Origin of the sequence: Streptococcus sp. NLN64, assembly GCF_015831295.1 — a bacterium.
Classification (GTDB): Bacteria; Bacillota; Bacilli; order Lactobacillales; family Streptococcaceae; genus Streptococcus.
The window spans coordinates 1-57,671 of record NZ_JADXDQ010000005.1 but is presented as its reverse complement, the minus strand read 5'-3'; the positions used below and the strand labels follow the sequence as shown (position 1 = coordinate 57,671).

Sequence of the window (57,671 nt, the reverse complement as noted above, 5' to 3'; positions counted from 1 at the left end):
TTCTACATGGACGATCAGCGTTACGAAATCCACATTACGGATGCGGATTACTATGAGATGGAATTGACACCAGAGGAATGGTTTCGCTACCAGTATGGCCAACCCCACAATTTGAGCCTTTGTTTCACAGTGCCTTGGGGCAAGCTTTACAAGCGCTCCTTGTTTGAGACTGTCACTTATTATACAGGTGGTTTTGGTGAGGACGATCGGACAACATGGAAGCTTTACCTCATGAGTGACAAAATTGCCTACATGCACCGTTCTAGCCTCATCTACCGTGTCAATGCGACCAGCATGACCCAGATGAGTGAGCGTGTAGAGGTCTTTTCCGAAGAACCGGTCTTGGAGCGACTTGCCCTTTTATCCATTCTGGGTTTCGACCTGTCGCAGGAAATAGCCGCTTTTAAATGGCGGGCGCAACTCAATCGTGACGATAGGATTCGTTCCGGTCAGATGCAGGCCTATAAGAATTTAGAGTTTACCTTAAAACTATTGGAAAAATACAATAAATGAGAGTTTATATTACAAACCTGAATGGGCAAGCGGCGCAAAGTACGGCCCAGATTGCCCAAAATATGGTAACGGACATTGCCACGAGCTTGGGTTATCGAGAGCTAGGGATTTATGCCTACAATATGCATGCCGATACTGAGGTGGAATTGTCCAAGCGTTTGGATGGAATTGTGGCAGGTCTTCGGCACGGGGATGTGGTCATCTTTCAAACGCCAACGTGGAATACGACGGATTTTGATGTACGCTTGATGAATAAACTCAAGGCCTATCACATTAAAATTGTGATCTTTATTCATGATGTGGTCCCGCTGATGTTTGCGGGAAATTACTATCTTATGGACCGAACAATTGAGTATTACAACAAGGCGGATGTTATTGTAGCGCCAAGTCAGAGGATGTTGACGGTTCTGCGAGAAGTAGGGCTTACGGTGGAAAAAACGTTGGTTCAGGGAATGTGGGATCACCCGACCGATGTCCCTCAGGCGGAAGCTTCTTTTAAGAAGGAAATACATTTTCCGGGATCACCGGACCGTTTTAGTTTTGTTAAGGACTGGTCCTATGAGCTGCCTTTACATCTCTACACATGGAAACAGGTGGACCTGCCGCCTACGGTCAACCATCGTGGCTATCTGCCAGATACTCGTCTTTTGATGGAATTATCAGAGGGGGGCTTCGGCCTGGTTTGGATGGATGACCATGATAAAGAGTATCAAACTCTATACTGCCCTTATAAATTGGGGACCTTTTTAGCAGCAGGAATTCCAGTTATTGTGCAAAAGGGGATTGCCAATCAGGAAATAATTGAGGCGAACGGTCTTGGTTTTGTGGTTGAGTCCATGGATGAGGCTGTGGCCAAGATTGAGGCTATGAATGAGGCAGAGTATCAAACCATGGTGGAGCGGGTACGAAGCTTTAATCCTCTACTCCGTCAAGGTTACTTCAGTCGTCGCCTCTTGACCGAGTCGGTTTTCCAAGCTCTAAACAAAGGAGGTCTCTAATGGTCGCACTGCAAGATATTCGTGTTCGTCCCATTTTGGAGAGCCTGGAGTTTATTCAAGCGCACAATCCCTCTGTCGCTCGTTTTGGAGATGGGGAAGTGGATTTAATGACAGGTTCCAGTATTCCTTATCAGGAGTATGATCCGGATTTGGCACAGGCCCTGCTGGAGATTCTCGAGACGCCCTCAGGACCGGACTTGTTGGTCTGTTTGCCGGATGTCTTCGACAACAGAGAGCGTTACAATCAGAACGCGGTTCACTTCTGGAAGCAACATTTTAATCGCTACCAGGCATTTTATGAGGAGCATTGCCAATCTCCCTGGTATGGATCGACCTTTATCTCCCGTCCTTATATTGATTTGTTGGATAAAGGCCAAGCGGCTGCCTCCTTTGCAGCCTTAAAGGACCTTTGGAAAGGACGAGACTTGTTAATCGTGGAAGGGGAAATGTCCCGTTCCGGAGCCGGTAACGATCTCTTTGCAGGTGCTGCTTCCCTACAGCGGATTATCTGCCCCTCCCGTCATGCCTTTCGTCACTATGAGTCGATTCTTGAGACAATCCTGGCTCATGCGGAAAATCGCTTGATTTTGTTGATGCTGGGACCAACCGCAAAAGTGTTGGCCCGCGATCTTCAAGAGCGAGGGCACCAGGCTATTGATTTGGGCCATATTGACTCAGAATATGAATGGTTTCAAATGGGGGTTCAGCACAAGGTCAAGCTAGGGCATAAACACACAGCAGAATTTAATTATGATGAGGGGATTGAACTAGAAGAAGATGGTGTCTATGCTAGCCAAGTTGTGGCTCGCATCGGATTAGAGAGGAAGAAAGAAGGGCTTATGCAAGAACAAACGGTTGAGAAAGATACACAGGAAGGGTTGATTTCCATCATCATTCCAGTCTATAATGTATCTTCTTATCTCCGCCGCTGTATGGATTCGATTTTGAAACAGACCTATCGTCATTTCGAAGTAATCTTGGTCAATGACGGGTCTACAGATGGCAGTGCTCTTATCTGCCAGGATTATGTGACTCAGGATTCACGGGTGCGCTTGATTCACCAAGAAAACCAGGGGCCTTCGGCTGCTAGGAATCGAGGACTTCAGGTGGCTCAGGGAGAATACGTGACCTTTATCGATTCTGACGATTTTGTCGAGGACACTTATTTGGAACTCTTATACCGGTCCTTGGTTAAAAATGACTCAGAGATTTCGATCTGTAACTTTACGTCCTTTAATGAAGAACGCCAGGCTTTTCTTTTTTCCATTACATCGGAAATGTATTTTGAAGAAGCCTATACCGTTCAGGAATGGTTGCGCAAGGAGAGTAGTGGGGCCAATAATTTGCACCTGGTCTTCACTTTCTCACCCATGAAGTTGTTTAAGCGGAGTCTTTGGGATGGTTTGCAGTATCCAGTTGGCCGTTTGCGAGAGGACGATGCGACCATTTACAAGGTTTATCTCAAGGCGCAACGGATTAGCTTTATCAACCAGCCTCTTTATTATTACTCTCAGAGTCCAGCCGGATTGTCGCGTAATGGGATGCAGGAGGATATTACCAGTATGATTTCGATTGCGGAAGAACGGTTGGCATTGTTGGTCGCACTAGGCTATGATGTGACGGAGCATCTGGAATCTTATGTGAAACGCTTGGAAAAATGCCAGGCGGATGCGCTCTATTCTGGGCAGGTCGAGCTCTTTCAGCAAATTTCCAATAAGTTAGATTTGATCCGTCATCATCGAAAGGAGGGCTAGATGGAAAAGGTAACGGTTATTGTTCCAGTTTTTAATGCAGGACCCTATTTGGTCCCGTGTTTGGACAGTATCGTCCATCAAACCTATAGCAACTTAGAAATCCTGCTCATCAATGATGGCTCAACCGATGGATCAGCCCTAGTCTGTGAGCAATATCGGGCCAAGGATGATCGCGTGCGGGTCATCCACAAAAAACTCGGCGGTGGTGGTGTGGGGGCTGCTCGTAACACAGCCCTTCCTTTAATGACAGGGAGCTATGTTCTCTTTGTGGATAATGATGACTGGTTGGAAGAAACCCATATCGAGTTTCTTTATCGAGCGCTTAAAGAGGCGGATGCGGATATCTCCATCGCTAATTTTACCGAGTTTGATGACAGTCAAAGTGCTTTTCGCTTCCACCTACAGGCAGAGGATTATTTCCGTGAGACCTATACTCCAGCTGAATGGTTCCGCTACCAATACGATGGACGCTTTGGTTTTAGTCAAAGCTTTACAGTTCCGTGGTCCAAGCTTTATAAAGCGGAGTTGTTTGAAGATATTTCCTATCCTGAAAATGAAAAAGTGGAAGATGATTACACAACCTGGCAGTTGTACTTGTTGGCAGAAAAGATTGTCTACAGTCATGCGGCCATTTATTATCATCGCAAGCGGTCGACTTCTGTCACCAGAACGGTGGATGCCGTCCACGTTTTCCCCTTGAAAAGCATTCAGGAGCGCGTGACCATTCTTTCCATGATTGGGTTTGATATTCAGGAGGAATTGAGGGCCTACCGATGGCGTCTGCAACTGCATCGAGATGTGCTATTAGAAGCCGGTCATATGCAGGAATACAAGAAGTGCGTCAATCTATTAAAGATCCTTGAAAAATGGTCCTAATACTTAACTAATTTCAAAATTAGAATACTCGCGGAATGTCAAAAAAATGACGAAGAAAGACGATGTAGAGAGTTCAACAGATCTGGGAGACCGTTTGAATATTTTTGCTAAGGCGAGTGAGACAGAACGATTTTACAAATAAAATCGTTCGTTACAAGTCTTTGTTTCAAGTTGTAAGCTGAAACGGTTTCTCCCCAAACCGACCTCGCTCTTTTATTGTTAGGCTCGGGTTCAAACAGTCTCTTCCCAGACTGTTTTCGCTTTCCATATTTAGGGCTCAAGTACTAACAGTCTCTTCCCAGACTGTTAGTACCCACCCCCGGTCTAAAGGCATGTTGAATGTCTTTAGAGTTTCTAAATGAAAGGAACGAAGTTCATGTCAATGTTGATTCGGTTATTTTCGGAGGTCAAAGAGTCAGGAATTGACTCTTTGAGTATCTGGATAAGAGAACATGAACGGTTCTCTCAATAAAGGCGAACGAAAGTACCAATCAACCACTGCGTCACATTGAATTCGCTAACTATAGTCTTTTAGTTTGCTTTTAGTACAAGGCAGCGAGTCGCAGACAGTACTGAAGTACGGCAAGACGAGCTAACACAGTAATAAAAGATAAACTAAAAGACTATAACTCCGATGAATCTCAAGTTCCATCACCGTTTTGCAGAAAGTCTAATGATTCGTCAGCGCTCGTTAATCACTGATAAAGAACGTAAGGTAAGAGAGGCTGGGGCCTGTTCCCAGCCTCTTACTTATTTATCCCTAACTCTACAAATATCTTAGAGGGCATGATATACTCTTATCTAAAGGAAAATCAAGAACGGAATCTACCATGTTTAATATTAGAAAAAAATGGACGAGTAGTTTATTGCTTCGAAAAATTGGCTGGACCTTGGTGATTGTAATGGTCTATATAATTGGACGGTTTTTACCTGTTCCAACAGCTGCAGTGAATCAAAAATTGGTTCAGAATTTTGTCAATAGTAACCTCTTGAACAATTTAGCAACAGTGACAGGGGCTCGTATCAGCAGCATAACGCTATTTTCACTGGGACTGAGTCCTTGGATGACCACTGTTATTATCTGGCGTTTCTTCACGGTTTTCAATCTATTTAAAAATCAAACTCAAGTTCAAGTTTACCGCTATCGAATGATGTTGACTTTGGTGATTGCTGCGATTCAGGCTTTTGGTTTGACGGCATCCGCCAACTTGATTGAGATGGATTTATTCGGTATTAGAGGTGAAGGGATTGCTCTCTTCTTTACCATGCTAATCCTGGCCTCAGGATCGGTGGTCCTGACATGGTTAGGGAATATGAATGCGTCTCGTGGTTTGGGCGGGATGACGATTATGATCTTGGTCAATATGATCTTATCCTTTATTGAAAATGGTGTTGGCTTCATTTCGGAGCAGTCTGGTTTTACGATGGATTTATTGGGGCAGATCGCCTTGTTTGTAGTTGCCTATACCTTGCTGGTTCTACTGACAGTTATCCTCTATCGGGGAGAGTACCGGATTCCTATTAAGCGTGTGGGGATTCATACTCCCTATAACCAGAAGAGTTACTTGCCGATTCGGGTTACGCCTGCAGGAGCTATGCCTTTTATGTATGGGATGACTTTGATGATGTTACCTGCTTATCTTTTAAACGGTTTGCGGTATTTTTATCCTGAGAATGAGACCTTAAAAGAAGTAGCCTCTGGTTTAAGTTTGACTCAATTAAGTGGAGCGCTATTTTATATCACGCTTCTTTATGTCCTATCCATCGGATTTGCCTACTACAATTATGATTCCTATGATATTGCCAAAAATATGCGTAACAACGGGGATTATATTGAAGGAGTTCGACCAGGTAAGGACACAAAAGATTTTGTCCAGCGTAAAGTCAATAGTCTCGCTCAATTTGGGGCTTTAACGGTTATGCTCATCGGGGGCTTGCCACTGATTTTCTTGGTTGCTCAAGGGGCTCCAGACGGTAGTGTTAGCATTGCCCTTTTGATAAATAATGCTTATATCGTATCCAGTCTTTTGCTAGGGGTGATCGAACAGGTCAACACGATTCAAGGTTGGAAGCAGTATAAAAATGTCATTTATACTTAACTCATTTCAAAAACAGAATACTCGCGGAATTTCAAAAAAAATGAAGAGGACAGCTGATGATGATCGTTCAACAGGTCTGGGAGACCTATTGAACGTTGTCAATGAAGCGTGCAAGGCACGCAATCAAGAAGTTCATCAAAGAGGCTTGACAAAGTCATACTCGAAACAGTTCGAAATCTGAACAGGCAATCCGATGAAGGCAGAACTAGGGTTCGGCGAAGAGGATTAACACATTCAGGTTTTGAAATGCAATGAGTATCAGATTTTGAAATTCAATGAGTATTAGTAGACAGGAGTCGCTCATGTTTTATTTCGTACCCTCTTGGTACAATCAAAGTCGCCCGTGGTACCATAACACCCAGCTCTGGTTTCGGATTTTGGAGCGGATGACGTTTGATGACACGATCAATCAAATGAAGATGTTCCATCAGGCGGAAGAAGAAGTTCGATTAATGGTTCTCAACTACCAGCCCCAGTTTCGATATGATCTGCATAAGCAGGGCTTGCTGCAAACACCTTATTGGTCGTTTTTTGATGATATCCAAAATATCTCTAGTTTGGATGTACATCCGCTTAACTTTAAGGACTTGAATTGGCCCGAGAATGTGCAGTTTCTCTATAGTCCTTTTGCTGTACTGGCAAGACAAGAAAAGAAGGACCTAGCCACTATCCATTTTGCCCAAGATGGGAATCTCTTCTACATTGAATTCATAGAGGATGGACGTATTCGGAAGCAATATCTCTTTGATGATCGGGGTTTTCTTTCCTCTATTCTCTACTTTGATGAACAGGGGCGAGAGTTGCACCAGGATTATCTCAATGAGAGTGGGATTTGGCAGGTGCGGGAACACTTGAAGCCCCACCAATTAGGTCGTATCGAAGTCAATTCCGATGCTGATCACAGTTTCCAGCAGCGCTATTATGGTGATTGGCCGGATCTATTACGGGAGCGCTTACTTTTGTTGCATCAGCAGGAGATGCAACCGGAAGATACCTTGGTTGTGGCTAGCCATGAGCAGCACAATGACCTCCTGCTGGACGTCTTTCTCAATCAGAAGAAGGTCTTTTCATTCTTTGGGGAGCGCTATCCTTTGGATCTGACCGAATCCAGCCAACGTTTGTTGAAGCAAGCGAATTTGTTGGTTGTAGATCAGAAAAAACAAGAAGAAGAACTGCGCCAGCTCATGCAAGCTGCCGGACAGCAAGAAAAAGAGCTCCTGCGGGTATCCCCCTATGACACCCGGTTACGACTGGGTCACAGTCAGATGTTGAAAGAACAAGTGATTTATTTCTACATTGACAACTTGGACTCTTCGGAGATCCGTGAAATTCTGGGAACACTCTTGGAATTTATGGATCGGCATGAGGATGTGAACCTATTCATGGTCTCCTTTGACCGCAATCTGAATTTTAAGAACTGGGAAGACTGGATAACCAGCCACATCCACGAAAAGTATGACCCAGATCATTTCTTCCAAGTTGTGGATACAGGAAATGAAAACCAACTTGAAGAGGATGAGCTTATGGAATTATCTCGAGTTACCTTTCATCTCTTCACCAATGAAACTGAAATCATCACTGCCCTGGATTCCACACGGCTACTACTGGATCTGGGGACAGAACCAGATCTGTATACGCAAATTGCGAGTATCTCAGCCGGTGTACCTCAGATTAACCGTGTAGAAACAGACTTTGTCAGCCATGAGAAAAATGGCTGGGTCTTGAGTCCTGAAGCAGATTTAGAAATGGCCCTTCGCTATTATCTGGAAGGATTGGCCAATTGGAATCGTTCTTTGGTTTACACGGTCCAAAAAATGGCTGACTACACCAGTGGTCGGATTCTCGCCCAGTGGCAGCAACTCTTGAATAAGGATCAGTAGCTATGAAAGTATTACAAATTGGCTCTCAGTCCTGGGCTGAGAGCTTGGAACAAGTACCGGAGGACCTCGACTGGTATTGGACGCCGACGCAAGAAATTTCTGATTTTATAGAGGTCTTGACGGAAACAGAACGGGCCAAGTTACCTGTTCCTGAAGAAGGTCAACCTCAGCCCAAGCTTCGATTACGGTTTGATGTGATTCTCATTACCGAAGGGCTGGCTGAAAAGGATTTAGAACCCTTGGTGAACATGGTTGAGCCCTATGGTCTTTATGTGGACAAGGGGATTAAACTAGAGGCTGGTGAACCATACGGGATGTTCCGCCGGAAAATCCTACGTGAACTGGATGTAGAAGGAGACTCCAAGGCCAAGATGGACTTCCTACAGTTAACTCATTTTGAAAGTCAGTATGGAGCTAAACTAAAACTTCCCGATATTGACATCAACCAGGATTTTCAGGGAGACGTTTTTTATGATGGACATGTAGCTGTCCATCTAAAAGGAGATTTTGGCCAAGACTTTAGACCACTCTTAACTTTTCGTTACAATTTGGGAACTTTTCCGGTTGCCTTGGAAATTTGGTTGGAGCACTTTAAAGTCTCCGGGAATCCTGAAATTCAATTGGAGCTTACTCCGATGCAAAAAGGGAGCCTCTATAGGTTTATGGAACCGACAGTATTAACGGAAGAGCAATTGAAAGAGCCCTACGTTCTTCCACGGAATGAGGAAATTGGTTTTTATACGGTCTCTGTTTGGGCTAAGGGTCAAGGTGAATTGGGCTTTGGGCCTCTTCACTGGCGTTATTCCCGAATTGGAATGGGGCGTTTTGTTCTAGGTGGAAAGCGCTACAGCGATGAGAAAAAACAGGAGTTTATTTATTATTTCAATCCTGGAGATATGAAGCCACCAATGAATGTCTATTTTTCAGGATTCCGGCCTGCTGAAGGCTTTGAGGGCTATGGGATTATGAAATCCCTCAAGAGACCGTTTATGTTGATTGGTGATCCTCGCTTAGAAGGTGGTGGCTTTTATATTGGTAGTCCTGAATTGGAAGCTAAGGTTGTGGAGGTTATTCAGGAGTCTTTGGATTACCTCGGTTTCGACAAGTCGGATTTAATCTTATCTGGTCTTTCCATGGGAACCTTTGGAGCTCTTTATTATGCGGCAGATTTTGACCCCTATGCGGTGGTGATTGGGAAACCCTTCACCAATGTTGGGGATACGGTGGCAGCGATGAAGTTGAAGCGACCGGATGAATTTGAGACCAGTGCAGATGTGCTTCGGAATGTAACGGGTGGCACAGATGAAGAAAGTATCCAGCAATTGAATCAGCGCTTTTGGGACAAGTTTAACCAATCCTCTTTTGACCAGACGACATTTGCGATTGCCTATATGGAAAATGATGACTATGACGGCCAGGCCACGGCTAGGTTGATTGAGGCATTATCGGATAAAAAGGCGCATATTTATGCCAAGGGTTATGAGGGTCGGCACAATGATAATAGTCGGGCCATCAATAAGTGGTTTAAGAGGCAGTATGTTCAATTATTAGAAGACGGTTATGGAAGGAAGTATGGATGACCAAACACTTGATACACCGAATTACTTGGGATCAGGTTTATAGTGGGGATGCCTATCTCTATGGAACCCGCTTGACCTTTACTGATCAGGGAGCCTTATTTGAAAACCAACGGATGGCTTCTGGAAAGTTGATTAGTCGCTTTCATTCTACAACCAACTATCAAGGTAAGCGGACCTCTCCAGCCCTACCTTTGTTGGTCCCTGGAAACAACTATTGGTTGGATCTTGAGATTGAGGCAGTGCCTGAGGGACGTTATTTTCTGGAAGTAAGCTATTTTAACAGGCAGGGTGAACAGATTGGATTTGACATACTGCGTCGAAATCAGGGAGAAATCCGTTATCCTGAGGAAGCTTTTACCTATGTCCTCACCCTTAAGAGTGCAGGAGCCAGCCAGCTCTTGTTTAAGGGAATATCTATCTATTCCATGGAGGAGCACAAGCCCTTTAAGCTGGACAAACCGCTTGAAAAGCGGTTCCTACCTGATCAGATTCCAGATGATTTACGATTGGTTCAAAAATTATTAAAAACCATGTGATAAGTGAATGACATGAAAGAAAGAAAATCGTTATTAAACAACTTGAAATTGGCTGGGATTCGGCGAATTGTCGGACGCATCAATGATATGGCGGAAGAAATGGCGGGCTTGACCGATGATGAATTGGCTGGACTGACGCAAAAGTTTCGTGACCGCTTGGAGGATGGGGAAAGTTTGGATGACTTGTTGGTGGAGGCATTTGCGGCTCTACGTGAAGCCAATCGGCGGGTTTTGGGCATGTTCCCCTTCGACGTGCAGGTTATGGGGGGAGTAGCCCTGCATCAAGGCTACATTGCTGAAATGAAGACAGGGGAAGGAAAGACCCTGACGGCGACCATGCCCCTGTATTTGAATGCCTTGGAAGGCAAGGGAGCCATTCTGGTGACCACCAATGACTATTTAGCTCGTCGGGACGCAGAAGAAATGGCTCCTGTCTTTGAATTTATGGGCTTGACTGTGGGGGTCGGCGTCTTCAATGAAGATGACGATAGTGATGTGGAGGAAAAGCGGGCTGTTTATGCCGCGGATATTACCTACACAACCAGTACAGCCTTGGGCTTTGATTATTTAGCAGATAACTTAGCCGCAGCCGAGCAGGATAAGTTCTTACGTCCCTTCCATTATGTGATTGTCGACGAAGCGGACGCGGTCTTGTTGGATGCGGCTCAGACACCCCTAATTATTTCAGGATCACCGCGCGTGCAATCCAATCTGTACCATGTGGCCAATCAGTTTGTCTTGACCCTGGAAGAGGAAAAGGAATATCGACACCTCAAAGAAGACAAGGCTGTCTTTCTAACAAGGGATGGCATGGATTATGCACAAGAATATTTCGATGTTCCAAATCTCTACGGGGATGCCTACTTTGAGCTTAATCGGCACATCAATCTGGCCTTACGGGCTCACCATCTTTATAAAAAGGATGTCGATTATGTCGTTGCAGATGAAGAGGTCAAACTGCTAGACAACCGGACAGGTCGTGTCCTGGAAGGGACGCGGTTACAGTCTGGTATTCACCAAGCCCTTGAAACCAAGGAAGGTGTTCCTATCAGTAAGGATTCCCGTTCTGTTGCATCGGTAACCTATCAAAGTCTTTTCAACATGTTTCCACGCATCTCGGGAATGACGGGAACTGGAAAGATTGCTGAGGATGAGTTAATTTCGACTTACAAGGTTCCGGTGGTGGTGATCCCCACCAACTCACCGATCCAGCGCATCGATTATCCAGATAAGATTTATGTCACCTTGCCCGAAAAACTGCAGGCTACCCTCGAATATGTGAGGGAATTACATCAGCGTCAACAACCTGTGCTTTTGATTTCTGGAACAGTAGATATTGCGGAAATCTATTCCCGGATGTTGCTGCAGGAGGGAATCCCGCACAGTGTTCTAACCGCTAAGAACGTGGCTAAGGAAGCACAGATCATTAAAGAAGCAGGGCAACTGGGGGCGGTGACAGTGGCGACTTCCTTAGCGGGTCGTGGTACAGATATCAAGCTGGGAGAAGGAGTAGCTGAATTAGGAGGACTAGCGGTTGTCGGGACCGAGAGGATGGCAAACAACCGGATTGACTGGCAGCTTCGTGGTCGGGCAGGTCGCCAGGGAGACCCTGGCTTGAGTCAATTCTTTGTCTGCTTAGAAGATGAACTCCTTATTCAATATGGAGGCAAGTCTGTTACCAAATCTTTTGAAAAGAACAATCACAGCAACCGTTCCAATTTTGGCCAACCCCTAACAGCAGGGCGTTTCAGACGGGCAATCACCCACGCGCAAGAAAAGAGTGAGGACAATGCCATGAGTGCCCGGCAATCGACCATTAAGTTTGATGAAAGTTTACGGATTCAACGGCAGAAAATTTACCAGCTCCGGGATGACTTGATTTATCATAAAATCGATTTAATGGATAAGATGGATGCCATCTTTGTAGAGGTCATGGAAGAGTTCTTAAAGGAGCATCCGCAGTTAACCAAACAAGAATTGCGGCGGTATGTTTTGGAAAACTATAGTTACCAAAACCAGCCCTTGGGCCAGTCTATCGATGTCTCCAATCGGCAACAAGTTTTGGATTACCTTTGGACCCTCTATAAAATGGAATTGGAGAAAAAGGAAGAATACTTGGAAACCGACGAAAAGATGGAGGAATTCATGCGCTTATCTGTTCTTAGGGCCATTGACGAAGCCTGGATTGAGCAGGTTGATACGCTGCAGCAATTGAAGAATTTTGTGCCGATGCGTCAGGTAGCTCAAAGAGATACCACTTCCGAGTACTTCCGTGAATCTTTGGAATCATATAATCAGATGGTCCAAAGGGTTAAGAGAAGCATTGTTCGCAATGTGATGTTGAGTACCATCGAGGCTGATCGGGAAAAGGGCTATACCATTTACTATGTTTAAGCGAGGATGCGATGACAGTATATAGTATTAATTTAGGGATCGGTTGGGCGAGTAGCGGTGTAGAATATGCCCAGTCCTATCGAGCGGAAATCTTCCGGGAATTGCAATTGCCGGCTAAGTTTATTTTTACAGATTTATTCCAAACAGAAAATCTCCAGCATTTTACCTCCAATATTGGTTTTAAAGATGAGGAGATTATCTGGCTCTATTCTTTCTTTACCGATTTGAAGATAGCGCCGACAAGCTACAGCCGCAGACAGTTGGAAGCAAGCTTTGCTGCACCCGTTCAACGGACGGAAGTCGGGGTCAAGTTGGTTCGTTATCATTTTTCGGAGGATTTTTATATCAATGCCAGTCTCTGCGGACCGGAGGAAGCCTATGTCCAACGAGTGGAGTATGTGGTCAAAGGGAAACTCATTCGCAAGGATTATTACAGCTATACCAAGGTTTTCACAGAATTTTATGCCCCGGTCAATGATAAACCCCAACTTTACCAACGCCATTTTTTTAATGAGGACGGCAGTTTGGCCTATGAAGAAGTCCTTTATAATCAGAAGAGCACCTTCCGATTCCCAGATCGTATTTTGAATGGTAAGGAAGCCTTGGTTGCCTATATGCTAGAAAAGTTGAACTTGACTAGCCAGGACATTCTGCTCTTGGACCGGGCGACTGGTATTGGGCAAGCCGTTTTCGCCCATAAAGGATCCGCCAAATTAGCTGTTGTGATTCATGCTGAGCATTACAATGCCAAGGGAACCGATGACTACAATGTGCTCTGGAATAATTATTATGAATATCAGTTTACCAATGCCCATTTGGTCGATGCCTTTATTACTTCTACGGAAAAACAAAAAGAGGTCCTGGATCAGCAATTCAAGACTTATACCAAGCACCAACCGCGAATTTATGCCATCCCGGTGGGAAGTTTGGACCAGCTCCGGAGGCCGGATCAGGCACGTAAACCCTATAGTCTGATGACTAGTTCCCGCTTAGCCAGTGAAAAGCACATTGACTGGTTAGTGAACGCGGTTATAGAAGCCCGAAAGACCCTACCAGAGCTGACCTTTGATATTTATGGTGAAGGAGGGGAGCGACGCAAGTTAACGGAGATGATTGAGGCTGAGGATGCCGAAGCCTATATCCAACTCAAAGGGCACCAACAATTGGCCGAAATCTACAAGAATTACCAAGTTTACCTCACTGCCTCGACTAGTGAAGGGTTTGGTCTGACGCTGATGGAAGCCGTCGGTTCTGGATTGCCCTTGATTGGGTTGGATGTACCTTATGGCAACCAAACCTTTGTGGATGATGGGAAGAATGGTTATCTGATTCCACGTCCGGAAGCTGATGATCCAGCTTATATGACCCAAGCTTTTTCGGACAAAATTCGAACTTACTACCAAGCGAATCGGACTGAAGAGGCACAAGAAGCTTCCTATCAGAAGGCTGAACCCTTCTTGCATGAGCACTTGGCCCAACTTTGGGCCGCATTTGTAGAGGAGGTTGGTCATGCTTAAAATATATGATCGTTTGACCCAGGAAGGGTTGGATTTGGAGTATTCCCTCCGGACATCCGGCTTTGAAGGGTCAGGTGTTGTCTTGCAGGATGATGGTTTCTTGCCGGATGGCTTTACGTCCCCTTTTGAATTCTTCTCAGGCCAATTTGAGGAGGAAATAGCCCCTCTTTATTTTAATGAAGTTCCAGTTCCAAAATATTGGCAAATTACGGGAACCAATCAGCAAGGGGAGATTTGGAATTATAGTCAGAAAAAGGCGACCATTTTCTACCACGATCCTAAGCACCTACGCTTGGTCAAATCGGTTGAGTGGTTAAATGAGCAGGGACAAGTCATGGTGACGGACCACTACAATCGCTTTGGTCGGATTTTTGCCAAGACTTATTTCAACCAAGAGCAGCAGGTGACCCATAAGCATTATGTTGATGCCGAGGGGCGTCCCTACTTGTCGGAAAATTTGGTGACAGGGGATCTTCTGTTAGATTGGCAAGGACAAACGCATTACTTTGCCAAGAAAGTGGATTTCTATCTGTTCTACCTGCGTCATTCAGGTTTGGATTTGAGCCAGATTTGGTACAATTCTTTAGGAATGCCCTTCCTTTTGGCCTATTATTTGGGAGGTCCAGGACAAGATATTCTCTTCTGGCAGGAGGACATTCATGATCACGTTCCCGGTAATATGAAATTGCTCCTGAGCGGTAAGGCCCCACGCCAAACTCGGGTCTTAGTGCAAAAAGAAGGTGTTTATCAAGCCTTAGAGCAATTTTTAACGGAGGAAGAAAAAGAAAAAGTGGAGGCCTTGGGTTATCTTTATCCGAGTCTGAGAGAAAATGGGAATCGGAAGGAAATCCTGGTCTTGACCAATTCTGATAATCTGGAAGGGTTAGACGCACTCTTAGAAAACTTACCTGACTACCAGTTCCACATCGCCGCACTAACGGAAATGTCCCAGCGGCTGATGCAATATGGGGATCGTGACCAAGTCCACCTTTATCCTAATGCAGGTGCGAATCAAATCAAGGGGCTTTTCCAGACCTGTGATATTTATCTCGATATTAATCATGGTTCGGAAATGATGGCGGCCATTCGTACGGCCTTTGAATCTAATTTGCTTATCGCTGCCTTTGACAACACCAGTCACCATCCTGGTATGCTCCTGAAGGAAGCCATTTTTGACCACCGCCAGCCACATGCAATGGCTGAGTGGCTTAAGGCTCAAACGGATTTAGCTGTCGCCGCTCAAGGACAACGCCAATTGGGAGGACAGGCTAGTCTAGAGAATTATCAAGAAAAATTGAAAGGGTGAGGACAATATGAAAAAAGAAAACCCACTCCTAAGTCAAGATATTGAACAGCGGATCCAAGATGCCCGCTATGAAAAAGGGGAAACGGAAAAAAGCAGACGGTCTATCTTTTACTTGGTGATTGTTTGCCTGGTTACCCTATCCGTTGTTTTGTCACTACTCCGTTATTTGACCTAATGGAGTTATGATCTAGAGGAGCGCGAGTTTTTTTACTTTACTTAGGGAATCGGTAGCTCTCTAGTTGCCAAGATTGTAGAACCAAAGGAAGATTCTTTTGCAACTTCTTTCGTTTTTTCAGATTACTTTTAGAAATCTAGACTAAACTAATAGTTTAAAGGGTTTTGTCAATCTAGAAATTGGCGACAAAGCCTATTGTATCGGGCATTCTCCCAAGCATATTTATTGACTGGGTGTCCTTTTCAAATTTATAAAGATTCCTATTCATTAATATTCGAAATCTGACTTTGGCAAACCTTCTTGATGAACTTATTGATTGCGTGCCTTGCACGCTTTATTGATAATATTCAACAGATCTCCTAGGCCTGTTGAACGATCATCGTCGGTTTTTCTTATCATTTTTTTGAAAGATTCGAGTATTCAGGGGTTGAAGTTAGTTCAGTATAAGATTTTAGGAAGCTTTTCTAAAAGATTTTTCAATTTAAAATAAGGAGTTTTCATGAAAGGTAAACACAAGAAAAAATTTGATTGGTACTCGATGAAGAAGCGCTATTCCTTCCGTAAGTACCATTTTGGACTTGCGAGTGTTCTGTTAGGAATGACCCTACTTACGGGTCAAGTTGCACAAGCAGAAGAAATTACCTCTACAGTCCCAGCAGCTACTCAGACAGTCAACTCAAGTGATGTAAGTGAAGTGGTTAGTAGTCCGATCGTTGAAGAAGCAGGTGTTTCGGAATCAGCAACAGCAAGTCCAGAAACTGCAGAAGCAACACTTGCAAGTTCTGTTACTACCGAAGCTATCCCTACAACGGAATCATCGAGCTCAACAGAAGTGAGCACGTCAGCAAGCAGCGAAACAGCAAGTCGTTCTAGTACCTCTTCCGAAAAAGCATCGACTGAAGATGTGAGGAATTCCGAAACAAAAACTGTAACGAGCCAAACTTCAACAGCATCTAGCTCAGTTGAATCTTCTAAAACCGAAAGAACAAGCCAGGCTACAGGCACCAAGGCAGAAAATACTCCGGAAGTTTTACAAGCTGCTGAAGAAAAAGCAGAAACTTCTACATTATCAAGTGATTTCCTTCCAACAACAATAGAACTTTCTCAAGATGGTCTTGCGAAACCCCTTGTGGATTCGTTTGTCAAAATGTCTTGGCAGGCGATTCCTCGTGCTGAAGCCCTCTTATTGAATGCCAAGGAATTGTTGGAAAGCCGTGCGAAGATTTCCTACGCTAAAACACCTCAATATGGGGACCGTCAAGCTAGTATTCTTGTAACTTATGAAAATGGTGAAACTAGAGAAGTATCCTTCGATGTTCAAATCACAAGCCAGGCTGTTCGTCGCAATCGTTCAAACGCGGTAACATCCAGCGACCGTGCCTTCCGTGCAGATAGCCCAAATACTTCTGGAACAGTCAACGGAGCTATTGGTACGAGTAGCCAGTTGGAGAATAATGTTGATTCAGCAAAAATCACGGTTACAACCTCCTTGGATATTTCAGGTGAATCGGCTAATTATGACGGTGGATATGTAGAGTTGGTATTTGAAAATACGACTGAAATAAAAGCTGAAGCATCTGGGGTTACTGGTATCACTACAGATGTTAGGACTGATGGAACGAATACGATTGTCCGTTTCACGCCAACGGCCCCATTGCGTGGAGGTTCCTACTATAATTTTGTTAGCACTTATCAGTTGAAGCCTGTTAATAATGGTGGAAATGTAGCCTCCATGTTGGAAGCAAATGATTTCAGAGTCCCAGTGAAGGCTACTTTTTATGATGCAGATGGCTTAAAAGTTCAAGATTTGGGTAATTTGTCCTTTGGTTATGAAGAAGTATACAACGCTGCTGATACAGGGACCGCCATGTCCACAGCTCAAATCGTTGCTGTAGATGCCAATAACAATGGTATTGTAGATGCTGGTGAAACTGGAAAATTATCATTCTATGTGTATACAGGTGCACGGACAGAAACCGGAACAAATGTGTTAAATGACCACTTTTCTCCTGGAACCGGGGTTTTTGATGGTCGAAATGTTACAGGTGGAGGCTCAACTGCACCTAGTGCGCGTATTGTAGCTCCAGTATCTGCCTACACTTACGATGTTGCTAAAAAAGCAGGTCTCACCCTTAGCCAAGAATCGAAAGATGCAGGTTGGTATGAGGACGAGAACGGTTATCACTTACATGTGACTCGTGATACGAACCCACTTGTGGGCGATGATACTGCCAACCGTAATACTAATTCCAACTATGTTCCTCTTATTCTTGATATTGAAGAAGGGGCACATGTCTCAGACATTAAAGGTTGGCAAAATTTAGAAGTTACAGGTACTTATTCTAAGGAAGATGGGACAACTTATTCAAATACAAAAACTCTGAGATATAACGTCGATATTCCGTCTCAACCGGTTTCAGAAGGAATCCTATCACTAGGTCACGCTTATAATACGGATACTGAAATTATTAAGGCACACGGTCAAGCAACCTATACAACAAACGTTGCTCTAACTCGTGTCGCTGATACGGATACGGATTATCCGTTAAATGACTACACTTTAAAAGTTACAACCGATAATGACGGTGAATTTTTCAACCGTGTTGGTTATACGGGTCGTAATTATACGGAAGTTTTTACCAATGGTGGAAAAGTAGAAGTCTATGATGACGAAACAAATGAACTTCTTGGCACCTTTGATGCTTCCTCTTATGTACAAACTGGTACTTATATCACAATTGATGAGTCCAAAGAAGTAAAAACAGTTCGGTATGAGTTTAAGAATCTAAATTTGAAAAAAGATTCTACCCTTGTATATCCACCCTCGAGCCTGAATTTTAGTGAGTATACCTTCTACAATAATTGGGAGAATCGATACAATGATTCCTCGGTGACAGAGTTACCCACTCAATCGACAGCGACTTTAGTTAATACTACATCAAATTCTGAATCATCCGTTACGAAAAACGGTGTCTTGGTTCGTAAGGTTTACCAAGTCAACATGGATGAGAGGTCCGATTTAACGCACAATAACCGTACTCAAGGCTCTGGATTTACGCAACGCTATACATTAACGGATACAGAACAAAATAACCGTGGTGGATACGATATCAAAAACGTTGATGAAAAGGGGATGGCTAGCTATACGGTTGACCTTTACCAAGCTTATCTTGTAGATCCGAACCTTAAATTGGTGAATACAAATTGGACCGTCTACTATAACTTTAATGGTACGGGTAAAGATTTGTATGTTGAAAATGTACCGGTGACGTCTTCAACCGACCCAATTGGTCAAAATGTTGTAACCATGGCCAATAACTTCGTACCAAATGGTTCTTATGAAATTACTCAGATTGGTTTCTGGTCAACAAAAGATCCAGGTCTGATTCCAACGGATGGAATTGATTTGGGGACAGTTACAGTTGGCGATGAGAGTTTCGTTGTAACGACAGAGAATTCAACCTCAAGTACTTGGAAAGTACATCTGGTATCTTCTGAGTCCTCAGGTGTTCTCTCCAAAGTTAAACCTAACGCTGCTTCTTCTTACAGTTTCAATTCTAATGAGCATGAAGCGCAGGATGTCGTGGACTTTGAAATCACCTATTCCAACGTTGCGACTCAGGAATTGATGAACGTGAGCGTGATTACCTCTCTTCCTCGTGAAGGGGATAAGCAGTTGGATTCTCGTGGTAACGCTCGAAATTCCCAATTTGACGTTTTCCTAACTAAGGAAGTGACTCCACCTAGCGGTTGGCGTGCAGTGTATACGACTACAAGTGGTACTGCAGCTCAGATGGAAGCTGGAACTTGGTTGGACGCAGCTGATGTGACAGATTGGTCAAGTATCACGGCAGTTAAGTTTATTTCGACTGGTCCAGTTAGTGCGAATTCAAGTGTTAACTTCCATATTGAGGACGCAGTCATTGGCACAAATGCCATCCAAGGGGAGAAGGCTTATCTTTCTTCTGCTTCAACATCAGGCGGCTCCACTACTTATATTGAATCCAATAATGTATTGATTCAAATGAAAAATCAAATTGCGAATGGAACAGTTACCATTAACTATGTGGATGAAAATGGGAATGCCATTCCAGGAATTGATTCGAAAAGTGTATCCAATGATGTGAAATCTGCTTATGATGTATCAGATAAGGATACCTATTATCCAGATTCAATTTTCACAGCTGATGGTTTGGAATATGAATATGTAGAAACGAAAGCGGATAGTGTACTGAATACAGGTGTCTTCACAGAAGAAGAACAAACCATCACTCATGTCTATAAACTTGCGCAACAAAAAGCAAACTTCACTTATAAAGATGTAACGGATGCGGATAATCCATCTGTCTTGGATTCTGTAGATTCTGTTACCGGTGATTCCGCTGCCGTCATCGACTATAAGACAGCAGACCGTATCAAGGAATACCTCAAAAAAGGATATGAGCTTGTATCCAATGACTTTGAAGATGGTCTCACCACTTATGATAAAGATAAAGCGGTAGATCAAGACTTCACGATTGAATTGAAACAACGTGTTGTACCAATTACGGATCCATCTCAAGTTGGAACAGACGTGGATGAGGGTGATGAAAATACACCACAATACCCAGATTCTGTTAAAGATATGGAAGCTCTCACGAAGACTGTAACGCGTACCATTGAGTACAAGTACTTGGCAGAAGACGGTAAAGAAGCATCCGCAACTGTAACCCAATTGGTTGAATTCAAACGTACTGCAACTGTTAACCTTGTCACAGGTGAGATAGTCTATACCGACTGGACCACTGAAGATGGAACAAAAGACGCAGTTCAATCTCCAGTTATCGCAGGCTACACCCCAGACCAAGCAAGTGTAGCTGAGTGGAAACCAAGTGCAACAGATGCGGACGTGAATGAAGTTGTTATCTACACACCGAATGAGCAGAAAGCTACAGTGACTTACGTAGACATCACAAGTGGTGAAGAAGTCGTTCTAGGAGAAGTTGATTCCCTAACGGGTGTAACGGACGCTGAGATTGACTATTCAACTGCTGACCGGATCAAAGCCTATGAAGAAGCTGGCTATGAACTTGTTAACGATGGCTTCCCAGCAGGTGAAGTCTACGACAAAGATCGCAATGTAACTCAAGAGTATACAGTTACATTCCGTCAAAAAGTTGTAGATGTGGAACCAGAATATCCAACCAATCCGAAAGATAATTCTGAACTCGAATTGACCAAAACGGTTACACGTACGATTGAGTATAAATACTTGAAAGAAGATGGTGAAGAAGCTTCTAAAACTGTGACACAAACAGTTACATTCACACGCAAAGCCAAAGTCAATATGGTGACAGGAGAGGTGACTTATGCTGCTTGGACCACAGAAGAAGGTACAACCCCAGCGGTTGAATCACCAGCTATCGCAGGTTACACACCAGATCAAGCAAATGTAGGAACTTGGACACCAAGTGCAACAGATGCGGATGTGGATGTCGTAGTTGTCTACACACCAAACGATCAGAAAGCAACGATTACTTATGTGGATGAGACTACAGGTGAAACCTTGGATGCAGTGGATACCGTGACAGGTAAGTCTGATGAGTCTATCAAATACACGACTGCAGACCGTATCGCAGCCTATGAAAAAGCAGGCTATGTCTTGGTATCTGATAACTTCCCAGTTAATGGAGCTGTCTATGACCGTGATGACAAGGCTGACCAAGCCTACACTGTTATCTTGAAACACAAGATTGAGAACATCGATCCGGAAAATCCAGTGAATCCAAATACAGGTGAGCCTGTTGAGTTGACTAAGACAATTACTCGTACGATTGAGTACAAGTACCTCACTCCAACAGGTGAAGAAGCATCCGCTACTATCACTCAAACAGTTGAGTTCACTCGTACAGCGACAGTGGATCGTGTAACAGGAGAAGTGACTTATGCTGCTTGGACCACAGAAGAAGGTACAACCCCAGCGGTTGAATCACCAGCTATCCCAGGTTACACACCAGATCAAGCAAATGTAGCAGAGTGGAAACCAAGTGCAACAGATGGTGATGTGAATGAGGTTGTTATCTACACACCAAATGAGCAGAAAGCAACGATTACTTATGTGGATGAGACTACAGGTGAAACCTTGGATGCAGTGGATACTGTGACTGGGCCATCTGATACAGCAATCGATTACACAACTACTAGTCGTATCGAAACCTATATCGCATCAGGCTACGAATTAGTATTAGACAATTATCCGAAGAATGGCGCTGTTTATGATCACGAAGATGAAGTCGACCAAGAGTACGTTGTTATCTTGAAACACAAGATTGAGAACATCGATCCGGAAAATCCAGTGAATCCAAATACAGGTGAGCCTGTTGAGTTGACTAAGACAATTACTCGTACGATTGAGTACAAGTACCTCACTCCAACAGGTGAAGAAGCATCCGCTACTATCACTCAAACAGTTGAGTTCACTCGTACAGCGACAGTGGATCGTGTAACAGGAGAAGTCACTTATGCTGCTTGGACCACAGAAGAAGGTACTGTACCAGCGGTTGAATCACCAGCTATCCCAGGTTACACACCAGACCAAGCAAATGTAGGAACTTGGACACCAAGTGCAACAGATGGTAATGTGAATGAGGTTGTTATCTACATACCAAATGAGCAGAAAGCTACAGTGACTTACGTAGACATCAAAAGTGGTGAAGAAGTCGTTTTAGGAGAAGTTGATTCCCTAACAGGTGTAACGGACGCTGAGATTGATTATTCAACTGCTGACCGGATCAAAGCCTATGAAGAAGCTGGCTATGAACTTGTTAACGATGGCTTCCCAGCAGGTGAAGTCTACGACAAAGATAGCAATGTAACTCAAGAGTATACAGTTACATTCCGTCAAAAAGTTGTAGATGTGGAACCAGAAAATCCAACCAATCCGAAAGATAATTCTGAACTCGCATTGACTAAAACGGTTACACGTACGATTGAGTATAAATACTTGAAAGAAGATGGTGAAGAAGCTTCTAAAACTGTGATACAGACAGTTACATTCACACGCAAAGCCAAAGTCAATATGGTGACAGGAGAGGTGACTTATGCTGCTTGGACCACAGAAGAAGGTACAACCCCAGCGGTTGAATCACCAGCTATTGTAGGTTACACCCCAGATCAAGCAAGTGTAGCAGAGTGGAAACCAAGTGCAACAGATGCGGATGTGGATGTCGTAGTTGTCTACACACCAAACGATCAGAAAGCAACGATTACTTATGTGGATGAGACTACAGGTGAAACCTTGGATGCAGTGGATACCGTGACAGGTAAGTCTGATGAGTCTATCAAATACACGACTGCAGACCGTATCACAGCCTATGAAAAAGCAGGCTATGTCTTGGTATCTGATAACTTCCCAGTTAATGGAGCTGTCTATGACCGTGATGACAAGGCTGACCAAGCCTACACTGTTGTCTTGAAACACAAGATTGAGGACATCGATCCAGAAAATCCAGTGAATCCGAATACAGGTGAACCAGTTGAGTTGACTAAGATAATTACTCGTACGATTGAGTACAAGTACCTCACTCCAACAGGTGAAGAAGCATCCGCTACTATCACTCAAACAGTTGAGTTCACTCGTACAGCGACAGTGGATCGTGTAATAGGGGACGTCACTTACACAGACTGGACAACAGAAGAAGGAACTGTACCAGCGGTTGAATCACCAGCTATCCCAGGTTACACACCAGACCAAGCAAGTGTAGCAGAGTGGAAGCCAAGTGCAACAGATGCGGATGTAGATGTCGTAGTTGTCTACACACCAAACGATCAGAAAGCAACGATTACTTATGTGGATGAGACTACAGGTGAAACCTTGGATGCAGTGGATACCGTGACAGGTAAGTCTGATGAGTCTATCAAATACACGACTGCAGATCGTATCGCAGCCTATGAAAAAGCAGGCTATGTCTTGGTATCAGATAACTTCTCAGCAGGCGAAGTCTATGACCGAGATGATGCGACTGATCAAGCCTATACTGTTATCTTGAAACATAAGATTGAGGACATCGATCCAGAAAATCCAGTGAATCCAAATACAGGTGAGCCTGTTGAGTTGACTAGGACAATTACTCGTACGATTGAGTACCGTTATGAAACTCCAGATGGAGAATTCGTAACTGTCCCTGTGACACAAACTGTAACCTTCACCCGTACAGCAACAGTAGATCGTGTAACAGGAGAAGTCACTTACACAGACTGGACAACTGAATCTGGAACAACACCAGAAGTAGTGTCTCCAAATGTAGATGGTTTCACACCGGACAAGGCACTTGTTCCAGCATGGACACCAAGTGTGACTGATTCTGACGAAACAGTAGTGGTCATCTACAAAGCAGATGAGCAAAAAGCTAGAGTAACGTATGTGGACGAAACTACAGGAGAAGTACTTGAAGTTGAAGAACTTGTTGGTAAATCTGGTGAATCCATCACCTACTCAACAGCTGATCGAATTGCTTTTTATACTGCGAAAGGGTATGAGTTGGTTTCTGATGAAAACCCTGAAGGACTTCTCTTCGATAAAGATGGTAATGTGACTCAAGAATACACAGTAGTCTTGAGGCATAAGATTGAGGACATCGATCCAGATAATCCTGTGAATCCAAATACTGGTGAGATAGTTGAGGTGTCTAAAACGATAACTCGTACCATCGAATATAAGTACTTGACTGCAGATGGAGAAACCGCTTCTGAAACTGTTGTTCAAATTGTAACCTTTAAACGAACAGCAACTGTTGATCGCGTAACCGGTGAGGTTGCTTATGGGGATTGGAATAGTGAGAATAATACGTTCCCAGTAGTTGTTTCGCCTGAGATAGATGGTTATACCATTGATCAAGCTGAGGTTCCGGAAATGGTTGTGACAGTTGATTCCGAAGACTCTAAAGTTGTTGTGATCTACACTCCAGTAGAGAAACCGGAACCGAAGCCAGAACCAAAACCTGAACCAAAACCTGAGCCAAAACCGGAACCGAAGCCAGAACCAAAACCTGAACCAAAACCTGAGCCAAAACCGGAACCGAAGCCAGAACCAAAACCTGAACCAAAACCTGAGCCAAAACCGGAACCGAAGCCAGAACCAAAACCAGAACCAAAACCTGAGCCAAAACCGGAACCGAAGCCAGAACCAAAACCTGAACCAAAACCTGAGCCAAAACCGGAACCGAAGCCAGAACCAAAACCTCAACCAAAACCAGAAAAATCTAAACCATCCGTGGCTGACAAACCACAGATGAAAGAGTCTTCTGTTGGACAAACGCTTCCTGAAACGGGTGATTCCGATAATCTTGCGATGGCCTTGCTTGGACTCGGATTGCTTGGAGCAGTTCCATTGATTGGATTTGCGAAACGGAAGAAAGATTAAAAACCTTAGGTTTGTCTACGCTTTAGAAAACCAATTCTGATTTTAGCCCCCACGGGGGCTTTTTTGTTGTCGAATATCGAATAAATAGAATAATAGCTGAAAGGAGAATGTAGTGTTGCCCTTGCGTTTCTAATTCGAAGGAGGTAATGAATGAATCTGAATTTTGGTTTTAAAATATCTAAGGCCTATGTTTTTTGTGGTGCAGTACTCGCTAGTTTATGCTTGGGGATGGACAGGGTAGCTGCGGATGAGACCGCAGCTACAAATTTGAAAGAGTTGCAGCCTCAGGCTTCTTCGGCTCACAGTGAACTTATTCAGGAATCTGGCCAAGATGTCGGACAATTAATGCAACCAATAGTATCTGAGGAGTTGGAGCAAGCACAAGTTCAAGCACAAGCAGCAGGTGTCGTAATTGAGCAGAAGGCTCCTCGGTTTTATGATTCTTTGGCAAAAGCGCAAGAAGACTTGCAACAGCAAGCTCAAAGCTTACTGAATAAAACAGCTAGTCAGCAAGCTCTACAAAGGGAAATCACATCCATTCAAGCACAGAATCAGCAGATTCTCCAAGTGAATCAAGCAGAGATAGAGCGTGTATCATTGGAAAATCAAGAAAATGAAACACAGATCAAAATTGAAAATCAAAGGGAACAAGATCGTGTCGACCTAGAAAATACCAGACTGCAGAATCGATACAAACAAGATTTGGAGAACTATGAGCGATTAAGAAATGATCGACAAGAGACTTTGAAGACAATACAAACTCGTCAACAAGAAGTCGAACAGGCCAAAAGAATGCTAGTGCGACCCGATGACATTTCCTATGGCAGTAACGGTTATACCAAAAGCAATTCTACTCAACACCTCAAGCTTAGTGCTCCCTTGAAAGGTATGAAACTTATTGCAAAAGGTGATTTGAAAAATCCACAGGTCTTGGTAGAAGGGGAAATTCCGGAATCGCAAATTGTGACTAGTTTTGTTTGGAAGAATGTAGAACCAGAAGGGCCAGAATTGACCAAGGGAGTTTATGGAGACAAAAGCTACTGGGATGCAGCCTACAATTACAACCAAAATGGAACGACAACTCAAATTTGGACAGGGCGAATTGGAAATTGGTACAAAATACCTGAAGCCATCAAAACAGCCGATGGAAAAATTCATGATGCCTATATTCAAGTTGAAATTGATAGTAGTGGGCTCTACAAGGAAAGTATGTGGACTAAGACGGATGGAACTTATTTTGCCTTTTGGAATCAGGATGGCGCTATCAATACCTTAAATGGCTTCACTCTAGGAAGTGTTAATCAAAAATCAGATGGCATTCGCCTGCGTGTGAGATTGGATAGTCCTAAGAACACGACCCCTTATTTATGGGCTACTACAATCTATGATTTGGATCTGGGGCAATTTCTGGAAGTGGATCCTAAAACTAGTCAAATTTTAAGTATTGGTGGAGGCCTGAAAGTAGAAGGCTCAAAGATCGTGTCGGATGAAAATTTAGGAAATACCTATGGACTTAACCGAGATGTCAATGCCCTAAATGCACGCGCCTCATCACCTGACGGAGCAGTCCTCCTAGCCCAGTACACATCTGAGTATCAGTCTATGATCCGCAATAGTCCTGGAGGGGCAGGATCATCTGTGGCACGTGCAGATTTTGGAGCAGCTGGACAAGTTCAGATTCAAGTCATCCCCAAACTACCACCCGAACCAGAAAAACCTACCAAGCCGACTCTGTTAGTTCCAAACTTTAAAACCTTCATTCCTAAAATTCCAAGTCCAAAACCGTTACATCCTGTTCCAGATTTACCAACGAAAAAGGAGAGTGTTCATCCAGTCTTTGTGATTCAAAAACCAAGCAATCACAAGACTGTTGTGAACCAGGCAAAAATGGATGTGGATGGTAAGTTGGTGCCCAAGGGGTCACTGCAAATCTGGGAACTTCAGAATCAGCCCTTGAAAGCAGGTCGGGACCAGGTGTTTTCTTACCAGCTGAAAGATCCGCTGCCATCGGGATTTTTGGTTGACTGGGCTAAAACCAAGGAAATGAACCAAGTTTATTGGACTGTAACAGAAAAATCAGCTGATCACCTAATCTTTGAAGCGAAAGCAGAAACGCTATCCTTACTTAATAAGAATCGTCATCAAGCAATTTCCTTGCCTCTAGCTTATGTGATTGGTCGCCCTCAAAATGACGGCGGATCCTATCGGAACACCTTTAAGACGATGATTCAGACTCCTTCTGGATCTTTTGTAACGGTTTCAAACACATCTGTTATCTATACACCTGGTCAAGATCCAAAGCATCCTCGTACAGGACCGAATGGGGACAATCCGACACCTGAAGACAACTTCATTCATCCTCAAAAAGAGGTTTTTAATCCAGCAACTGGTCAAACCCTAAACGGACGGTCACTGTTACCAAACTCCAAGATCTATTATCGTTTGACACAGGATTTTGACCAGTACAAGGGGATTCAAGTAAGTCCGGCTGATATTTCCAAGGGTTTCTATTTTGTGGAGGATTATCCTGACGATCGTTTGGATCCAACTAGCTTGAAGGTCACTGCCATTAAATCGAGCAATGGGGAGGATCTCTCGCAGTTGCTGAACTATTACCACGTTTTAACTCCCCACTCGATTGACAGCAAGCTTCAGAAGGCCCTGGAGCACTCTGGAGTTCGTCCGCATGGCGCTTATTTGCTGTGGTCGGCCAAAGATCCCCAAGCCTTTTTTGAGCGCTATGTCCAAGCTGGTTTATCAGTGACCTATGATCTTTCTTTTTCTTTAGATAAAAAGTTTAAAGAAGGGGCTTTTACCAACCAAGCTTTCCAAGTTGAATTCGGAAACGGCTATGCCTCCAATCACGTCGGAAATGAAGTGCCAACTTTGAAAGTGCAGAAAGAAGTTTTGAATCAAGAAAGTGAACAAGATCTGAACGGGCACGAAGTTGCCATGGGTCAACTAATCCGTTATCGCTTAAAAGGGTGGGAAGTGCCCGCTAACCGTGGTTACAAACTTGAGGAATACCGCTTCTTGGATAATTTAGACCAGGAGCATGATACGTTCGTTAGAGGACAGGTAGTGTCAGCAGTCACCTTGACCTTGCAGGATGGGCGAATGATTCCTTCAGGTACTGATTTAACGGAGTTTGTGGATCAAGTTTATGAAGGTAGAGATGGGCATTACAGTTTAGCCTTTAAAAAAGATTTCTTAGAAACTCTATCTGACCAGAGTCCATTTGCGGCAGATGTCTACCTAACTGTAAAACGGATTTCGAGTGGTACAGTCAGAAATCAATACACACTGGTAGTGAATGGCAATCCTGTGGATTCCCAGCTTGTTCAAACCCACACATCTGTACCAGATTCAGTGAATACTGAGTTCCTTGAGAATGGTTCTCAGAAACCAGAAAAGACACTTCCCTACACTGGAACAGAAGGAGATCATCTGTCCTTTATCGGAAATATGATGATGGGGCTTGCTGCCTTAATCGTTGCACTGAAAAAAAATAAATCGTAGGGAGTTTAAGACCAGGGAGCTTTTGATTTCCCTGGTTTTTCGCGCTTTCTTCAGCTTAGGAATCATGTTATAATGGAGCATATTTTCAATTGAGTGGAGGAAGTATGAATCGTTTGGGTGATTTAGGTCGAGGAGGCCGCAAAGCCCTAATAGAAGGGATTGTGGTGATCCTACTAGGATTTTTTTTGATTATCTGGGGGCAGCTTGTACCGAAGGTGGGCTATCAGCTCTTCTTCCTGTATATTTTTCTATCAGCTCTCTGGACGCTAATAAGTCGGTGGTTCGGACGTAAGGAGATTCAGGAGAATCTTTGGATTACCTTGGGAAAACTGGTCGCTTCCGTGATTTTTGGAGAGATAGCCATTTTGGAGGATATGGCTGTTTACCTCTTGGTGTATGCAATTGCCTTTTATCAAATTTTTACAGGTGTAGTCAACCTGGTCACCTGGTGGCTCTATTGGCAAAATGGAATTCCAAAACGTTTCCGTTATTTGACGGATGGTATCATAATGACTGGGTTTGGGGTATGGAGTCTGTCCCCTTACCATGATGCCAATGAATTTCAATTATTGCTTTTAGGTTGGTATTTGGTGACCTTGGGGATGACTCGTTTGCGGGATGGACTTTTCTTTGAAAAAGAAATGAAGCAGAACAATTTAAAACGCCGCGTACGGGTAACTCTTCCCATTTTCATTACCGCTCTGGTTCCAGCTGCGACGCTCAATAGGCTTAATGAATTTTTACAAGAGAATACTGAGGAAACTGCAGCAGAAGCATATAACGTGTCCAAAGAGGAGAAATCTGGTCAAATTGAAGTTTTTATCCATACAGCTCAGACCAATTTCTTTGCGGCTGTGGGTCATGTGGACTTGTGTTACCAAGGTCGTGTCATTTCGTATGGTTCCTATGACCCATCTTCTGAACGCTTGTTTGGAATGGTCGGTGATGGCGTACTCTACAAGTGTGACCGGGAGGCCTATATTGACTTGTGTAAGCGAGAAAGTCAGAAAACCTTATTCGGTTATGAAATTGATTTAACAGCGGAGCAAGAAAAGGCGGTTCAAGCATACTTAGCTGATTTGGATAAAATCTTGGTACCATGGGAACCTGAGGCGAACTTGGTGAAGAAAGAAGATGGTTCTGAAGATCATACTTATGCTTACAAAATTCGCCATGAAACGAATGGTGACCTCTATAAGTTTACTGAATCCAAGTTTAAAACCTATTTTGTATTAAGCACCAATTGTGCACTTCTTGCGGATACGATTGTTGGACAAGCGGGAACAGATATCCTTAGTCCTAAAGGTTTTATTGCACCAGGAACCTATCAGGAATACCTGGATACAGAATTTGAGAAACCACACAGTATGGTCATTGCTAAGAATGTTTATGCATAAGAAGGTTGGGATTAAAGTCTCAACCTTCTTATTTTGGTTAGTGAAATCACTTTGATGCAGTGGTTGATTCGATCAAACAGCTAAAAGGCTGTTTGAGGTATCAGATAGGGTTTGCGAAGCAAATAACAATTATTCGCTTTTATTGACATGAACGGAGTTCATTTCATCTATAAGCTCTAAAGGCATTCAACATGACTTTATACTTGAGCATTAACTAAAGAAAGCGAAGAAAGTCTGGGAAGAGACTGTTTGAACCCGAGCTTAACAATAAAGGAGCGAAGTCGGTTTGGGGAGAAACCGTTTCAGCTTATAACTTGAAAAAAAGACTTGTAACGAACGATTTTTACAAATAGAATCATTCTGCCTCGTTCTCTGAAACTTTCACAAATATTTTCATAGATTGTCTTGCTATTGTAGACCAGATGGTCTATAATGGTTCGAGATAAGGAGGCTGAATTGAAGAAGGCAGAAAAAACACAGTTGATGAAGGAGCGGATTCTCGAGGGCGCCATTCAAGAAATTTCGGGTTCTGGTTACCAAGGATTTCGCATCAATCAACTGTGTAAGAAGTATGGCTTTTCGAAAGGAAGTCTTTATAGTCTTTTAGTTTGCTTTTAGTACAAGGCAGCGAGTCGCAGGCAGTACTAAAGTACGGCAAGACGAGCTAACACAGTAATAAAAGATAAACTAAAAGAGTATATCATCTATTTCCGAACAAGGATCAGTTATATGTAGCCTGTGTCGAGGAAAGTTTTACGAAACTATTCCAGTTTTTAAAAGCGAATCTAGAGTCTGTTCCAAGTTTAGCGGACTACCTTCAAAGTCGTTTACGGTTCTACCAGTCCTATCCTCACCATTCCCAGGTTTTCTTGGAAGCTTTGCTTTATAGGGGAGGTCAAGTAGAAGAGGAGATTCGTAGATTTCGAGATGAATTTGATCGCTTTAATCAGGCTGTAGCAAGGCGTTTAATTACAGAGTATGAGCTAAAAGAGGGTGTGACAGAAGAGCAAGCCTTAGCTTATTTGGATGTCATTCAAAAGCTTTTTCGTGCCTACTATTTAACACTCCAAGAATTAGACTCAGAACTTGTGAATAGCCGAGCCTATGAAGATCACTTGCAGGAAATACTAGGACATATGGTTTTTGGGATAGTCGATCAAAAGCCATCAAAGATAGACTAACCTACAGGATGATTTTTAAAGATGTATCACTCTTTAATCGGTTCTGATTTTAATATTTTAAAGGAGTAGACGATGTTTAAACGTTACGCATGGTTGTTGTTAGTAGTAGGGATTCTTAGTCTTTTGGCAGGATTTTGGGTTGTTGCCAACCCTGGTATGACCTTAGCTGGTATTGGAACAGCGGTTGCCATCTTTTTCTTGGTTGATGGAATTGTGAATGTGGTTCAATACTTTACCAATGAATACAGAAGTGGCTGGACCCTCTTTAATGGGATTATCACAGCGCTACTAGCCCTTATGCTCTTGACTGACGGATTCGGTGCTCGTACCCTCTTCATGTCAACCATGATTGCTTTCTGGGTTCTTTTCTCTGGAATCACTCGTCTCATGATGAGTTTTGATGTTAAGAAAATTGACCGTTCTACAGGTTCTACCTTGATGTGGACAGGGATCCTTGGCATTCTTGCAGGAGCTCTTATGATGATGACACCTTTATTTACTGCTTTGATGGTTTCCTACATGATTGGATTTACCTTTATCTATCAAGGAATTGCATCCATCGTTCTTTATTTCAAAGCAAAATAAGGACTAGAGGCTGGGCATGAGCCCAGCCTTTTTTCAAGAAAGGTTTTCGGATGGTTAAAAAATTTGTAGTCCTCCTCTACGGAATCTTTTTAAGTTCCATTATCGCAGGGATTTCCTATCTGTTTATCATGGCTGAAAAAACCAGCAGTCATTGGCTATGGCATTCGGACTTCTCGCATTCCACCCTCTATCAAGCAGTCTTAATTCTGGTTGGAAGTATTGCTTTATATGCGCTCAAACGTAACTGGGGTTCTCTGCCCTTCACCAGTCACCAAGTCTTGCACGTCTTACAAGAAAAGGGGACCTTAAAGTATGGTCAGGCTTGGAAAAGCCTCTTAGTTGCTTTGCTCATCCTAAGTCTAGGAGCAGGTGTGGGTCCGGAGGCTCCTTTACTAGGGGCGGTCATTGCCTATTCTATCTGGCAGGCTGATAAAATGCGCTATCTCTATGTCCATTGGGAGGAACTGAGTGCTGGTAAGCGGTTTGTAGTTCTTTTCCATCCGCGACGTTACTTACAGTCCTATCAAGTAGATCAAGCTGTTTTGGAGGGACAGAAGAAGAAACTCCTCATCAGTCTCTATGCCTTCAATGGGCTCTTTGTATTCTGGCTTTTGATGCGCTTATCAGACCAACCTTCTTTTGTCACAACCATTGGAAAATCAGCTTGGGGATTAGAGGAACTGCTTTATTTCTTGCCTCTCCTAGCTTCGGGTTTTCTGTTTGCCCTGGTCTATCAACAAGTGAAAAAGGGAGTCGGAAGGTTGAAACTGGGAGACAAACTTTCTCTCCCCATAAAGATTGTAATTGGCGGTCTTTCGATTTTTATTACGTCGCAAGTGGCACCTGACTTGTTGTTTTCCGGACAACATTCCATGCATACTCTCTTTGACATGGGATTAGAAGCTTCTGCCATTGTCCTCAGTCTTTTAGCAATCGGAAAATTACTGTTATTGGATCTCAATCTTTGGGCCGGTTGGACAGGAGGAGATATTTTCCCCTTAACCTTCGCCTCTCTCTTACAAGGTTTTGCAATGGCAAAATTGCTAGAAACACAAGGGTTAGATACCCCCTTTGTGGTTCTGGTTGTGGGGCTAGCCATGGCGATGCAACTGATGGAAAACCGAATCTTAGCCTTGATATTTGTCTCTTTGTTTTTCCCAGTTAACTTGTGGCCCATATCCCTCTTGGTCTTTGTAGTCTATGAAGGAATGGCTCGTTTCCATAAGAAAAATCAGCAGTCCTAATAAGGAATGCTGATTTTTCACATTATAGTTCTTGGCTAGCAATGCCAACGATGACATCACAGGCTTTTTCCATGGTTTGGAGGCTGACAAATTCGTAGCGCCCATGCATGTTTTCACCACCTGCAAAAAGATTGGGGGTAGGGATACCCATGAAGGAAATTTTGGAGCCGTCAGTTCCCCCACGAATGGGTTCAATGATGGGGGCAATGTCTAGCGATTTCATGACTTTTTCAGCTAATTGAACGGGACGCATATCTTTTTCGATGACTTCCCTCATATTGGAGTACTGGTCTTTGATGTCAACGATGACACGTTCCTCCCCCCAGCTTCGGTTCATACGACCAGCGATTCGCTGAAGGGTTTCCTTACGGTTGGTTAAACCTTGGCTTTCAAAGTCCCGAAGAATGTAGTCAGCGTGAGCTTCTTCTTCAGTACCAGAGAGTTTTTGCAGATGGTAGAATCCTTCATAACCTTCGGTATACTCAGGACGTTCACCATCTGGGAGAACTCCGTGAAAGTCCATGGCCAATTGGAGAGCATTAATCATCTGGCCTTTGGCTGTACCTGGATGGACGTTACGGCCTTTGAAGGTTACGTGGGCTGCGGCAGCACTGAAGGTCTCGTATTGAAGTTCACCAAGAGGGCCACCATCTACGGTGTAGGCAAAGTCTACATTGAAATCAGCTGCGTCAAACTTGTCCGCTCCAGTTCCGATTTCTTCATCAGGTCCAAAACCGATGCGAAGTTCAGCATGCTCGATTTCTGGATGGGCAACGAGATATTCTACTGCTGAAAGGATTTCCGCAATTCCAGCCTTGTCATCGGCTCCAAGTAGTGTGCGACCATCTGTAGTGATGAGGGTTTGTCCTAAGTAGTTTTGCAGTTGTGGGAATTGGTCTGGACTGAGCTCATAGCCACTATCGCTAAGGGGGATACTGCCGCCTGGGTAGTTTTCAATGACTTGAGGGGTAACATTCTCTGCATTAAAATCAGCTGTATCCATGTGGGAGATGAAGCCAATTTTATAAGGAAATTTGTCGCTGTTTGCGGGTAAGGTACCAACGACAAAACCATTGTCTAAGTAGTGTACATCCACTAGTCCAATGTATTCCATGGTTGGCTTGAGGACATTCAGAGCAAAGTCTACTTGACTTTGGGTGGATGGTGTGCGATCAGCTTGCTCATCTGACCGTGTATTGATGCGCACATAGTCTAGGAAGTGGGGGAGTAGTTGTGGGTATTTACTCATAATCAATTCCAACCTTTCTAATAGTCCTTTTTATTATAGAACGGTCCTGGGAGAACTGCAAGACATTTTCTTTTTTCAATGGGAAAAAAGAAAGATTTAGGATATAATGGAGCTATGAATTTCGAAAAAAGAGGGTTATTATGGCACACAAGTTGGAGGGAATTTTAGAGGAACTACGGGAGCATGGCATACGTGTGACCGAGGCACGTCGCTTGATGCTGGAATACTTGATGAATAGTCATGAGCATCCGAGTGCTGAAAAGATATACCAGGATTTGATGGAAGTTTATCCTCAGATTAGTCTGGCCACGGTCTACAATAACCTCAACCTCTTTCTTAAGGAAGGGTTGGTAACGGAGATTAAAATAAAAAATGACCAGACCCGGTACTATGATTTTATGGGGCATGAACACATCAATATTGTTTGTGAAAATTGTGGCAAAATTGCTGATTTTGAGGGTGATGGTCCGCCGGATATTTCTGTAACAGTCCGTGAACAAACGGGTTATGAACTCAGAAAGCAGGAATTATTGGTCTATGGTCTTTGTCCGGATTGTCAGAAATTAAAGGGGTGAACTAGGCATGAAAACGCTTACTCGAATAGGCTTAGCTCTTTTAATATTGGTTGGCCTAAGTGCTTGCGGCAATAAGGATATCTTTGGTTCGGAGTACACATTTGATACAGCTCAAATTCGGATGCCGAATGGAGATTTGATAGAGGGTGAAGTGGAACAGTGGGCCCATGATAGTGATAACGATAATATTCGTGTGACCTTCAAAAATGGGAAATCCTACTACACCAGTTCGGTCAATGTTGTCCTCTTTAATAAAGAATCGAATCCTTGAGGGGTCGTGATAGAATTCACGTGCCCTCTTGTTTTTGAGGTTGAAATATTGTAGAATAGAGTGGACTGCTAGGCAGTACTTATAATACCTAAGGAGAATTGAAGATGGTGAAATTAGTTTTTGCTCGTCATGGTGAATCAGAATGGAACAAAGCGAACCTCTTTACAGGTTGGGCTGATGTGGACTTGTCAGATAAAGGGACACAACAAGCTATCGATGCTGGTAAATTGATCAAAGAAGCTGGAATCGAATTTGATCAAGCTTACACTTCTGTTTTGAAACGTGCGATCAAAACAACCAACCTTGCTTTGGAAGCTGCTGACCAATTATGGGTACCAGTTGAAAAATCATGGCGTTTGAACGAGCGTCACTACGGTGGTTTGACAGGTAAAAACAAGGCGGAAGCTGCTGAGCAATTTGGTGATGAGCAAGTTCACATTTGGCGTCGTTCTTATGATGTATTGCCTCCAAATATGGATCGTGACGATGAGCACTCAGCTCACTCAGATCGTCGTTACGCACACTTGGATGACACTGTTATCCCAGATGCTGAAAACTTGAAGGTGACTTTGGAACGCGCGCTTCCATTTTGGGAAGATAAAATTGCTCCAGCTCTTAAAGATGGTAAAAACGTCTTTGTTGGAGCACACGGCAACTCAATCCGTGCTCTTGTAAAACACATCAAACAATTGTCTGATGATGAAATCATGGATGTTGAAATTCCGAACTTCCCACCACTTGTATTCGAATTGGATGACAAATTGAATGTCGTAAAAGAATACTACCTAGGTCAAGACTAATAGACAGAAAGCTGGGACATTAGATCCCAGTTTTTTTAACTCTAAAACGTGAATCGAAGTCGTGTTTAGAGGGAGTCATCTAGTGAATTTCTGTGGTAAAATGGAGAGAGTTTTCTAGAAAGTGTATGACATGGAATGAGAAAGAAGAATCGCATCGAGCAGCAAACCATCCCCACACGTCTGTATTTTATTTTGGGATTGGTATTTAGCTTGTTTTTGATACTAGCAGTTCGGTTGGCATATATGCAGGTCTTTAACCAGGCTTTTTATTTGGCAAAAATGGCGACAGCCAGTCAAAAAATTATCAAGGGGAGTTCTGTTCGTGGGCAAATTTATGATGCTCAAGGCAAGCCCTTGGTTGAGAATGAAAGCAAACAAGTGGTCTCCTATACTCGTAGTAATCAAGACACAGCTGAGTCTCTCAAAGAAAGAGCCAAGGAAATTCTTCAACTGGTAGATGTCAATGACGAAGACCTTAGCCAGCGACAGTTAGCGGATTATTATTTAGCGGATCCATCTGTTTATAAGGAAGTTGTAGACCAACTTCCCAAAGATCAAAAAATCGATCGTGATGGGAATGCCTTGCCTGAAAAAACCATCTACAATAACGCAGTAGAGACAGTTCAGCTCAAACAGGAGGAGCTAAGTCCAGAGGATAAAAAGGTTGCCCTCCTCTTTAATCAATTAAATGCTATTCCAAACTTCGGGACCGGTAATCTTCGGACAGAAGATCTCAGTCCCGAACAAGTAGCTCTAATTGCATCATCCAGCCAGGAAATTCCTGGAATATCCATCTCCACAAGTTGGGAACGTAAAGTTTTGGAAACTCCGCTCTCCAGTATTGTCGGAAGTGTTTCCAATGAGCAGACAGGGATCCCTGCTGAAGAGGTGGAGGAGTACTTGAAGAAGGGGTATTCCTTGAACGACCGGGTTGGAACCTCTTATTTGGAGAAAGAATATGAAGAAGCTCTCCAAGGCAAGCGTTCTGAAAAAGAGGTTTATTTGGATAAGGATGGGAACTTGGAAAAAGTGGTGACAACCACTGAAGGTGAAAAAGGAAAAAATCTTAAACTAACCGTGGATTTGGATTTCCAACAAGGAGTGGAGGACATTCTCAAGAATGCTCTCCAGTCTGAAATCAACAAGGGAAATGCTCTGGAGACTGAAGGTGCTTATGCAGTCGTATTAAGGCCTGAGGACGGTTCTGTCTTGGCGATGGCCGGTGTCAAGCAGGATATCGAAAAACACGAATTGTCTTCAGATTCGCTCGGAACGATCACCAATGTCTTTGTCCCAGGTTCTGTTGTCAAGCCGGCAACCCTAACTGCGGGTTGGCAAACGGGAGCCTTGTCTGGCAATGAGATTTTGGCAGATCAGACTGTTCTTGGGATTAATTCCTGGTTTACAGAAGGAAGTGTTCGGGACATTTCAGCGGTTCAAGCCTTAGAATATTCTTCCAACACCTACATGGTTCAAGTAGCTCTACGAATTCTGGGTAGTCCAATCGGGGCAGCTCTGATTGATGACAGTGCCAGTGTTAAAGCTGCTATGGAAAAAATGAGGACGGCCTTCGGCCAATATGGAATGGGGGTTAAGACTGAAATCGACCTCCCTAATGAATCAGTTGGTTTTTTACCGACAGAATTTACGGTAGGTGATTATATGAATAATGCCTTTGGTCAGTTTGACAACTACACACCGATGCAACTGGCGCAGTTCGCAGCCACATTAGCGAATGGAGGAAGCCGCATCCAACCCCATATTGTCGCTGGAATTCATGACAACGATGAAAATGGTGGGCTGGGTCAAGAAATAGAGAAGAAAACCGGTCGAGTTCTGAACCAGGTGAATATATCTCAGGAAGACATGTCGCTTCTACAGGAAGGGATGAACCAAGTGGTATACGGAACGTCATCCTTTACCACTGGACGTACCGTGGGAGAGGGTGCTTCAGTGGCGATTGCGGCAAAGACCGGTACAGCAGAAACGTTTGTGAGTGATGGCAAGGTCCGCTCCGTCAATACCAACGTAGTGGCCTATGCGCCAACTAGTAATCCAGAAATTGCCGTGGCCGTTGTGTTCCCACACAATACCGATTTATTGTCAACCGTAAGCCATAGTATCACCAAAGACATTGTTAATCTTTATTATTCTAAAAATTAAGGAGGAGCTATGCTCTATCCCACACCGATTGCAAAATTAATAGATAGTTATTCGAAACTCCCTGGAATTGGGAAAAAGACAGCGACACGATTAGCTTTTCATACCATTAGTATGGAAGATGAAGAGGTGGCGGAGTTTGCCAAAAACCTCTTAGCTGCTAAGCGTGAATTGACTTATTGCTCAATCTGTGGTAATCTGACAGATGATGATCCCTGTTTTATTTGCAGAGATGAGACGCGTGATGAAACACAAATTTTAGTGGTAGAAGATAGCCGAGATGTAACGGCTATGGAAAATATCCAAGAATATCAAGGACGCTATCATGTCTTGGGTGGCTTGATTTCACCGATGAATGGCATTAGTCCCGATGATATAAATCTCAAATCCCTCATCAATCGTTTGATGGATGGCAAGGTGACGGAAGTTATTGTGGCAACGGATGCGACAGCAGATGGTGAAGCCACTTCTATGTATATTTCGCGGATCCTCAAACCTGCGGGCATCAAGGTGACCAGATTGGCGCGTGGATTAGCTGTCGGCAGTGATATTGAGTATGCGGATGAAGTAACCTTGCTGAGGGCGATAGAGAACCGGACAGAGTTATAGGAGAGTATGATGAAAGAAACCTTAATCCTTTTGTACGGAGGTCGTAGTGCTGAGAGAGAAGTTTCCGTTCTCACAGCTGAAAGTGTGATGCGGGCAGTAGACTATAACCGTTTCACTGTTAAGACCTATTTTATTAGTCGTGAAGGAGCCTTTTACAAGACACAAGAATTTGACCAAACGCCTGATGTCACGGTTCGTTTAATGACCAATGATGGGATAGCAGATTTAGAATCCCTTAATCCAGGTGCGATCTATGAGGAGGGAGCTGTGATTTTTCCTTTACTTCATGGCCCCATGGGAGAAGACGGGACTATTCAAGGATTTTTCGAAATCCTAGGCATGCCTTATGTAGGGACAGGTGTTCTGGCATCCAGCATGGCCATGGATAAAATCTCAACCAAGCGGATTTTAGAAAGTGCGGGAATTTCTCAGGTTCCCTACACAACTTATTTCGAAGGGGAAAATCTAGCTGCAGCTCTGGATGAGGCAGAAGCCAAGCTAAGTTACCCAATCTTTGTCAAGCCATCCAATATGGGTTCGAGTGTTGGAATCTCTAAGACGGAAGATCGTGCGGGTTTGCAAGAGGCTATTTTGGAAGCCCTTCGTTATGACAGTCGAATTTTGATAGAAGAAGGTGTGGATGCACGCGAAATTGAGGTCGCTATCTTGGGGAATCAAGACATCCAAACAACACTTCCAGGTGAAGTGGTCAAGGATGTCGCTTTCTATGATTACAAGGCTAAGTATATTGACAACAAGATTGAGATGGCCATTCCGGCTCAGATTCCAGATTCAGTGGCTAATGAGATGAGAGAAGCTTCTCGCAAAGCCTTTCACGCTCTAGGAGGTACTGGTTTATCCCGGTGTGATTTCTTCTATACTAAAGAAGGGGATGTTTTCCTCAATGAACTCAACACCATGCCTGGATTTACTCAGTGGTCTATGTATCCCTTACTTTGGAAAAATATGGGAGTTTCTTATCCAGATTTAATTTCAACCTTGGTGGATTTAGCCAAGGAAGTTTATGAAAAGCGGCAAGCGCATTTCTTCTAAATTATAGTAGGTGATTTCCTGTGAAGGGCTTGCGCCCAATCATTGAAATATCACACAAGGTGAGGTGGTCGAGACGGTTGTCTGGCTGCCTTTTTTCTTAGCATTACGAATAATGAGGTAAAGGAGAAAAATATGTTTACACTTAGTGAAGTGGCAAGAGTTGTTAAAGCCAAGAATCCTCTAAAGTTCGACGGGGATTGGACGCTTAATAAGGTTGAATTTGATAGTCGTCTGATTGAAGAAGGGGACCTTTTCGTCCCCCTAAAAGGAGCACGTGATGGTCACGATTTTATAGATTTGGCTTTTGAAAAAGGGGCGCGTGCCAGCTTATCCGATCGTGAATTAGAGACAGACCAGGTCTATTTTTGGGTAGAAGATGTCTTAACAGCGTTTCAAGATCTAGCGGCCTACGTTTTGGAAAAGAGTCAAGTGGATGTGCTTGCAATAACAGGCTCAAATGGCAAAACAACCACCAAGGATATGTTGGCTCATTTGTTGGCAACTACTTATCCAACCTATAAGACGCAAGGCAATTATAACAATGAAATTGGCTTGCCATATACTATTTTACACATGCCACTTGGCACTGAAAAGCTGGTCTTAGAAATGGGGCAAGACCATTTAGGCGATATCTCTTTGCTCTCTCATCTTGCAAAACCAAAGGCTGCGGCTGTGACAATTGTTGCAGAAGCTCATCTTGAGTTTTTCAAAGACCGTCGAGAGATCGCTCAAGGGAAACTCCAAATTGCCGATGGCATGCCGGAAGGAGCCCTCTTGCTAGTGCCAAGTGATCCTCTCCTGGATGATTTACTTCCGGCCCAGGTGGACGTAAAACGGTTTGGGCCAGGTGGAGATATTGAGCTTTTTGATTTAAAGGAAAATCGAGATTCCCTCCAATTTAAAACAAATTTCATGAACGGGGTAGTAGAGGTCCCTCTACCAGGTCGCTACAATGCAAGCAATGCTATGGTTGCCGCCTATCTAGCTAAGGAGGAAGGGGTACCAGAATCAGTAATCCTTGATGCCTTCCCCAGCTTGGTTCTAACGAAGAATCGAACAGAATGGAAGACTGCCCAAAATGGCGCAGCTATTTTATCAGATGTCTACAATGCCAATCCAACCGCTATGCGTCTAATTCTGGAAACTTTTTCCAATCTTCCAAAGGAAGGAAGTGGCAGGAAGTTGGCTGTGCTGGCAGACATGAAAGAGTTAGGGCAGGAATCTGAAGCCTTGCATATGAGCATGATTACCAGCCTCAATCCAGAGGATTTGGATAAAATTTATTTTTATGGACAGGAAATCGAGAGTCTGGCTAAATTGGCTGCAGAGATTTTTCCTCTGGGCCAAGTGCTTTATTACCCAACAGAGGATTTTGAAGCATTACAGGAAGCCATCGTAACAGATCTCAAAGATCAGGATCAAATCTTATTAAAAGGAAGCAATTCCATGAATCTGGCTAAGATTGTGGACATCTTAGAAGGAAAAACGTTATGATAAATGCTCTTGTTCAGTTATTTGCACGTAATCCCTTAGCTAGAGCACCTGAACTTCACTGGACATCGTCACTATTGCTTTTATTTAGTTTGATTCTCCTTTACTTTTTAGCCACTAGGCAGAAGGGGGATCGGTTGGCACGCTTTGCCCTTATTCTGGTCCTCCTTGGTCTTTATGGGTTCCTAGTTTTTCTTGATTTTAGTTGGCAAGCCAGTCTCCCATTCTATCATTGCCGTATCGCCATGATCTTGATGTTATGCTTGCCAGATCAGACGCCTTTAAAGACTTTCATGGCCTACTTAGGAGTCCTAGGGCCTATTATAGCCTTTGCTTATCCGGTTCTCTATGCCTATCCATTTTTTCATATCACGAATCTATCTTTTATCTTAAGTCACCAGTTGCTTTTTTATCTGGCTTGTCACTATTTGATTTGGCAGAGAAGGTTAGATCCCCTATCTTTCACAAGGATTTTTGGCTATTCCTTTCTTTTGACTGCTGCGATGCTCTTTTCCGCCCTTTTGACTAAAGGAAACTACGGTTTTCTTCTGGAACTGCCTTTGCTTCACACACATGCCCCACTTTTTAATTTTCTTTTTTTGAGCGTTTTGTTGGGTGTGGGCTTAAGTTTCATGCAAATTCTATTTTTGGAAAAGAGAAAAAGAGGGGGGACTCCTTAAAAGGGAGTGCTACTGTATGGTATAATGGATAAAAAATGTAAAGGAGATTGAAAATGGGACTATTATCTGGCCTACTGGGAAATGCGAGTCAAAAAGATAGGCAGAAAGTTAAAGAGGATTTGGCGATGATTTTGCTGGACCAAGAAGAGGTGGAGATGGCCTTCTCATTGGTTCGTGACCTGATAGTCTTTACAGAGCACCGCTTGATTCTGGTAGACAAACAGGGGATGACAGGGAAAAAGGTTTCTTATAAATCGATTCCTTATGGTTCCATTTCTCGATTTACGGTAGAAACCAGTGGGCATTTTGATTTGGATGCGGAATTGAAAATTTGGATTTCATCTGCTGTGGAACCAGCGGAAATTCTCCAATTCAAGAGTGACGACAGCGTGGTTCAAATTCAAAAAGCACTAGCTGCAGCTGTGCTTCTTTAGAAGGATGCTCGAAAATACTGCTTTTAGTGCCTTTCTAGAACGTTTTCCAGAAGATGTCCAGTTAATTTTAAGGGAGATGATTCCAAGCTACCAACAAGGATATCTCGATTATGTTTACCAGACAGATAAGCCTGAGATTCAAGCGCGCCGCATCAAAAATTTGGTGAAAAATTTCCGGATGATGGACTATACTTTTGTGATGTCACTTCCGCAAGAACTGGCCTTGGAGATTGTTAGTGACTGGCAATACCCTCCAGGTTTTACTGAGTTATTGGATCCAAGTCAGTTCGAATTACTAGATGCTGAGGCGAGTGAGGGGAGAGAATTTGGGGTCATCTGGAATGGTCGGTCACTTGGGCATTTTCGACTAGATCAGACCGACAAAAGTGTATGCTTCTCTACTTAGCCCTAAAGCCAAAATCTATTGGTCAGGGGCTGGGCCCCTCGGTTTTATCAGATCATCGAGGACCTCTTGGTAAAAAAGGAAAGATAAGGCAAATGACTGTCATGTCTCGAATTAGATACCATCAAGTATTTTTTCAAAATCAAGGTTTCGAAAAAACATCTGATAGGAATCCACGCTTGGTAAAATCACTATAGAGTTAGGGAAAAGAGTTGGGTCGCAACTCTTTTTATCATTTATTTAGTAAGGTAGGTGAGCCGCTTTTTCATTGGTTTGATTTTACGAACGTGTTATAATTGAAAACATACAGATAAATTCTTCATGCTACAATACGGAGAGGATTTCGAATTGGTAGAGTATGAAAATTCGCAAACTATCACTGGAATAAACTTGACTGTGGTGGTATGGCTGTCTAAAGAAAAGGAGAAGTAACGATGGTGTTTGGGATTATTCTTTTTGGACTTTTGCTCTTAGTGGTCTGTCTCTTAGTCATAAGCTCCCTCTATGTTGTACGTCAGCAATCAGTAGCTATTATTGAGCGTTTTGGCCGCTATCAAAAAACCGCATCTAGCGGTATTCATGTACGACTCCCCTTGGGTATTGACCGCCTGGTTGCTCGGATTGAGCTTCGACTCTTGCAGAGCGAAATCGTAGTTGAAACAAAAACCAAGGACAATGTTTTTGTCACTTTGAATATTGCGACCCAATACCGTGTAAACGAATCCAATGTTACGGATGCATACTACAAACTGATTAAACCAGTGAGTCAGATCAAGTCCTATATTGAGGATGCGCTTCGTTCTTCAGTACCTAAGTTAACTTTGGACGAATTATTTGAGAAAAAAGATGAAATCGCCTTGGAAGTTCAAAATCAAGTTGCAGAAGAAATGTCTACTTATGGTTACGTGATTGTCAAAACTTTGATTACCAAGGTTGAACCAGATGCTGAAGTGAAGCAATCTATGAACGACATCAATGCTGCGCAACGCAAACGGGTTGCCGCCCAGGAATTGGCTGAAGCTGATAAGATTAAAATTGTAACCGCAGCGGAAGCTGAAGCTGAAAAAGATCGTTTACACGGGGTTGGGATTGCCCAGCAACGGAAAGCCATTGTGGACGGACTAGCAGAATCAATTCGAGAGTTGAAGGAAGCTGAAATCAGTCTTAGCGAGGAGCAGATTATGTCTATTCTCTTGACCAACCAATACTTGGATACCCTAAATAATTTTGGTATGTATGGTAATAGTAGTATCTTCCTACCGGGCCAACCAGATGGGGTGGAGGATATCCGCACTCAACTTCTCTCAGCTATTAAAGCCAAATAATGCTTAGCTAATTTCAAAATCAGAATACTCGCGGAATTTCAAATAAATGACGAGGACAGCTGATGATGATCGTTCAACAGGTCTGGGAGACCTGTTGAATATTATCCATTAAGCGTGCAAGGCACGCAATCAGTCAGTTCATCAAAAAGGCTTGACAAAGACATATTTTGAAATCCAATGACTATAAACAAAAATGCACCAATTTGGTGCATTTTTTATAGGTCGGCGTCAGTGAAAACAACCTGACCGTTTTCAAATTTTTCAATACGAGCGAGGGAGCTTACAGGGATTCCCATATCTTGAATGAGTTGCCGTCCATCTTGGAAGGATTTTTCAATGACAATTCCAACGCCTTCTACCGTAGCTCCTGCCTGTTGAATGATTTCAATCAAGCCTTTGGCGGCTTGGCCATTGGCTAGGAAATCATCTACAATCAGCACGCGATCATCTTGGTTCAAGAACTTGCTGGCAATGGAGACAGTTGAAGTAACCTGTTTGGTAAAGGAATAAACTTCAGCCGTTAGGATGCCCTCAGTCATAGTAATATTTTTATGTTTTTTAGCGAAAATCATAGGCACATCAAGGCTCTCAGCCACATAAGCAGCTGGTGCAATGCCCGATGCTTCAATGGTCACAACTTTGGTGATTCCCTTATCACGGTATCCGTCAGCCAAGACCTTCCCCATCTCCTTCATCAACTTATAGTCAACTTGGTGGGTTAGAAAGGAATCAACCTTGAGAATATTTTCGCCAAGTACATTCCCATCTTTAAGAATACGTTCTTCTAATAATTTCATCATTTCCTCCAACTATTTATGAAATCTATTATAGCACGTTTTTGAGAAGAAAAAAAGAAAGAAATGGAGAGAGAAATGAAGGTTTTGTAGATAAAAGCGAACGTTATAGCATACATGTTTATAAAACGTATTGATTTTGAGTGTATTTTTTGATAAACTGAGACTATTCTTTTTTTAAAACAGAAGGAGGAGCCATGTCTCAGAACATCAAAAAAGAATCATCGGAAACCATGCTCTACAGTGTTGAGGATACACCACCGAAAGGATTGGCCATCCTGTTAGCCCTGCAGCATATTTTAGCTGCTTTTGCAGGTATTATTGCGGTTCCCTTGGTTGTATCTTCAGCCCTTGGACTTCCGGTTGATCAAACCTCAGCACTCGTTTCGGCAGCTATTTTTGTAGCAGGATTGGCTACGATTTTACAATCCAAAGGATTGGGACCCATCGGGGCGCGTGTTTCCGGTATGATGGGAACAGACTTTACCTTTGCAAATCCAGCCATTAGTGTTGGAAGCCAATTTGGCTTAGCAGGTGTCGTTGGTGCGACCATTGCAGGATCGTTCGTTGAAATTATCCTTAGTCGCTTTATTAAACCCCTTATGCGTTTTTTCCCACCTTTAATTACGGGAACGGTCGTAACGTTGATTGGAATTACCCTGTTACCAGTCAGCATGGACTGGGCTGCGGGTGGTGCAGGAGCTAGTGATTATGCTTCTGTTGAAAATGTCAGCATTGCATTCGTTGTCATGCTCTTTACACTTTTCTTGAACCACTATGGAAAAGGGATGATGAAAACTGCATCTGTCTTTTTCGGAATGGTGTTCGGATATGTCCTCTGCATTTTCCTTGGGAAGGTAGATTTGTCCGCAGTGAATGAAGCCGCTTGGATTGCTCTTCCCAATGTTTTTGGCTTTGGTGTTCGTTTTGAATTATCAGCCATTTTAGCCTTTATCCCAGCCTATGTGGTATCTTTGATTGGTACAGTTGGAATCATGATGGCAATCGGTGAAGCTTCTGGTCAAAAAATGACTTCTGAAAGAGCTGCTAATGGAGTTTTGGCTGACGGAGTTGGCTCACTCTTAGCGGGTGTTTTTGGGGCGGGACCCAATACAGCCTTTTCTCAGAATGTCGGTCTGATTACTCTTACCAAGGTTGCTAGTCGTCAAGTCATGGTACTGGCAGGAATTTTGTTAGCAATTCTCGGAGTTTTTCCAAAGGTTTCAGCTCTAATCTCCATTATGCCGCAACCGGTTCTAGGTGGTGTAGGAGTCATCATGTTTGGTTTAGTGGCAGCACAAGGGGTTAAAACACTTGCGACTGTTAAAATGGGAGATCGTGAACTCCTGATTATCTCACTTGCCTTTGCCTTGGGAATTGGGGTAACCGTTCGACCAGACTTGCTTAGCAATTTGCCTCTAGCTCTTCAAATGATTTTCTCTTCAGGAATCTCTACCGGAACAATTGTAGCCTTAATCTTGAATCAAGTCTTAAAAGAACAATAAACAAATGAGGTCGGATTTTGTCCGACCTCATTTGTTTATTGTTGAAGGGTCCAGGCAGAGATGCTGCGACCTAAAACAGGGAAGGTTGCCCAACCGTCTTCTTGAACAGTGACGGTATCTGGGTGATGTTCTAATTGATCCGCAAATACATGGCCTTGCCACTGGGTTCCAACGTACATGGAAATAGCTGAGTCATCTTTATTGCTGATGACAACTGCTAGAGGACTGCGATCCAATTCATCAGGAATTCGTGTCCAACCGATGGTGTTGGCATTTGCAAAGTAGTCTTTCTCTTCTCCGAAGGCTAAATACTTCCGGAGGAGCAGGAGTTTATCCAAGACTTCTTGGAAGCTTGCTTGGGCATGGTAGCCTTGGACACCATAGTAATCACCATAAAAGACACAGGGCTTCCCATTTTTACGGAGTAAAATCATTCCGTAGGCCAGTGGCTTAAACCAGTCAGCAACTACAGATTCTAAGGCCTGCCCTTTTTGTGTATCATGATTTTCGACAAAGGTTACCGCTGAATCAGGGTGATTCTTAACCAAAGAACCGTCAAATATAGTAGTTAAGTCAAAGTCAGCCCCTTTTTCGCCGGCTTCATGAAAATTATAGTGAAGTCTGACATCCACCAAATCAAAGCGATGGTCCGTATCTTCAAGATAATTGGTGTTGGTCTCTTCATCGGGGTTCCAGAATTCTCCAAACACATAGAAATCTTCAGAGAAATTTTCTTTGATGTCCCGAATAAAGTTTTTCATAAAGAAAGAATCGATATGTTTAATCGCATCGAGGCGGAAACCGGAGATGCCGGTAGTTGGGATAAACCAATTGGCCCAGTCATATAGGTTTTGAACGACTTCTGGATGCTTGAAATCTAAATCAGCATACATGAGATAGTCGTAGTTCCCATTTTCATTGTCTACCAGACTATCATCAGACCAACCTTTGTTGTCACCCACTATTTGATAGATTCCGTTTTGATTGCGCTTGGCATCAAAATCGGTACCAGTGAAGTGGTACCAATGCCACTGGAAGTCATTGTAACGACCTTGACGCCCAGGGAAGTAGAAGTGTGTCCACCCCTTAATGCGGAACGGGTCTGTTAATTCCTTGGTACGGTCTTCTGGATCAACTTCAACGACTTCAAAAGATTCTAGCCCATCAGCAGCAGCTTTGTGATTGAGGACTACATCTGCGATGGTTGCAATGCCATGATCCTTTAGAATACGGATGGCTTGGACATATTCATCCTTCGTTCCATATTTGGTTCGAACCGTACCTTTTTGATCAAATTCTCCTAAATCGAAGAGATCATAGATTCCATATCCAACATCATTTGAATTGGTAGCCTTAAACGCTGGTGGCATCCAAACTTGTGTAATTCCAAGTTCTGCTAGATGAGGGGCATCACCAGCTAAACGGTTCCAGTGTTGGCCATCATTCGGTAGATACCACTCAAAGTACTGCATAAGTGTTTCATTCTTTTCCATACCCCTATCCTAAAACTCGGAATACTTTTTGTCAAATTTTTACCGGTAACTAAGAAACACATTTGATTTTTTTTTAAGAATTGTGTAAAATTTAAAAAAGATTGTGAGGAAAAAATGAGTCGCAAAGAGAAAAAAATTGAAGTACAGTTAACCGATCAGCAAGTAAAGATTGGCAAAGATAGCTATGAAGGTTATCAATTAATGATTGGAAAACAGGTTGTAGGTGAGATTGCCGAACTAGATCAGCAATTCGCGCTGGTTTCGAATGGAAATGTACAGGAATTTCATAAAACTTTGGAACAAGCAATTGAAAAATTAATCGAAAGCTACAATTTATCCAAATAAATGTCTTGCATTCTGAAGATAATGTGATATAATAATTCTTGTTGATGTCGGAGAGATAGCGAAGAGGCTAAACGCGGCGGACTGTAAATCCGCTCCTTCGGGTTCGGGGGTTCGAATCCCTCTCTCTCCATTCTCATTATTGGGGTATCGCCAAGCGGTAAGGCAAGGGACTTTGACTCCCTCATGCGTTGGTTCGAATCCAGCTACCCCAGTTCTTAGGTTACTTATTGGATAGAGGACGCTAAAATATCCTTTGGGTATTTTATTTCTTTATATCCAGGCGACGGTTGAAGCGATGCGGTGCTTAGGAAGAAATTTTATAAGTATATCAAGTCTAGAACTTGATTGTTGGAGGATTTTTTAGATGAACGAATTTGAAGATTTGCTAAACAGCGTTAGCCAAGTTGAGCCAGGTGATGTTGTTACTGCTGAAGTATTGACTGTAGATGCTGGACAAGCTAACGTAGCAATCTCTGGTACTGGTGTAGAAGGTGTCTTGACTCTTCGTGAATTGACTAACGATCGTGACGCTGACATTCACGAATTGGTTAAACCAGGTGAAACACTTGAGTTGCTTGTGCTTCGTCAAGTTGTAGGTAAAGACACTGATACTGTTACCTACCTTGTATCTAAAAAACGTCTTGAAGCACGCAAAGCTTGGGATAAATTGGTTGGACGTGAAGAAGAAGTTGTTACTGTTAAAGGAACTCGCGCTGTTAAAGGCGGTTTGGCAGTAGAATTTGAAGGACTTCGTGGATTCATCCCTGCATCTATGCTTGACACACGCTTTGTTCGCAACACTGAGCGTTTCGTAGGTCAAGAATTTGATGCGAAAATTAAAGAAGTGGATCCAAAAGAAAACCGCTTCATTCTTTCACGTCGTGAAGTTGTAGAAGCTGAGTCTGCAGCAGCACGTGCTGAAGTATTCGGTAAATTGAATGTTGGTGACATCGTAACTGGTAAAGTTGCACGTATCACTAGCTTCGGTGCCTTCATCGATCTTGGTGGTGTAGACGGATTGGTTCACTTGACTGAATTGTCACATGAGCGTAACGTTTCACCTAAATCTGTTGTAACAGTTGGTGAAGAAATTGACGTTAAAGTTTTGGACTTGAACGAAGAAGAAGGTCGCGTATCCCTTTCTCTTAAAGCTACTGTTCCTGGACCATGGGATGGCGTAGAACAAAAATTGGCTAAAGGTGATGTGATCGAAGGAACAGTTAAACGTTTGACTGACTTTGGTGCCTTTGTAGAAGTACTTCCTGGTATTGATGGCTTGGTTCACATCTCACAAATTTCACACAAACGTGTTGAAAATCCAAAAGATGCGCTTCAAGTAGGTCAAGTTGTAAACGTTAAAGTTCTTGATGTGAACGCTGCAGATGAGCGTGTATCTCTTTCTATCAAAGCTCTTGAAGAGCGTCCAGCACAAGCTGAAGGACAAGAAGAGAAACGTGCTTCACGTCCACGTCGTCCACGTCGTCAAGAAAAACGTGACTTCGAATTGCCAGAAACACAAACTGGTTTCTCAATGGCTGACTTGTTCGGTGATATTGAACTTTAATCAAACAAATGAGGCAGGGTGTAATCCCTGTCTTTTTTTCGGATTTATGAATGGAATCTAGTTTATTTCTTTTTCAAAAATAACTGTTTTACTCTTTTAGTCTAAGGCATATAAGATAGTGGATTGATAGGCCTTAAACTTATTTTATTGTTTTATCCATTTTTTGAATTCTTTTAAATATTGCTGGTTTTGATAGTGCTCCAGATCATTGACACTCAGGATTATGAATATTTGCAGAGATTTAAGCTAATAATCAAATCACAATATAGTCGTTTAGGACGTTTTGACGACAGTTCGTTTTCTTTTTTTTCTTTTTAGAACAAAATAACAACCTTTCAGGACAAATACAATTTCTCAAAGATTTTCCATGCTAAGCTATAGGAGATTCTTTTTTGTTTCTACGAATTAGTAAGTAAAGAGAGAAAGAACAGGAAGCTTCAATGAATATCTACGTATATGAAGAGCGATTGCTGTCTCATTTTTGGTGGGAAGATACACTGATGCAAATTTTATTTTCTTGTGGGATCGAAGTGAAGGAAATAGACATTCGTTCAAGCTTTACTCAAATGCTTGAAAAGTGGGAAATTCGTGGCACACATCAGGTTTTCATATTGGTTCTTTATGGGGACGTTAATCGTCAACGTTTTTTTGAATTAGCGTGTCAGATTCGCAAAAAGGATCCTTTGGCAAGCTTGATTATTGTGTCGGATACACTGGCCTTTATGGAAGAGGTTTATAGAACTCAGATTGGAGTTCTAGATTATATTTTGAAAGATACTCATCCTGTACTTTTTCATCAGCGCTTAGCGAGTTTGTTTCTCCAAATCCACAACACCTTTATCATGGATGGTCCGAGGGAAATGATTTTATTACAGACGGCTCAAGTACAAATTCAAATGCCAATTAAAAGGGTCTTTTTTATAGAAAGGAGCGAAAAAGCTCATTATATCTCTATTATATGTGCAGAGGAAGAGTTGTCTGTTATTGGCAGTTTACAGGATATTAGAGAGGCGACACCTTATCTATTTTCATGTCACCGATCTATACTCGTCAATCCGAAAAATATATTGAGGGTAGATAGGATGTTGCGGATAGCTTATTTTCCAAAAGGCTACTCTTGTCCAATTTCACGAAAAAAGATGAAGCCCCTTTTGGATCGAATTCATCTCCATAAATCTGACAAATTGAGAAATAGGAAGCGTTAAAAGCTACAAAAAAAATCGGTCAATGCTGACCGATTTAAGGTGTTTGGGGATCTCCAGTCTCAGTACTGCTACTTGATGAGCTAGAAGAAGAGTCTTCAGGGAATTGCTCAGGGTGTAGGGCCTTATAAGTCGGAGAATTGAAGAGATCTATTGTACTGGTTTGTCGTTGACTAAAGAGACTTGTCGATTCATCGCCCTTGTCTTTTTCAGTTTTCAGCAATTGATCCAAAGCCTTGTTATAGCTGATTTTGCTTACATCTGGTTTGCCAAGGCGATTTCCATTGTAGAAGCGGAGAAGGTCACCGGTCTGAATCATATCTGAGATTGATAACTGTTTATTGGCCTTTTCTCTAGCTTCGTCGATTGCTTTTTGAGTGGATTCATCCGGAGTGGTGATTTCTTCACCAGTTGCAGTATAGTAGGTCCTACCAGAATAGCTAGTGTACTCGGGTGTTACAAAGTTATTGCTAGAACGGAATGCTACGATTTGCTCGTGCTCCGGTGAAAGAAGATCCTGACCAACCTGTAAGAAGTCGCTTGAATTGATGCCTAGTAAGTGTTCTAAGGTAGGTAACATATCGATTTGACCACCAAATGTGTCGATCACAGAACCTTGTTCCATTCCAGGGACAACGACGATGTAGGGTACCCTCTGGAGCATAGCATTATCATAGGAGGACCAAGTTTCCGGATTTTTATCAATAAGAGGCGCGAGTGATGGGTTCCGAGAATTGGAAATTCCATAGTGATCGCCGTATAGTACAATCACGGAGTTTTCATAGAGTCCAGTTTCTTTGAGATAATCAAAGAAGGATTTGACAGCTGTATCAAGGTAGTTGGCTGTCGCAAAGTATCCGTTGATGGTCTCATCTTTAGTGTCAGCCAAAGGGAAACCTTGTTCATCACCTATGAGGCTGGTTGTGTATGGATAATGATTAGAAACCGTCAAATATTTTGCATAGAAGGGTTGTTGCATATGCTCCAAATATTGAATGGAGTCCTTAAACATAATTTTGTCATTCAATCCATATTGGAAGGAATTCTCATCGGTTGCCTTACTCATATAAGATTGATCAAAGAAATAGTTGTATCCCCACTGCTTATAGGTTGTGTTCCGGTTCCAGAAGCTTCCGATATTTCCGTGGAAGACAGCGGAGGTATACCCACCAGTTTCGGCGAGAATATGCGGTGCTGCTTGCTGGGTATTGGTACCTCCATAGTTAACCATGAAAGAACCTTGGTTCAAACCAAAGAGCCCGGTTTCAATCATGGTTTCAGCATCTGAGGTTTTTCCGGCCTTGACCTGATTAAAAATATTAGAGAATGCAAAGCTCTCATTTGAATGATAAAGGGAATTGATAAATGGGGTAACCTCATATTCTTGACCCTCAGATTCCAATTTGTAATCAATCAAGAATTGTTGAAAGGATTCAAGATGAAGGTAGATCACATTACGTCCTTTGGCAATTCCAAATGTTGCTGGATTTGGAGCGGCATTGTGTTCCTTCATATATTCAAGCACCGGCTCTAAATCTGTTTCAGAAGCCTTAGCCCGTTCCTTATCCGCTTGATAAGTCTGGTTAGCGCTGTAGCCAAAGAATGCAGGCAGTCCTAGAGCGCGGACAACATAGTAGTTGGAGAATCCCCGGCTTAACAACTCTGGCCTATCGACTTCAGCAAAGAAGAGATTGGCTGAGAAGAGCATGGTGGATAAGGAAGTGATAGCAAAACTGGCATTAAAGCTGATTGGCCGCTGGTCGAATGTAATTTTCTTTTTCCAGAAAAGATAAACAAGAAGAGGTATGTCTAGTAAATAAAGAATATCAAATGGTCGAAATAGCTTGACTGCTGCATCGCCTAAACCAGCCGAAACGCTACTGGAGGCCAACATTGTATTCAAGGTAATGAAATCCGAGAACTCTCTATAATAGATGACATTTGAGAAGAGCCAAGCGAATAAAAGAAGGTACATGACCGCTAAGAAGGGGTAGAACACCTTGGTTGGTTTGGCATAGAAGGGCAGTCCAAGTAAGAGGAGCCCTAAAGGTAATGGATTCAAAAAGGCTAAGGCTAATTGGTAAAAACCTTGCATATTTCCCAACTGAATATCCAGGTTAAAACTTAGGAAATAGGCGGCAATACTTTTTAACCAGTAGAGGATGAGCAGGACAAAAACCAAGCCCAATCGACTACTCATTGTTTGTAGAATTGATTGTGTCATTTTTTTCACGGAATAAATCCTTTTTATCTAGCTGTTTTTCTTTAAGAAAGAACAGATTGTATTTTGGGACTGGTCCCAATTTTGTTTCAAGTTTGATTATATCACAAAATAGAGGAGGGGATATAGCGACAAGGAGTCAAACGCTTGTTTTTTAAGGCTTGCTTAAGTTTAACCTAAAATTTTTAAGGGAATTGTGGCATTTTTTAGAAATGCGAACTATTTTCATTTTCAAACCGGCACATTTTAATTCAAACTGGAATTATGATCATTATCCTTGAAAAATGCATCAACTACTCTGGAAAATTGTTTTGAAAAAGGGAAAGTCATTAACAAAGGGATGAAAATTTCGAGCAGACCTGGTGTAAGACTTTGCAATTTTGTCCTATTTTGATAGCTTTTTTGATATAATTGAAGAATGAAACATGTCGTTCTATCAACTCGCTGTCAGCAAGAAATTGCCAGAGGAAGAATTCTATTAAAAGATAAAGATTTCCAAAATAAACCTCAGAATGATGGCTTTGTTCATTTTCAAAATGCTAAAGGGCAATTTGTAGCAGCAGGTTACCTTTCCAAGCAAAACAAAGGACTTGGCTGGGTCTTGTCTTTGGAACCGATTGAATGGTCTGACTCTTTTTTAGTGAATTGCTTTCAATTGGCCCGAGATAAGCGTCAGGCCTATTTCAAAGATCCAGAGACAACCGCCTTTCGACTTTTTAACCAAGAAGGTGATGGTATACCAGGTTTGACTATCGACGTATACGGTGATTTTCTCTTATTTACATGGTATAATTCTTTTATTTATCAGAATCGTGAACAGATCGTCGCGAGCTTTCAGAGAGTGTGTCCAGATTACTTGGGTGCTTATGAGAAGCTTCGTTTTCAAGGGGCTCCTTATGAAACGGGTCATCTTTATGGGCAGTCAGCACCAGATGTTTTTACAATCCTTGAAAATGGCGTGTCTTATCAGGTCTTTTTGAATGACGGCTGGATGACTGGAATTTTCTTGGACCAACACATGGTTCGGAGAGATTTGGTTAAGGGAATGGCTGAGGGCAAGCGCTTGTTAAATCTCTTTTCCTATACGGCTGCTTTTTCAATTGCAGCAATTGCGGGTGGAGCAATAGAGACGGTGTCGGTTGATTTAGCCAAGAGGAGTAGAGAGCTTTCTCAGGCTCATTTTATGGCCAATGGATTTAGCTTGGAAGGTCATTCTCTTATTGTGATGGATACTTTCGAGTATCTGCGGTATGCAGCTCGGAAGGATTTACAGTTTGATATCATCGTGATTGACCCACCTAGTTTTGCCCGGAATAAGAAACAAGTTTTTTCTGTTGCCAAGGACTACCATCGTTTGGTAGCCAAAGCTCTAAAAGTTTTGGCTCCAAAAGGTCAAATGGTGTTAAGTACCAATGCAGCTCAGCTTTCGCTTGAGAAATTCAAGCAAGAGATTGCGGCTGGAATGAGTGGGAAAGCCTATCAAATCGAGAAGGTTTATCGCTTGCCGGAAGATTTTCCGAGTTATGCGCAAGAGACCACTAGCAATTACTTAAAAGTTATAAAGATAAGGGTAGAGGAATGAAGTTAGTTGTACCAATCATGCCAACTAGTTTGGAGGATGTGGAAAACCTAGATCGGGATCGTTTCGACTCGGTAGACATGATCGAGTGGAGAGCGGATTATTTGGCGAATAAGGAGGAGATTTTAGCCTTGGCTCCAGCTATTTTTGAGAAATTTGCTGGCCGCGAAATTGTCTTCACCTTGCGCACGACCCGTCAGGGAGGCCATATTGAATTAAGTGGACCAGATTATGTGGAGATTTTGCGTGAAATTCAGGCATTGTACCAGCCAGAGTACATTGATTTTGAATTTTATGCTTATCGAGAGGAATTTGATAAGGTTTTAGATTTCTCAAATCTGGTTTTAACCTATCATAATTTTGATGAGACTCCTGATAATCTTATGGAAATTTTGTCTGAATTGACAGCCTTGAATCCGCGGATTGTAAAGGTTGCAGTTAAACCGAATCATGAGCAAGATGTTTTGGATTTAATGAACTATACGCGTGGTTTCAAGACTTTGAATCCAGAGCAAGAATATGTTACGATTTCGACCGGAAAGTTAGGAGTCTGGTCTCGCTTGGTTGGAGATTTAACGGGCTCTTCTTGGACCTTTGCGGCCTTGGAAGTGCCGAGCGCTTCAGGTCAACTTTCCCTTCATAAAACCAGAAGTATTTTAGAAGCTGTGCAAAATCCGGATTCTGACCAAACAGATTTCTAAAGGTTTTGCGTGCTGGAATTTGGTATTTTTCTCTTGCTTGGGATTTTGTCTTTGATGTTGGGCTTCTATCATGCGCGTGTCAACATCTCCTCTCTTTTTCCTGAGAAATACCGTCTTTACCAACTGGCCGCTCTTCTTTTTTAGTCATATTGGCTGCTCAATTCTCTTTGCTTAATCAAGCTAAATTTTAGGAAACTTGCTATAATTGAAGTAGAAGGAGAAAACTATGTCGAATATTTATGATGTTGCGAATGAATTAAACCGCCGTTTGCGGGCTTTGCCAGAATATCAAGCTGTTGTGCAGGCTAAGGAGGAGATTGCTAAAAATCCTGAGGCCCAGGCTATTTTTGAGGAGTACATTGCTTTTCAAAATGAGCTCCAACGGATGGCCCAAACTGGTCAAGCACCAGAAGCTGATCTTCAAGGTCGCATGCGTGAATTCTCTGAAAAAATTCAAGGTAATGAGTTGGTGTCTAATTTCTTTGCCAAAGAGCAGCAACTAGGTGTTTACCTTAGCGATTTGGAACGGATTGTTTTTGAGCCAGTTCAAGAATTATTGCAATAAGCCACTTTTTAAAACCGTAAAACTAGTCAAAACTCCCTGCTTCAAATCGTCGAAACAGGGAGTTTTGTTTACGGAGAAAAAAACAATTGAAAATGATTTTGTTCTCTGATTCTCTTGCTATGTATATCGTCGTTCTTTTGGAAACTTTTAGCAATGTTCGATTGTAGTATAGCTTAGTGAAACTGGATGTGATTGTTATTTCCCGCGAGGGTTTAATATTTTGAATCCTGCAGGAATTCTCGATAGCCTCATCAAAATTCTTGGTTTGGCTTTGACCTTGACAATTTGGCCATCCGCTATGATTTGGACGGTTAAATCACGTCCCTTGTGATTTTGATTCTACGTTCACTTTAAGGGTATGAATTTCTGATAAAGGCTAGGCAATAGTCCCTCATGCCTATCTTGATTAGTCTTTTAAAAAAGAGGTCAGAAGGTCTTTTTTTGCTTGTAAATAGGTATTGGAAGGTATATACTGTCTATAAATATACAAGGTTAAAGGAGTGTTGCATATGATTAAAAGCAACAAGCGGGTGATCTTTCTTAGTTTTATCCTATTTTTAATCTGTAGTGCCTCTGTATATTTATTCCATTTAAGTATTTTCAGGGCCTGCTTGATTCTAATTTTGGGAGTTCAAGGTGCTTTAACACATAGGCCCATGAACGGCCAGTTGGCAAAGGGAATAGAGATCCTACTTTTAATGGGAGTTGTCTTCATTCAGTTGTTTGTACTAGAGGTTTTGACTGATGCAAGTTTGTTCGCAGTATTTCTTTTTAGCCTGTCCTTCTTTTGGGTAGTTTGTGTAATCAGATTCCCTACAATCCTTGGATTGGGATTGGGATTCGGATTCCCTCTACTAGAAACGATGAGGGGAATTGGCAGGCCACCCATTAGTTCTAAACTTATTTAAGCTATCCTGTTTCTTTCCTGACTCTATTGCTTTATCCACATTTGAATATGAATCTAGTTGTTGCCATTTCCTTTTCTGCCTGGATAGCCTTACCCTTGATCTTTTCAATCTGGATTTATCCAAGGATCCTAACAAAAAACCCTTAAGACATTTTTAAATATGTTCACCTTAAGTATGACACAGATAGTGTTTTCTTGCGCTTTTTTACTGTGTTATTTTCAAATAAAAACTCAGCCGGTTGAGGCTGAGTTTTTTGAGGCTTATTTGAGACCGTACTGATTACAGGTTGATATGTTGTAGATTCTTAATATTGTTGGTTAGCTTGGAATAATGGTTTTTGATTGATTTATTAATGTCATCAAATACTATTCAATTGAAGAAGTGGCAATCAATTTGACAATCAAAAATATAAGTCTTGTCGGTAAATAAAAGGATAGTCAAATATGTTAAAACACTGCCTACAGTCTGAATCTGTTGGGAGTGTATTTTATTATTCAACTTTTGAGACAGTTAAGTCTCCTCCAGTTGTAGCTACGTTACTTACTTTTACTGTAAAACTCACGCTGCTTGAGGATTTGATTTTGTTTGCTATACTTTCAGAAGCATATAACATAAGGTCATCTTCTTTTCCACTATCTTGATTAAATGCTTTAACATAAATTAATACTCAGTTAAGTTCAAAATCTGAAACCAACCATTGTCTTCGGACAATGGTTTTTAAATCTTCCCAATGTAAACCTCTAATGACTGTTTCTAATTGATCGATGACTGCTTCAAGTGAAGAAAACAC

Annotated in this window: 41 protein-coding genes and 2 tRNA genes (1 of these 43 running past the window's edge); 39 read left to right on the top strand and 4 right to left on the bottom strand. The window is 42.6% G+C overall.

From position 1 onward, the window contains the following. The 19 genes from I2503_RS01680 to I2503_RS01590 all read left to right on the top strand — a co-directional run. On the top strand, positions 1 to 513 hold the 3' portion of the coding sequence (locus tag I2503_RS01680; RefSeq protein ID WP_196091828.1) for a glycosyltransferase family 2 protein. The gene continues 363 nt to the left of window position 1, outside the view; the window shows 513 of its 876 coding nt (coding positions 364–876); its start codon lies off the left edge, out of view; it ends in the stop codon at positions 511 to 513. Next, positions 510 to 1,511, top strand: a complete 1,002-nt coding sequence (locus tag I2503_RS01675) for a sugar transferase (RefSeq protein WP_196091829.1) — start codon at positions 510 to 512, stop codon at positions 1,509 to 1,511. The genes I2503_RS01680 and I2503_RS01675 overlap by 4 nt, the downstream gene beginning before the upstream one ends. Further along, the gene (locus I2503_RS01670) at positions 1,511 to 3,265 is read left to right on the top strand and encodes an SP_1767 family glycosyltransferase (RefSeq protein ID WP_196966813.1); all 1,755 of its coding nucleotides are present in this window, start codon (positions 1,511 to 1,513) and stop codon (positions 3,263 to 3,265) included. The genes I2503_RS01675 and I2503_RS01670 overlap by 1 nt, the downstream gene beginning before the upstream one ends. After that, positions 3,266 to 4,141, top strand: coding sequence for a glycosyltransferase family 2 protein (locus tag I2503_RS01665; RefSeq protein WP_196966812.1), 876 nt, complete (start codon positions 3,266 to 3,268; stop codon positions 4,139 to 4,141). Positions 4,142 to 4,971: 830 nt separating this feature from the next. Further along, positions 4,972 to 6,240, top strand: coding sequence for an accessory Sec system protein translocase subunit SecY2 (gene secY2, locus I2503_RS01660; protein WP_196966811.1), 1,269 nt, complete (start codon positions 4,972 to 4,974; stop codon positions 6,238 to 6,240). A gap of 302 nt (positions 6,241 to 6,542) precedes the next feature. Next, positions 6,543 to 8,120 carry an accessory Sec system protein Asp1 gene (gene asp1, locus I2503_RS01655; protein WP_196966810.1) on the top strand — a complete coding sequence of 526 codons (1,578 nt, stop codon included), beginning with the start codon at positions 6,543 to 6,545 and terminating at the stop codon, positions 8,118 to 8,120. A gap of 2 nt (positions 8,121 to 8,122) precedes the next feature. Next, positions 8,123 to 9,700, top strand: coding sequence for an accessory Sec system protein Asp2 (gene asp2 / locus I2503_RS01650; RefSeq protein ID WP_196966809.1), 1,578 nt, complete (start codon positions 8,123 to 8,125; stop codon positions 9,698 to 9,700). After that, complete coding sequence (gene asp3 / locus I2503_RS01645) at positions 9,697 to 10,236, top strand: accessory Sec system protein Asp3 (protein WP_196091835.1); 540 nt, start codon at positions 9,697 to 9,699, stop codon at positions 10,234 to 10,236. The genes asp2 and asp3 overlap by 4 nt, the downstream gene beginning before the upstream one ends. 12 nt (positions 10,237 to 10,248) lie before the next feature. Next, positions 10,249 to 12,630: an accessory Sec system translocase SecA2 gene (secA2, locus tag I2503_RS01640; RefSeq protein ID WP_196966808.1), complete on the top strand. Its 2,382-nt coding sequence runs from the start codon at positions 10,249 to 10,251 to the stop codon at positions 12,628 to 12,630. An 11-nt stretch (positions 12,631 to 12,641) separates the two neighbouring features. Further along, positions 12,642 to 14,147 carry an accessory Sec system glycosyltransferase GtfA gene (gene gtfA, locus I2503_RS01635; RefSeq protein WP_196966807.1) on the top strand — a complete coding sequence of 502 codons (1,506 nt, stop codon included), beginning with the start codon at positions 12,642 to 12,644 and terminating at the stop codon, positions 14,145 to 14,147. Beyond that, positions 14,140 to 15,453: an accessory Sec system glycosylation chaperone GtfB gene (gtfB, locus tag I2503_RS01630; protein ID WP_196091838.1), complete on the top strand. Its 1,314-nt coding sequence runs from the start codon at positions 14,140 to 14,142 to the stop codon at positions 15,451 to 15,453. The genes gtfA and gtfB overlap by 8 nt, the downstream gene beginning before the upstream one ends. A 7-nt stretch (positions 15,454 to 15,460) precedes the next feature. After that, on the top strand, positions 15,461 to 15,628 hold the full coding sequence (locus tag I2503_RS01625) for a hypothetical protein (RefSeq protein WP_196966806.1): 168 nt from the start codon (positions 15,461 to 15,463) through the stop codon (positions 15,626 to 15,628). Positions 15,629 to 16,127: 499 nt separating this feature from the next. After that, positions 16,128 to 25,028, top strand: a complete 8,901-nt coding sequence (locus tag I2503_RS01620; RefSeq protein ID WP_196966805.1) for a MucBP domain-containing protein — start codon at positions 16,128 to 16,130, stop codon at positions 25,026 to 25,028. Between the two features lie 150 nt (positions 25,029 to 25,178). Further along, entirely contained in the window at positions 25,179 to 28,547 is a 3,369-nt protein-coding gene (locus I2503_RS01615) for an SspB-related isopeptide-forming adhesin (protein ID WP_196966804.1), read from the top strand. 104 nt (positions 28,548 to 28,651) lie between these two features. Next, the gene (locus I2503_RS01610) at positions 28,652 to 29,944 is read left to right on the top strand and encodes a DUF308 domain-containing protein (RefSeq protein ID WP_196966803.1); all 1,293 of its coding nucleotides are present in this window, start codon (positions 28,652 to 28,654) and stop codon (positions 29,942 to 29,944) included. 456 nt (positions 29,945 to 30,400) lie between these two features. Beyond that, positions 30,401 to 30,562, top strand: a complete 162-nt coding sequence (locus I2503_RS01605) for a TetR/AcrR family transcriptional regulator (RefSeq protein WP_196966802.1) — start codon at positions 30,401 to 30,403, stop codon at positions 30,560 to 30,562. Between the two features lie 260 nt (positions 30,563 to 30,822). Further along, positions 30,823 to 31,125, top strand: coding sequence for a hypothetical protein (locus I2503_RS01600; RefSeq protein ID WP_196092120.1), 303 nt, complete (start codon positions 30,823 to 30,825; stop codon positions 31,123 to 31,125). 72 nt (positions 31,126 to 31,197) lie between these two features. Continuing rightward, the gene (locus I2503_RS01595) at positions 31,198 to 31,710 is read left to right on the top strand and encodes a DUF308 domain-containing protein (protein ID WP_196092121.1); all 513 of its coding nucleotides are present in this window, start codon (positions 31,198 to 31,200) and stop codon (positions 31,708 to 31,710) included. Between the two features lie 50 nt (positions 31,711 to 31,760). After that, positions 31,761 to 32,954, top strand: a complete 1,194-nt coding sequence (locus tag I2503_RS01590; protein ID WP_196966801.1) for a chloride channel protein — start codon at positions 31,761 to 31,763, stop codon at positions 32,952 to 32,954. Positions 32,955 to 32,976: 22 nt separating this feature from the next. On the opposite strand, the gene pepT is transcribed toward I2503_RS01590, so the two are convergent. Further along, complete coding sequence (gene pepT / locus I2503_RS01585) at positions 32,977 to 34,203, bottom strand: peptidase T (protein ID WP_196092123.1); 1,227 nt, start codon at positions 34,201 to 34,203, stop codon at positions 32,977 to 32,979. A gap of 140 nt (positions 34,204 to 34,343) precedes the next feature. On the opposite strand from pepT, the gene I2503_RS01580 reads away from it, so the two are divergent. The 11 genes from I2503_RS01580 to I2503_RS01530 all read left to right on the top strand — a co-directional run bounded on the left by I2503_RS01580 (position 34,344) and on the right by I2503_RS01530 (position 44,004). Further along, positions 34,344 to 34,778: a Fur family transcriptional regulator gene (locus tag I2503_RS01580; RefSeq protein WP_196092124.1), complete on the top strand. Its 435-nt coding sequence runs from the start codon at positions 34,344 to 34,346 to the stop codon at positions 34,776 to 34,778. Between the two features lie 7 nt (positions 34,779 to 34,785). Continuing rightward, complete coding sequence (locus I2503_RS01575; RefSeq protein ID WP_196966800.1) at positions 34,786 to 35,049, top strand: hypothetical protein; 264 nt, start codon at positions 34,786 to 34,788, stop codon at positions 35,047 to 35,049. A 104-nt stretch (positions 35,050 to 35,153) separates the two neighbouring features. Further along, a complete protein-coding gene (locus tag I2503_RS01570) occupies positions 35,154 to 35,849 on the top strand; it encodes a phosphoglycerate mutase (protein ID WP_179924589.1) in 696 nt (231 codons plus the stop codon). Between the two features lie 135 nt (positions 35,850 to 35,984). Continuing rightward, positions 35,985 to 38,012 (top strand): penicillin-binding transpeptidase domain-containing protein, encoded by a 2,028-nt coding sequence (locus I2503_RS01565; protein ID WP_196966799.1) that lies wholly within the window; start codon positions 35,985 to 35,987, stop codon positions 38,010 to 38,012. Positions 38,013 to 38,021: 9 nt separating this feature from the next. Continuing rightward, entirely contained in the window at positions 38,022 to 38,618 is a 597-nt protein-coding gene (gene recR / locus I2503_RS01560) for a recombination mediator RecR (RefSeq protein ID WP_196092127.1), read from the top strand. A 9-nt stretch (positions 38,619 to 38,627) separates the two neighbouring features. After that, positions 38,628 to 39,671 carry a D-alanine--D-alanine ligase gene (locus tag I2503_RS01555; protein WP_196966798.1) on the top strand — a complete coding sequence of 348 codons (1,044 nt, stop codon included), beginning with the start codon at positions 38,628 to 38,630 and terminating at the stop codon, positions 39,669 to 39,671. A gap of 132 nt (positions 39,672 to 39,803) precedes the next feature. Continuing rightward, positions 39,804 to 41,165, top strand: coding sequence for a UDP-N-acetylmuramoyl-tripeptide--D-alanyl-D-alanine ligase (gene murF / locus I2503_RS01550; protein WP_196966797.1), 1,362 nt, complete (start codon positions 39,804 to 39,806; stop codon positions 41,163 to 41,165). Beyond that, positions 41,162 to 41,842, top strand: a complete 681-nt coding sequence (locus I2503_RS01545) for a YwaF family protein (protein ID WP_196966796.1) — start codon at positions 41,162 to 41,164, stop codon at positions 41,840 to 41,842. The genes murF and I2503_RS01545 overlap by 4 nt, the downstream gene beginning before the upstream one ends. A gap of 53 nt (positions 41,843 to 41,895) precedes the next feature. Next, on the top strand, positions 41,896 to 42,276 hold the full coding sequence (locus I2503_RS01540) for a PH domain-containing protein (RefSeq protein ID WP_196092130.1): 381 nt from the start codon (positions 41,896 to 41,898) through the stop codon (positions 42,274 to 42,276). Positions 42,277 to 42,280: 4 nt separating this feature from the next. Then, positions 42,281 to 42,682, top strand: coding sequence for a hypothetical protein (locus I2503_RS09550; RefSeq protein ID WP_247644658.1), 402 nt, complete (start codon positions 42,281 to 42,283; stop codon positions 42,680 to 42,682). Between the two features lie 431 nt (positions 42,683 to 43,113). Further along, positions 43,114 to 44,004, top strand: coding sequence for an SPFH domain-containing protein (locus tag I2503_RS01530; protein ID WP_196966795.1), 891 nt, complete (start codon positions 43,114 to 43,116; stop codon positions 44,002 to 44,004). 215 nt (positions 44,005 to 44,219) lie between these two features. On the opposite strand, the gene I2503_RS01525 is transcribed toward I2503_RS01530, so the two are convergent. Beyond that, complete coding sequence (locus I2503_RS01525; RefSeq protein ID WP_196092001.1) at positions 44,220 to 44,801, bottom strand: xanthine phosphoribosyltransferase; 582 nt, start codon at positions 44,799 to 44,801, stop codon at positions 44,220 to 44,222. Positions 44,802 to 44,995: 194 nt separating this feature from the next. On the opposite strand from I2503_RS01525, the gene I2503_RS01520 reads away from it, so the two are divergent. After that, positions 44,996 to 46,303, top strand: a complete 1,308-nt coding sequence (locus I2503_RS01520) for a nucleobase:cation symporter-2 family protein (protein ID WP_196966794.1) — start codon at positions 44,996 to 44,998, stop codon at positions 46,301 to 46,303. 35 nt (positions 46,304 to 46,338) lie between these two features. Here I2503_RS01520 and I2503_RS01515 read toward each other — a convergent pair whose 3' ends face one another. Next, positions 46,339 to 47,796 (bottom strand): alpha-amylase, encoded by a 1,458-nt coding sequence (locus I2503_RS01515; protein ID WP_196966793.1) that lies wholly within the window; start codon positions 47,794 to 47,796, stop codon positions 46,339 to 46,341. 114 nt (positions 47,797 to 47,910) lie between these two features. On the opposite strand from I2503_RS01515, the gene I2503_RS01510 reads away from it, so the two are divergent. The 5 genes from I2503_RS01510 (at position 47,911) to I2503_RS01490 (ending at position 50,910) form a co-directional block, all read left to right on the top strand. Then, positions 47,911 to 48,141, top strand: a complete 231-nt coding sequence (locus tag I2503_RS01510) for a DUF2969 domain-containing protein (protein ID WP_196091984.1) — start codon at positions 47,911 to 47,913, stop codon at positions 48,139 to 48,141. Between the two features lie 49 nt (positions 48,142 to 48,190). Continuing rightward, a tRNA-Tyr gene (locus I2503_RS01505) sits at positions 48,191 to 48,271 on the top strand. A gap of 10 nt (positions 48,272 to 48,281) precedes the next feature. Further along, a tRNA-Gln gene (locus I2503_RS01500) sits at positions 48,282 to 48,353 on the top strand. A gap of 152 nt (positions 48,354 to 48,505) precedes the next feature. Continuing rightward, positions 48,506 to 49,705, top strand: a complete 1,200-nt coding sequence (gene rpsA, locus I2503_RS01495) for a 30S ribosomal protein S1 (RefSeq protein ID WP_196091985.1) — start codon at positions 48,506 to 48,508, stop codon at positions 49,703 to 49,705. A 440-nt stretch (positions 49,706 to 50,145) separates the two neighbouring features. Further along, positions 50,146 to 50,910, top strand: a complete 765-nt coding sequence (locus tag I2503_RS01490) for a LytTR family transcriptional regulator DNA-binding domain-containing protein (RefSeq protein WP_196966792.1) — start codon at positions 50,146 to 50,148, stop codon at positions 50,908 to 50,910. Positions 50,911 to 50,944: 34 nt separating this feature from the next. On the opposite strand, the gene I2503_RS01485 is transcribed toward I2503_RS01490, so the two are convergent. Next, complete coding sequence (locus I2503_RS01485; RefSeq protein WP_196966791.1) at positions 50,945 to 53,140, bottom strand: LTA synthase family protein; 2,196 nt, start codon at positions 53,138 to 53,140, stop codon at positions 50,945 to 50,947. A 406-nt stretch (positions 53,141 to 53,546) separates the two neighbouring features. On the opposite strand from I2503_RS01485, the gene I2503_RS01480 reads away from it, so the two are divergent. The 3 genes from I2503_RS01480 (at position 53,547) to I2503_RS01470 (ending at position 55,973) form a co-directional block, all read left to right on the top strand. Further along, positions 53,547 to 54,710: a class I SAM-dependent rRNA methyltransferase gene (locus tag I2503_RS01480; RefSeq protein WP_196966790.1), complete on the top strand. Its 1,164-nt coding sequence runs from the start codon at positions 53,547 to 53,549 to the stop codon at positions 54,708 to 54,710. Continuing rightward, on the top strand, positions 54,707 to 55,408 hold the full coding sequence (locus tag I2503_RS01475) for a type I 3-dehydroquinate dehydratase (RefSeq protein ID WP_196091989.1): 702 nt from the start codon (positions 54,707 to 54,709) through the stop codon (positions 55,406 to 55,408). The genes I2503_RS01480 and I2503_RS01475 overlap by 4 nt, the downstream gene beginning before the upstream one ends. Before the next feature lie 226 nt (positions 55,409 to 55,634). After that, positions 55,635 to 55,973: a YlbF/YmcA family competence regulator gene (locus I2503_RS01470; protein WP_196966789.1), complete on the top strand. Its 339-nt coding sequence runs from the start codon at positions 55,635 to 55,637 to the stop codon at positions 55,971 to 55,973. Positions 55,974 to 57,671 lie beyond the last annotated feature (1,698 nt).

Coding starts and splice junctions, on each gene's coding strand:
- I2503_RS01675 (WP_196091829.1), top strand. CDS start 510: ATGAGAGTTTATATTACAAACCTGAATGGGCAAGCGGCGCAAAGTACG.
- I2503_RS01670 (WP_196966813.1), top strand. CDS start 1,511: ATGGTCGCACTGCAAGATATTCGTGTTCGTCCCATTTTGGAGAGCCTG.
- I2503_RS01665 (WP_196966812.1), top strand. CDS start 3,266: ATGGAAAAGGTAACGGTTATTGTTCCAGTTTTTAATGCAGGACCCTAT.
- secY2 (WP_196966811.1), top strand. CDS start 4,972: ATGTTTAATATTAGAAAAAAATGGACGAGTAGTTTATTGCTTCGAAAA.
- asp1 (WP_196966810.1), top strand. CDS start 6,543: ATGTTTTATTTCGTACCCTCTTGGTACAATCAAAGTCGCCCGTGGTAC.
- asp2 (WP_196966809.1), top strand. CDS start 8,123: ATGAAAGTATTACAAATTGGCTCTCAGTCCTGGGCTGAGAGCTTGGAA.
- asp3 (WP_196091835.1), top strand. CDS start 9,697: ATGACCAAACACTTGATACACCGAATTACTTGGGATCAGGTTTATAGT.
- secA2 (WP_196966808.1), top strand. CDS start 10,249: ATGAAAGAAAGAAAATCGTTATTAAACAACTTGAAATTGGCTGGGATT.
- gtfA (WP_196966807.1), top strand. CDS start 12,642: ATGACAGTATATAGTATTAATTTAGGGATCGGTTGGGCGAGTAGCGGT.
- gtfB (WP_196091838.1), top strand. CDS start 14,140: ATGCTTAAAATATATGATCGTTTGACCCAGGAAGGGTTGGATTTGGAG.
- I2503_RS01625 (WP_196966806.1), top strand. CDS start 15,461: ATGAAAAAAGAAAACCCACTCCTAAGTCAAGATATTGAACAGCGGATC.
- I2503_RS01620 (WP_196966805.1), top strand. CDS start 16,128: ATGAAAGGTAAACACAAGAAAAAATTTGATTGGTACTCGATGAAGAAG.
- I2503_RS01615 (WP_196966804.1), top strand. CDS start 25,179: ATGAATCTGAATTTTGGTTTTAAAATATCTAAGGCCTATGTTTTTTGT.
- I2503_RS01610 (WP_196966803.1), top strand. CDS start 28,652: ATGAATCGTTTGGGTGATTTAGGTCGAGGAGGCCGCAAAGCCCTAATA.
- I2503_RS01595 (WP_196092121.1), top strand. CDS start 31,198: ATGTTTAAACGTTACGCATGGTTGTTGTTAGTAGTAGGGATTCTTAGT.
- I2503_RS01590 (WP_196966801.1), top strand. CDS start 31,761: ATGGTTAAAAAATTTGTAGTCCTCCTCTACGGAATCTTTTTAAGTTCC.
- pepT (WP_196092123.1), bottom strand. CDS start 34,203: ATGAGTAAATACCCACAACTACTCCCCCACTTCCTAGACTATGTGCGC.
- I2503_RS01580 (WP_196092124.1), top strand. CDS start 34,344: ATGGCACACAAGTTGGAGGGAATTTTAGAGGAACTACGGGAGCATGGC.
- I2503_RS01575 (WP_196966800.1), top strand. CDS start 34,786: ATGAAAACGCTTACTCGAATAGGCTTAGCTCTTTTAATATTGGTTGGC.
- I2503_RS01570 (WP_179924589.1), top strand. CDS start 35,154: ATGGTGAAATTAGTTTTTGCTCGTCATGGTGAATCAGAATGGAACAAA.
- I2503_RS01565 (WP_196966799.1), top strand. CDS start 35,985: ATGAGAAAGAAGAATCGCATCGAGCAGCAAACCATCCCCACACGTCTG.
- recR (WP_196092127.1), top strand. CDS start 38,022: ATGCTCTATCCCACACCGATTGCAAAATTAATAGATAGTTATTCGAAA.
- I2503_RS01555 (WP_196966798.1), top strand. CDS start 38,628: ATGAAAGAAACCTTAATCCTTTTGTACGGAGGTCGTAGTGCTGAGAGA.
- murF (WP_196966797.1), top strand. CDS start 39,804: ATGTTTACACTTAGTGAAGTGGCAAGAGTTGTTAAAGCCAAGAATCCT.
- I2503_RS01545 (WP_196966796.1), top strand. CDS start 41,162: ATGATAAATGCTCTTGTTCAGTTATTTGCACGTAATCCCTTAGCTAGA.
- I2503_RS01540 (WP_196092130.1), top strand. CDS start 41,896: ATGGGACTATTATCTGGCCTACTGGGAAATGCGAGTCAAAAAGATAGG.
- I2503_RS09550 (WP_247644658.1), top strand. CDS start 42,281: ATGCTCGAAAATACTGCTTTTAGTGCCTTTCTAGAACGTTTTCCAGAA.
- I2503_RS01530 (WP_196966795.1), top strand. CDS start 43,114: ATGGTGTTTGGGATTATTCTTTTTGGACTTTTGCTCTTAGTGGTCTGT.
- I2503_RS01525 (WP_196092001.1), bottom strand. CDS start 44,801: ATGAAATTATTAGAAGAACGTATTCTTAAAGATGGGAATGTACTTGGC.
- I2503_RS01520 (WP_196966794.1), top strand. CDS start 44,996: ATGTCTCAGAACATCAAAAAAGAATCATCGGAAACCATGCTCTACAGT.
- I2503_RS01515 (WP_196966793.1), bottom strand. CDS start 47,796: ATGGAAAAGAATGAAACACTTATGCAGTACTTTGAGTGGTATCTACCG.
- I2503_RS01510 (WP_196091984.1), top strand. CDS start 47,911: ATGAGTCGCAAAGAGAAAAAAATTGAAGTACAGTTAACCGATCAGCAA.
- rpsA (WP_196091985.1), top strand. CDS start 48,506: ATGAACGAATTTGAAGATTTGCTAAACAGCGTTAGCCAAGTTGAGCCA.
- I2503_RS01490 (WP_196966792.1), top strand. CDS start 50,146: ATGAATATCTACGTATATGAAGAGCGATTGCTGTCTCATTTTTGGTGG.
- I2503_RS01480 (WP_196966790.1), top strand. CDS start 53,547: ATGAAACATGTCGTTCTATCAACTCGCTGTCAGCAAGAAATTGCCAGA.
- I2503_RS01475 (WP_196091989.1), top strand. CDS start 54,707: ATGAAGTTAGTTGTACCAATCATGCCAACTAGTTTGGAGGATGTGGAA.
- I2503_RS01470 (WP_196966789.1), top strand. CDS start 55,635: ATGTCGAATATTTATGATGTTGCGAATGAATTAAACCGCCGTTTGCGG.